The organism is Rhodoblastus acidophilus, assembly GCF_900187365.1.
In the GTDB taxonomy this organism is placed as follows: Bacteria; Pseudomonadota; Alphaproteobacteria; order Rhizobiales; family Beijerinckiaceae; genus Rhodoblastus; species Rhodoblastus acidophilus.
This window is the reverse complement of the sequence record NZ_FYDG01000003.1, coordinates 222,400-277,661: the sequence shown is the minus strand read 5'-3', so window position 1 is coordinate 277,661 and position 55,262 is coordinate 222,400. Positions and strand designations below refer to the sequence as shown.

General features: G+C 65.4%; 52 protein-coding genes, 1 pseudogene and 1 riboswitch (2 of these 54 only partly in view). Of the genes and pseudogenes, 20 read left to right on the top strand and 33 right to left on the bottom strand.

Going from position 1 to position 55,262, the window contains the following annotated elements; genetic code table 11:
* Both CFB24_RS24075 and CFB24_RS24070 read right to left on the bottom strand, forming a co-directional pair.
* Positions 1–1,038, bottom strand: partial view of a phage terminase large subunit family protein gene (locus tag CFB24_RS24075; protein WP_206605451.1) — the 5' portion only. It extends 681 nt beyond the left edge of the window; the window shows 1,038 of its 1,719 coding nt (coding positions 1–1,038); it begins with the start codon at positions 1,036–1,038; its stop codon lies off the left edge, out of view.
* Positions 1,018–1,473 (bottom strand): annotated as a pseudogene (locus tag CFB24_RS24070) (ATP-binding protein); the annotation flags it as partial. The pseudogene CFB24_RS24070 and the gene CFB24_RS24075, both read right to left, overlap by 21 nt.
* A 5-nt stretch (positions 1,474–1,478) precedes the next feature.
* Here CFB24_RS24070 and CFB24_RS09630 point away from each other — a divergent pair.
* Positions 1,479–1,868, top strand: coding sequence for a hypothetical protein (locus CFB24_RS09630; RefSeq protein WP_088520384.1), 390 nt, complete (start codon positions 1,479–1,481; stop codon positions 1,866–1,868).
* Positions 1,869–1,898: 30 nt separating this feature from the next.
* Here the strand turns inward: CFB24_RS09630 and CFB24_RS09625 are convergent, their stop codons facing one another.
* From CFB24_RS09625 to CFB24_RS09620, 3 genes are read right to left on the bottom strand one after another with little or no spacing between them, the layout of a single operon-like run.
* Complete coding sequence (locus CFB24_RS09625; protein ID WP_275936866.1) at positions 1,899–3,128, bottom strand: protein kinase domain-containing protein; 1,230 nt, start codon at positions 3,126–3,128, stop codon at positions 1,899–1,901.
* 1 nt (position 3,129) lies between these two features.
* Positions 3,130–3,510 carry a protein kinase domain-containing protein gene (locus tag CFB24_RS23925; RefSeq protein WP_275936865.1) on the bottom strand — a complete coding sequence of 127 codons (381 nt, stop codon included), beginning with the start codon at positions 3,508–3,510 and terminating at the stop codon, positions 3,130–3,132.
* 3 nt (positions 3,511–3,513) lie between these two features.
* Entirely contained in the window at positions 3,514–4,452 is a 939-nt protein-coding gene (locus CFB24_RS09620) for a protein phosphatase 2C domain-containing protein (protein WP_088520383.1), read from the bottom strand.
* Positions 4,453–4,824: 372 nt separating this feature from the next.
* Here CFB24_RS09620 and CFB24_RS09615 point away from each other — a divergent pair, with 372 nt between their 5' ends.
* From CFB24_RS09615 to CFB24_RS09600, 4 genes are read left to right on the top strand one after another with little or no spacing between them, the layout of a single operon-like run.
* Positions 4,825–6,288, top strand: coding sequence for a lipopolysaccharide biosynthesis protein (locus tag CFB24_RS09615; protein WP_088520382.1), 1,464 nt, complete (start codon positions 4,825–4,827; stop codon positions 6,286–6,288).
* The gene (locus tag CFB24_RS09610; RefSeq protein ID WP_088520381.1) at positions 6,285–7,448 is read left to right on the top strand and encodes a glycosyltransferase family 4 protein; all 1,164 of its coding nucleotides are present in this window, start codon (positions 6,285–6,287) and stop codon (positions 7,446–7,448) included. Before CFB24_RS09615 ends, CFB24_RS09610 begins: the two co-directional genes overlap by 4 nt.
* Positions 7,442–8,548: a glycosyltransferase gene (locus tag CFB24_RS09605; protein ID WP_088520380.1), complete on the top strand. Its 1,107-nt coding sequence runs from the start codon at positions 7,442–7,444 to the stop codon at positions 8,546–8,548. The genes CFB24_RS09610 and CFB24_RS09605 overlap by 7 nt, the downstream gene beginning before the upstream one ends.
* Positions 8,533–9,501, top strand: a complete 969-nt coding sequence (locus tag CFB24_RS09600) for a glycosyltransferase family 2 protein (RefSeq protein ID WP_158255188.1) — start codon at positions 8,533–8,535, stop codon at positions 9,499–9,501. Before CFB24_RS09605 ends, CFB24_RS09600 begins: the two co-directional genes overlap by 16 nt.
* A gap of 16 nt (positions 9,502–9,517) precedes the next feature.
* On the opposite strand, the gene CFB24_RS09595 is transcribed toward CFB24_RS09600, so the two are convergent.
* Positions 9,518–10,756, bottom strand: coding sequence for an endo-1,4-beta-xylanase (locus CFB24_RS09595; protein WP_088520378.1), 1,239 nt, complete (start codon positions 10,754–10,756; stop codon positions 9,518–9,520).
* Positions 10,753–12,240 carry a glucosamine inositolphosphorylceramide transferase family protein gene (locus CFB24_RS09590; RefSeq protein WP_088520377.1) on the bottom strand — a complete coding sequence of 496 codons (1,488 nt, stop codon included), beginning with the start codon at positions 12,238–12,240 and terminating at the stop codon, positions 10,753–10,755. The genes CFB24_RS09595 and CFB24_RS09590 overlap by 4 nt, the downstream gene beginning before the upstream one ends.
* Before the next feature lie 178 nt (positions 12,241–12,418).
* On the opposite strand from CFB24_RS09590, the gene CFB24_RS09585 reads away from it, so the two are divergent.
* On the top strand, positions 12,419–14,518 hold the full coding sequence (locus tag CFB24_RS09585) for a GumC family protein (protein WP_158255187.1): 2,100 nt from the start codon (positions 12,419–12,421) through the stop codon (positions 14,516–14,518).
* 28 nt (positions 14,519–14,546) lie between these two features.
* Here CFB24_RS09585 and CFB24_RS09580 read toward each other — a convergent pair whose 3' ends face one another.
* The 4 genes from CFB24_RS09580 to CFB24_RS09565 all read right to left on the bottom strand — a co-directional run bounded on the left by CFB24_RS09580 (position 14,547) and on the right by CFB24_RS09565 (position 17,498).
* Positions 14,547–14,807, bottom strand: a complete 261-nt coding sequence (locus tag CFB24_RS09580) for a hypothetical protein (protein WP_088520375.1) — start codon at positions 14,805–14,807, stop codon at positions 14,547–14,549.
* A 153-nt stretch (positions 14,808–14,960) separates the two neighbouring features.
* On the bottom strand, positions 14,961–15,797 hold the full coding sequence (gene phnE / locus CFB24_RS09575) for a phosphonate ABC transporter, permease protein PhnE (protein WP_088520474.1): 837 nt from the start codon (positions 15,795–15,797) through the stop codon (positions 14,961–14,963).
* Complete coding sequence (gene phnD, locus CFB24_RS09570) at positions 15,794–16,690, bottom strand: phosphate/phosphite/phosphonate ABC transporter substrate-binding protein (RefSeq protein ID WP_088520374.1); 897 nt, start codon at positions 16,688–16,690, stop codon at positions 15,794–15,796. The genes phnE and phnD overlap by 4 nt, the downstream gene beginning before the upstream one ends.
* 1 nt (position 16,691) lies before the next feature.
* Complete coding sequence (locus CFB24_RS09565; RefSeq protein ID WP_244593151.1) at positions 16,692–17,498, bottom strand: phosphonate ABC transporter ATP-binding protein; 807 nt, start codon at positions 17,496–17,498, stop codon at positions 16,692–16,694.
* Positions 17,499–17,837: 339 nt separating this feature from the next.
* Between CFB24_RS09565 and CFB24_RS09560 the strand changes: the two genes are divergently transcribed.
* From CFB24_RS09560 to CFB24_RS09535, 6 genes are all read left to right on the top strand, one after another.
* Positions 17,838–19,049, top strand: coding sequence for a Rossmann-like domain-containing protein (locus tag CFB24_RS09560; protein WP_088520373.1), 1,212 nt, complete (start codon positions 17,838–17,840; stop codon positions 19,047–19,049).
* A gap of 176 nt (positions 19,050–19,225) precedes the next feature.
* Entirely contained in the window at positions 19,226–20,251 is a 1,026-nt protein-coding gene (locus tag CFB24_RS09555) for a D-alanine--D-alanine ligase family protein (RefSeq protein ID WP_088520472.1), read from the top strand.
* Positions 20,239–21,321 carry an ABC transporter substrate-binding protein gene (locus CFB24_RS09550; protein ID WP_088520372.1) on the top strand — a complete coding sequence of 361 codons (1,083 nt, stop codon included), beginning with the start codon at positions 20,239–20,241 and terminating at the stop codon, positions 21,319–21,321. The genes CFB24_RS09555 and CFB24_RS09550 overlap by 13 nt, the downstream gene beginning before the upstream one ends.
* Positions 21,312–22,010 (top strand): GTP-binding protein, encoded by a 699-nt coding sequence (locus CFB24_RS09545; RefSeq protein ID WP_088520371.1) that lies wholly within the window; start codon positions 21,312–21,314, stop codon positions 22,008–22,010. Before CFB24_RS09550 ends, CFB24_RS09545 begins: the two co-directional genes overlap by 10 nt.
* Entirely contained in the window at positions 22,007–23,005 is a 999-nt protein-coding gene (locus tag CFB24_RS09540; protein ID WP_088520370.1) for an ATP-binding cassette domain-containing protein, read from the top strand. Before CFB24_RS09545 ends, CFB24_RS09540 begins: the two co-directional genes overlap by 4 nt.
* 1 nt (position 23,006) lies before the next feature.
* On the top strand, positions 23,007–23,555 hold the full coding sequence (locus CFB24_RS09535) for an NAD(P)H nitroreductase (RefSeq protein ID WP_088520369.1): 549 nt from the start codon (positions 23,007–23,009) through the stop codon (positions 23,553–23,555).
* 118 nt (positions 23,556–23,673) lie between these two features.
* Here the strand turns inward: CFB24_RS09535 and CFB24_RS09530 are convergent, their stop codons facing one another.
* From CFB24_RS09530 to vnfD, 5 genes are all read right to left on the bottom strand, one after another.
* A complete protein-coding gene (locus CFB24_RS09530) occupies positions 23,674–24,159 on the bottom strand; it encodes a NifB/NifX family molybdenum-iron cluster-binding protein (RefSeq protein WP_088520368.1) in 486 nt (161 codons plus the stop codon).
* 116 nt (positions 24,160–24,275) lie between these two features.
* The gene (locus CFB24_RS09525; protein WP_088520367.1) at positions 24,276–25,172 is read right to left on the bottom strand and encodes a hypothetical protein; all 897 of its coding nucleotides are present in this window, start codon (positions 25,170–25,172) and stop codon (positions 24,276–24,278) included.
* Positions 25,173–25,350: 178 nt separating this feature from the next.
* On the bottom strand, positions 25,351–26,739 hold the full coding sequence (locus tag CFB24_RS09520) for a nitrogenase component 1 (protein WP_088520366.1): 1,389 nt from the start codon (positions 26,737–26,739) through the stop codon (positions 25,351–25,353).
* Between the two features lie 114 nt (positions 26,740–26,853).
* Positions 26,854–27,195 (bottom strand): V-containing nitrogenase subunit delta, encoded by a 342-nt coding sequence (gene vnfG / locus CFB24_RS09515; protein ID WP_088520365.1) that lies wholly within the window; start codon positions 27,193–27,195, stop codon positions 26,854–26,856.
* Positions 27,192–28,607 (bottom strand): nitrogenase vanadium-iron protein, alpha chain, encoded by a 1,416-nt coding sequence (vnfD, locus tag CFB24_RS09510; protein ID WP_088520364.1) that lies wholly within the window; start codon positions 28,605–28,607, stop codon positions 27,192–27,194. Before vnfD ends, vnfG begins: the two co-directional genes overlap by 4 nt.
* A gap of 429 nt (positions 28,608–29,036) precedes the next feature.
* Between vnfD and gloA the strand changes: the two genes are divergently transcribed.
* The 4 genes from gloA to CFB24_RS09490 all read left to right on the top strand — a co-directional run bounded on the left by gloA (position 29,037) and on the right by CFB24_RS09490 (position 32,529).
* A complete protein-coding gene (gloA, locus tag CFB24_RS09505; protein ID WP_088520363.1) occupies positions 29,037–29,885 on the top strand; it encodes a lactoylglutathione lyase in 849 nt (282 codons plus the stop codon).
* Between the two features lie 20 nt (positions 29,886–29,905).
* Entirely contained in the window at positions 29,906–30,778 is an 873-nt protein-coding gene (nifH, locus tag CFB24_RS09500; RefSeq protein WP_088520362.1) for a nitrogenase iron protein, read from the top strand.
* Positions 30,779–30,885: 107 nt separating this feature from the next.
* Positions 30,886–31,083, top strand: a complete 198-nt coding sequence (locus CFB24_RS09495; protein WP_088520361.1) for a Nif11-like leader peptide family natural product precursor — start codon at positions 30,886–30,888, stop codon at positions 31,081–31,083.
* A 312-nt stretch (positions 31,084–31,395) separates the two neighbouring features.
* Positions 31,396–32,529: a GNAT family N-acetyltransferase gene (locus CFB24_RS09490; RefSeq protein WP_210190739.1), complete on the top strand. Its 1,134-nt coding sequence runs from the start codon at positions 31,396–31,398 to the stop codon at positions 32,527–32,529.
* On the opposite strand, the gene CFB24_RS09485 is transcribed toward CFB24_RS09490, so the two are convergent.
* Both CFB24_RS09485 and CFB24_RS09480 read right to left on the bottom strand, forming a co-directional pair.
* Complete coding sequence (locus CFB24_RS09485) at positions 32,526–32,864, bottom strand: hypothetical protein (protein ID WP_088520359.1); 339 nt, start codon at positions 32,862–32,864, stop codon at positions 32,526–32,528. The two genes, CFB24_RS09490 and CFB24_RS09485, sit on opposite strands and share 4 nt — an antisense overlap.
* Before the next feature lie 35 nt (positions 32,865–32,899).
* Positions 32,900–34,528, bottom strand: coding sequence for a sigma-54-dependent Fis family transcriptional regulator (locus tag CFB24_RS09480; protein ID WP_088520358.1), 1,629 nt, complete (start codon positions 34,526–34,528; stop codon positions 32,900–32,902).
* Positions 34,529–34,811: 283 nt separating this feature from the next.
* A riboswitch (yybP-ykoY riboswitch) is annotated at positions 34,812–34,943 on the top strand.
* 63 nt (positions 34,944–35,006) lie between these two features.
* On the opposite strand from CFB24_RS09480, the gene CFB24_RS09475 reads away from it, so the two are divergent.
* On the top strand, positions 35,007–36,014 hold the full coding sequence (locus tag CFB24_RS09475; protein WP_088520357.1) for a sodium:calcium antiporter: 1,008 nt from the start codon (positions 35,007–35,009) through the stop codon (positions 36,012–36,014).
* On the opposite strand, the gene CFB24_RS09470 is transcribed toward CFB24_RS09475, so the two are convergent.
* The 7 genes from CFB24_RS09470 to CFB24_RS09440 all read right to left on the bottom strand — a co-directional run bounded on the left by CFB24_RS09470 (position 35,995) and on the right by CFB24_RS09440 (position 42,152).
* Positions 35,995–37,335, bottom strand: coding sequence for an ATP-binding protein (locus CFB24_RS09470; RefSeq protein WP_088520356.1), 1,341 nt, complete (start codon positions 37,333–37,335; stop codon positions 35,995–35,997). The genes CFB24_RS09475 and CFB24_RS09470 overlap by 20 nt on opposite strands.
* Before the next feature lie 49 nt (positions 37,336–37,384).
* The gene (locus tag CFB24_RS09465) at positions 37,385–37,747 is read right to left on the bottom strand and encodes a hypothetical protein (RefSeq protein ID WP_088520355.1); all 363 of its coding nucleotides are present in this window, start codon (positions 37,745–37,747) and stop codon (positions 37,385–37,387) included.
* Between the two features lie 94 nt (positions 37,748–37,841).
* The gene (locus tag CFB24_RS09460) at positions 37,842–39,266 is read right to left on the bottom strand and encodes a TadE/TadG family type IV pilus assembly protein (RefSeq protein WP_158255185.1); all 1,425 of its coding nucleotides are present in this window, start codon (positions 39,264–39,266) and stop codon (positions 37,842–37,844) included.
* A 1-nt stretch (position 39,267) separates the two neighbouring features.
* Complete coding sequence (locus tag CFB24_RS09455; protein WP_088520353.1) at positions 39,268–39,951, bottom strand: TadE/TadG family type IV pilus assembly protein; 684 nt, start codon at positions 39,949–39,951, stop codon at positions 39,268–39,270.
* 30 nt (positions 39,952–39,981) lie between these two features.
* Complete coding sequence (locus tag CFB24_RS09450) at positions 39,982–40,593, bottom strand: TadE/TadG family type IV pilus assembly protein (RefSeq protein ID WP_088520352.1); 612 nt, start codon at positions 40,591–40,593, stop codon at positions 39,982–39,984.
* Between the two features lie 282 nt (positions 40,594–40,875).
* The gene (locus CFB24_RS09445) at positions 40,876–41,859 is read right to left on the bottom strand and encodes a sensor domain-containing diguanylate cyclase (RefSeq protein ID WP_275936867.1); all 984 of its coding nucleotides are present in this window, start codon (positions 41,857–41,859) and stop codon (positions 40,876–40,878) included.
* A 92-nt stretch (positions 41,860–41,951) separates the two neighbouring features.
* Positions 41,952–42,152, bottom strand: a complete 201-nt coding sequence (locus CFB24_RS09440) for a hypothetical protein (RefSeq protein WP_088520350.1) — start codon at positions 42,150–42,152, stop codon at positions 41,952–41,954.
* A 327-nt stretch (positions 42,153–42,479) separates the two neighbouring features.
* Between CFB24_RS09440 and CFB24_RS09435 the strand changes: the two genes are divergently transcribed.
* Both CFB24_RS09435 and CFB24_RS09430 read left to right on the top strand, forming a co-directional pair.
* Positions 42,480–42,680, top strand: coding sequence for a hypothetical protein (locus CFB24_RS09435; RefSeq protein ID WP_088520349.1), 201 nt, complete (start codon positions 42,480–42,482; stop codon positions 42,678–42,680).
* A 165-nt stretch (positions 42,681–42,845) separates the two neighbouring features.
* A complete protein-coding gene (locus tag CFB24_RS09430) occupies positions 42,846–43,991 on the top strand; it encodes a calcium:cation antiporter (protein WP_088520348.1) in 1,146 nt (381 codons plus the stop codon).
* A gap of 310 nt (positions 43,992–44,301) precedes the next feature.
* On the opposite strand, the gene CFB24_RS09425 is transcribed toward CFB24_RS09430, so the two are convergent.
* The 7 genes from CFB24_RS09425 to CFB24_RS09395 are packed head-to-tail and all read right to left on the bottom strand — an operon-like array spanning position 44,302 to position 51,036.
* Entirely contained in the window at positions 44,302–44,526 is a 225-nt protein-coding gene (locus tag CFB24_RS09425) for a hypothetical protein (RefSeq protein ID WP_141098410.1), read from the bottom strand.
* Positions 44,527–44,585: 59 nt separating this feature from the next.
* On the bottom strand, positions 44,586–45,032 hold the full coding sequence (locus tag CFB24_RS09420) for a hypothetical protein (RefSeq protein WP_088520346.1): 447 nt from the start codon (positions 45,030–45,032) through the stop codon (positions 44,586–44,588).
* Entirely contained in the window at positions 45,029–45,601 is a 573-nt protein-coding gene (locus CFB24_RS09415; protein WP_088520345.1) for a peptidoglycan recognition protein family protein, read from the bottom strand. The genes CFB24_RS09420 and CFB24_RS09415 overlap by 4 nt, the downstream gene beginning before the upstream one ends.
* Positions 45,602–45,610: 9 nt before the next feature.
* A complete protein-coding gene (locus tag CFB24_RS09410; RefSeq protein WP_088520344.1) occupies positions 45,611–47,080 on the bottom strand; it encodes an SGNH/GDSL hydrolase family protein in 1,470 nt (489 codons plus the stop codon).
* Entirely contained in the window at positions 47,077–47,730 is a 654-nt protein-coding gene (locus CFB24_RS23045) for a hypothetical protein (RefSeq protein WP_088520343.1), read from the bottom strand. The genes CFB24_RS09410 and CFB24_RS23045 overlap by 4 nt, the downstream gene beginning before the upstream one ends.
* Before the next feature lie 56 nt (positions 47,731–47,786).
* Entirely contained in the window at positions 47,787–50,375 is a 2,589-nt protein-coding gene (locus CFB24_RS09400) for a hypothetical protein (protein WP_088520342.1), read from the bottom strand.
* A 43-nt stretch (positions 50,376–50,418) separates the two neighbouring features.
* On the bottom strand, positions 50,419–51,036 hold the full coding sequence (locus CFB24_RS09395) for a hypothetical protein (protein ID WP_088520341.1): 618 nt from the start codon (positions 51,034–51,036) through the stop codon (positions 50,419–50,421).
* A 301-nt stretch (positions 51,037–51,337) separates the two neighbouring features.
* Here CFB24_RS09395 and CFB24_RS09390 point away from each other — a divergent pair, with 301 nt between their 5' ends.
* Positions 51,338–52,267 (top strand): BRO-N domain-containing protein, encoded by a 930-nt coding sequence (locus CFB24_RS09390; RefSeq protein ID WP_088520340.1) that lies wholly within the window; start codon positions 51,338–51,340, stop codon positions 52,265–52,267.
* A gap of 108 nt (positions 52,268–52,375) precedes the next feature.
* On the opposite strand, the gene CFB24_RS09385 is transcribed toward CFB24_RS09390, so the two are convergent.
* A protein-coding gene (locus CFB24_RS09385) for a nucleotidyltransferase family protein (RefSeq protein ID WP_088520339.1) crosses the window boundary here: on the bottom strand, positions 52,376–55,262 show its 3' portion. Its footprint extends 59 nt past the window's final position; only the last 2,887 of its 2,946 coding nucleotides appear in the window; the start codon falls outside the window, past its right edge; it ends in the stop codon at positions 52,376–52,378.

Genomic DNA, 55,262 nt, shown 5'->3' with positions numbered 1-55,262 from the left:
GCCCCATCCGACGATTTCCAGAGCCAGACGGTCGTTTTGGACGTCAACGCCGGCGGTGATGGTCAAGACGCCTTCCGGCAACGTCTCGCCCCAACCCTCAAGCCGGGAAATGAACGACGCCGCGTCGAGAGCCTCAGCGTCGCGGTCCTCGAAGGGTTCGCCGAGCTTGGTGTTGGTCCAGGGTTTCAGGCGCAGCGGATCGCGCCTGGCGGCGAGGAATTCGACCGCGATTTCGCCCCAGGCCTCAAACGGCGAATACAACGCCGACAGGTGAAAGCCAGCAGCGTCCTTGTTCTCCGGCGCCGTCGCGCGCCATTCGCCAGCGGCCAACATGGCCGGCTTGTCGGCCTCCTCGATGACGCCGCCGCAGACTTCGCAGGCGTAGAACGCCTTCCGAGGCTCGCCCTCCGGCCATTTCACGCCCGCCCACTTCAGCGTCTGGAAGGCCTGGCAATGCGGACAGGGGACGAAGTAGCGGCGCTGGTCGCTTTCGATGAAGGCCTTTTCGATCCGAGAAACGCCCGAATCGGTCGGCGTCGAGATCATGAGGATTTTGCGCCGGCCGCGAAAGGTCACGGTGCGCTGAACGGCGAGGGCGACGGGATCGCCTTCGCCGTCCGCGTCAGCCGGGAAGGCGTCCACTTCGTCCATGACCAGATAGCGGGCCGGAAGCGAACGAAGGCCGGTCGCGCTGTTCGCCCCGGTCATGACCAGGCTTCCGCCGGTGAATTCCTTTTGCGAAAGCGTGTTGCCGGGGTCCTTGGCGCGGGCCGGCGCGATCTTCGATCGCAGCGCAGGCGTCCCCTCGATCAAGGGTTCTATGCGGGTGCGGGAGTTGCGGCGAACCATGTCCAGCGAGGGCCAGACGGTCAGGATGATGCCTGGCGCGTGGGCGATCCAGTAGCCGATGGCGTTCAGGCCGGCCTCTGTCCCGCCGGTCTGCGCGCCCTTCATGAAAACCACGCGCTCAACCGGCGAAGCAATCGAAAGGCAATCCATGATTTCGGCAAGATACGGGAGCGTCGGGATGCCGATCATGTCGTGCCATCGGTCGACGGGGACCTGGCTGGTGATGATGAGCGAGCCCTTGTCGTAGCGGTCTTCGACGATTTCGAGCAGATCGCGCGCCTGTTCGGGCGTGAGGGCTTCCGGCCCCCAGTCGTCCAGAATGAGCAGCTTAGCGCGGGCGATCGAGCGCAACAGCCGTGAGTAGCGCGCATCGCCATGCGCGATCGCCAGATCGGCGAACAGCCTGGGCATGCGGGTGTAGAGAACGGAGATCTTTTCCCGGCAGGCCTTGTGTCCGAGCGCACAGGCCAGCCAACTTTTGCCCAGGCCGGCGGCGCCGGTGATGAGCAGATGGCGCCGCTCGGCGATCCAGTCGCAGGCGCCGAGCTTGAGGAACAGGGAGCGATCCAGCCCGCGCGGGATCTGGTAATTGACGTCCTCCACGCTGGCCTGATGGCGCAGGCGCCACCATGTCGCGGGGCGCACATGCGCGCCATTACGCGCCGCGCCGCCATGCCGCCGCGCCGCGACGCCACCATGTCGCGCCGGCGACAGCGTCGCGGACGCATAAGGGCAAGTCGCGGACGAAGGAGATCGAGCCCGAGAATCCCAAGACGGCGGGCGCGCCGATCGATCCCGGCAAGATGACGCCGAAATCGGGACCGGCCGAGAACACGCTCGTCAACAGGGAAAATCTGGTCAGCCCGCCCCCCGCGCCGCCGTCGAACGCGGGCGCGCCGCCTGCGGGCGCCGTGGCGACCCCGGTCAAAATGTCGCCGGAACCCGCTGCGGGCGCCGCGCCGCCGGCGCCGGCGAACGCCCCTGCCGGTCCGACTCCCGGCGCGGGCGACCTTCACTGATCAAGGCGCCAGCCGCCCCGGCGCCCGGCCTCACTTCAGGCAGGGCGACCCGGCGGCGGCCCCGCTGGACAGCGATTGCAGCGCATCGGTCGCGAGGACGTAATGCGCCGCGATCGCCCGGCCGTAATGCTCCACCGCCTTCTGGGTGTCCTTCGGGCGGCCGCCCCAGCCGAACTGGTCGTAACATCCCAGCCAGAAATAGGCTTTGGCGTTGCCCTGCGCGGCGGCCTTCTCGAACCACAGGCTCGCCTTGTCGAGTTCCTTCCGGCGCTGGTGCAACAGCGCCAGATTGACCTGGGCGTCGGGATAATTCTGCCGCGCCGACTGGTTCAGGGCGTCGAAGGCGGCGTTGACGTCCAATAAGGCGGGCGTATCCAGCAGCAACATGCCGAGCACGAATTGTCCTTCCGCGTCGCCGGCGGCGGCGAGCGTCTTGGCCGGCCCCAGCAACTGCGCCTTCACGCCGTTGGTGACATATTCGAAATCGGACGCGTGAATGGCGCCGGCCGTCGATCCCTTGATGGCGAGGCGCAACTGACTCAGTTCGGCCGAAGGCGCGCGCGCGGCGGCGGGAGAGGCGGGCTTGGGCGCGTCGGCGACATCGGACCCTTTGGCGAAGTAGAAGCCGGCGGCGACACATGCCGCGCCGCCCACCAGCACCGCGCCCTTGGCCACGCCGCCAAGCGCGCTCCAGCCGCGCGAAAAGCGCAGGAAACGGCTCTTGGCGACGTCGATCGCGTCGGACTTCCGCACGGGCTCGGCGTCTTCCGCGCGGGCTTCGATCAGGTGGGTCGCGTTGCGGATGATGCCGGTGGCGTCGGGACGCAGGACCGTCGCCCCCAGCGCGTCGCTGAAGGCGCGCATGGTGGCGAAACGCTGTTCCGGCTTCTTGGCGAGCCCGGTCATGATCGCGGCTTCGAGCGACGGGGTCACGCCGGCGATTCTCGGCACCAGCGGCGCGGGCGTCGCGGCGATCTGCGCCTGGATCAGGTCATATTCCGTATCGGCGGAGAACGGCGGCTTGCCCGCGAGCATTTCATAAAGCACGATGGCCAGCGAATAGACGTCGCTGCGTTCGTCGCCCTCCCCGCCCCGGCATTGCTCGGGCGACATGTAGAGCGGCGTTCCGACGGCCGTGCCGGACCGCGTCAGCCGCACGCTGCCGCGCACGCGCGCAATGCCGAAATCCATGATCTTCACCCGGCCGTCATTGGAGATCATCAGGTTGGCCGGTTTGATGTCGCGATGGATGACGCCCATTTCATGCGCATAGGACAAGGCCGTCGGCGGCCTGTGCGACGATGGCCAGCGCCTCGCGCACGGCCAGGGGCCGGCCGCGCTCGCGCAGCACGTCGTCGAGCGCCTTGCCGCGCACCAGCTCCATCACCAGGTGCATGTCGGCGCCGTCGATGACCGGCGAATACAGCGTGGCGATATTGGGATGATTGAGCAGCGCCAGGCTTTTCGCCTCGCCGCGAAAGCGCGAGACGAAATCGGGATCGCGGGTCAGTTCGGGCCGCAGCGATTTGATCGCCACGGTGCGGTCGATATAGGTGTCGATGGCGACATGGACCGCCCCCATGGCGCCCGAGCCGAGCAATTCAACAATCCGATAATGCCCGATCATCTGATCGTCTGTCATGAATCACTCCAAAGCTTGTCGATCCGGCTCGCCGCGCGATCCCGGCGCGGCGAACGGCTTGGTGGCGGCCTGCGGGTTCTCGGCCGTCTTGTCCGGCGCGGCGATGTGAAAAACGCCGACCGAAATATTGTCATGCCCCCCGGCGGCGTTGGCGGCGTCGATCAGGATGCGGCAGGCGTCCTCGGGAGAGGCGCCGGCGACGGCCGCGCACAAATCCGCATGCGCCACCAACCCGTGCAAGCCGTCCGAACACAGCATGAGGCGGTCGCCGGATTCCAGGCGAAGGCCCTGCTCGAAGATCGAAGGACAAATGTCCTCGCGCGCGCCCAGCGCCTGCAGGATGAAATTGCCGCCCGGAGCTTGAAGGGCCTCGTCCTCCGTCATCAATCCGTCGCGGATGAGCTTGGCGTGCAGGGTCTGGTCGTCGCTGATCTGATGCAGCCGCCCCTCGCGCAGCAGATAGGCGCGGCTGTCGCCGACATGGGCGAGATAAAGCCTGTCGTCGCGGATCAGGATCGCCGTGCATGTCGTGCCCATGCCCTCCGTCTCCGGATGGGTGCGGCCATGCTCGAAAATGGCGCGATTGGCGGCAAGCATCGCGTGTTCAAGCGCGCGCGGCGGCGGGTCCTCCGACGCGTAAACCAGATTGCGCATCAGCTCCACGGCCATGGCGCTCGCGACTTCGCCCGCCGCATGGCCGCCCATGCCATCCGCGACAATGGCCAGCGCGCCCTTGCGCTGTTGCGGCGAACCCGGCTCCGGCACGACATAGACGACGGAATCCTCGTTGGTGTCGCGCACGCGCCCGACATCGGACAGCATCGCCCCCTGCACGCTGAAGTTTTGTCGAGGACCGGCCGGCCCGCCGCTTGAGCCGCCGTTCGCATGGACGTTGGACGGGCGGCGCAGCCGATCAAGCAACGCTTTGGCAAACCGCTTCATGACGCGCCGCCTTTGTCGCGAAGATGGATTTGATCTCAATGATCAAACCAAAATGCGCATTCCTCGAACCTGCAATGATCCATCACAAAAGAGCGCGCGCGTGCGGGCGCCGACGGACAAGGCGAAGCGCCCCGCGGCGAATCATCCGGCCCGGATTCGCGGACCACGGCTTGTTTTCGCTGCGCGCCTCGCCAACAATAGCGTGGCGCCCGACGGCTTATACGCAAATAAACTCCCGATATTAAAGGCGGTTAAGGCTATCTCTTTTTGGGCCCTCGCCGCGTGACCGCCTCGCGCGTAAGATGTAAACGTGACTTTTCGATCCGTTGATCTGATCGCGTCGGCGAACAGGCCGACAACCAGGCCGCCTTGATGTCCGATCATGTTCGGAAGTTGCTTCACAGCACCTTCCTCTACCTTCCAGCCCAGTTCATCCCGCCGGCCGTTCAATTCGCGCTGACGGTGCTCTGGACGCATTTGCTCGACCCCGCCGCGTTCGGCTCCGTCACTTTCGTCATCGCCGCCCAGGAATTCGCCGCCTATCTCGGCCTGAGCGTGTGGTCGCTGTTCGTGCTGCGCTTCCGTCCGCGCTTTATCGGCGCCGACGAAACGCGCTTCCGCGAAATGGACAAACGCATGGCCGTGTCCGCCAGCGCGGTGCAACTGGCGCTGACCCCGCCCATGCTGCTGCTGCTCGGCATGCCCTGCGACGCCCCAACCGTTTGCGCCGCCGCCGCCTATCTGATCACGCGGATGCTGCTGGCCCATTATGGCGACTGGGCGCGCGCCGGCCAAAGCATCGGCGCCTATACCTCCGGTCAGTTGATCGGCGCGCTGGTCGGGGCGGCCCTGTCGGTCGCGGCCATCCGCCAGTTCGGCTCCAATCCCGCCGCAGTGCTCGGGGCGCTGGCGCTGGGCCAGGCGCTGGCCCTGGCCGTCGTCGCGCTGCAGACCGGGGTGCGCTTCGGATTGGGGCGGTTCGACCGCGCCATGTTCCGCGACGTCGCGCGGTTCGGCGGTCCCTCGATCATCGGCGGCGTGGTCGGCTGGGGCGCGGCCAACATCATTCGCGTGCTGGTGCAGACCATAGACGGGCCGGTCGCGCTCGGGCTGATTTCTGCGGGCTGGAGCCTCGGGCAGCGCATCGCCGGCGTGCTGGCCATGCTGCTGACGGCGGCGGCGTTTCCGCTCGCCGTCAAGCATATGGAGAGCGGCGACCGTGCGGGCGCGCTGGCGCAGATTTCGCTCAACGGCCTGCTGCTGTTCGGCGTGCTCGCCCCCGCCACCGTGGGCGCCGCCGCCGTGGCGCAACCCATGGTCACCCTGCTGATCGCCGAAAACTTCCGTGAATCGACCATAGCCATCCTGCCGGTGGCGATCTGCGCCGCCAGCCTGCGCTATCTGCGCATCCACGTCTGCGATCAGGCGATGATCCTGCTGGAGCGGCCCGAACTGTCCATGTTCGTCTCCATCGCGGAGACGGCGATGAATGTCGCGCTGTGCGCGGCCGGGCTTTATGTCGGCGGCCTGCTCGGCGGCGCCCTCGGCATGTTGCTCGGCACCACGATCGCCTGCATCGCCGGCTTCGCCTATTGCTTCGCGCGGCTCGGTCTGCCAGCCCCGGCGCCGTGGACGGCGCTGCGCATCGCAATCGCCTGCCTCGCGATGCATGTCGGGGTGCGCGCGCTTCCCGAGGGCGGCGGCGCGATTTTCCTTGCGGTCGCGGTGCTTGCCGGCGCGCTCATTTACGCCACTGCAATCGTCGCGCTGTTTCCTGACATCCGGGCCTCGCTCATCGCCCGCCTCCACCGACAATCCGAAGCCCCCGCGCAATGACGTCCTCCCTGACCGCCGCCCCGTTCACCCCTTCGGCGCCAGACGCGCAGGCGCGCGCGGAGACCAAAACGGCCGGGCGCATCGGCTTCGTGCATCAGAACGACGTTTTTGGCATGCAGGGCGGCATCGAGCGCTATGTCTCGACCATCCTGTCCTTCGCCGGCGGCCGCGCCGCGCTGGCGAGTCCGCCGGCTTCGCGTGGCGGCGCGCCGCACTTCGCCGCGCCTGTCCGCGGCCCCGAAGCCGCGCCGCAATGGCTGCGCTTTCTGCTCGGCCTGTTCGTCCGCCGCCGGGCGTTCGGGGCGTGGCTGAAGGCTGAGGCGATTGGGGTTTTGGACTATAGCCGGCCCGAATATGCGCTGCTCGCCTGGATGTTTCCGGGCAAGCGCGTCTTCACCATTCACGGCACCGGGCCGGGGCCGGGCCATCGCGCCCATCGCCTGCTGCATGACGCCTGCTGCTTCCTGCTGCCGCTGCTGGCCGACCGCGTGCAGGTGGTCGGCCGCGATCCCTCCGGCCTGCCCAGGCCCGTGCGCGCGCTGCTGGGATCGCGTCTCGTCCATATCGACGCCTGGCACGACGAATGTTTCGCGCCGCGCCCGCTGCCGGCGACGGACGGCGGGCTCAAAGTGTTTTACGCGGGACGGTTGGCGGCGCAGAAGAATCCCGAACTGCTGTTCGAGATTCTGCGCGAGGCGGAGCGGACTGCGCCGGGCGCGTTCGAATTCCATTATTTCGGCTCGGATTATGCGGCGTTCGTGCAGGCGGGACTGGGCGACGCCGTGCATGACCACGGTTTTCTCGGGCCTCAGGCGCTGGCCGAGGCGATCGGCGCCTGCCATTTCGGCCTGCTGTGCTCGGCCTATGGCGAAGGCTCGCCCTATATTCTGATCGAGTCGCTGGCGTGCGGGCGGCCGTTCGTCGTGTCGGCGCTGCCGACGCTTACAGCCGCTTACGAGGGCAAGATCGGCGTGCGCTTCGTGGCGCGGCAGGCGGCGGCGGATTTCGTCGCGGCCATGCTCGATCTGGCCCGGTCCATTCGCGAAGGCGCGCTCGATCCCGACGCCGTGGCGGCGCAGGTGCGCGCGCAGGCGCAATCGCGCGCCGTGCCCGCTTTGCTCGACGCGCTGTCGCGTCTGGAGGCGCCCCGTCCGTGCTGATCTTCGATCTGATTTTGGCGACGCGCCGTCCGGCCATGACCGGCGTCGAGCGTTACGGCGTGAACCTGTTCGAGGCGATGCGCAAGCTGCGGCCGGAAACGATGGCGTTTGTGCGCGACGCCTCGGGCTTCACTGACCGGCGCGGGCTGGTGGAGGTTTCCAGCCTCTATGGCGGCTGGCTCGGCCTGCCGCTGCTGATCCGCCGCCGCGGTCTCGCGCCGGAGGCGGTCATCTGTCCGACCGCGCCGGCCAGCCCGCTGTTTCGCGCCGACAAAACGCCGCTGTGCCGGATCGTGCATGACGTGTTTCCGTGGCGGCGCGACCGGGCGATGCCCTGGAAAGGCCGCCTGTTGTACCGCGACGTCGAGACCCTGATGGCGCGGCGCTATGATCTGCTGCTCGGCACCACCGAGCCGGTGGCCGCCGACCTGCGCGCGCAGATCGGGCGCGACGACATTTCCGCCTGCGGCAATGCGCCGGGCGTCGATCCCGATGGCCCCGAATGCGCGCCGCCCGGCGCGCCGGCAAACTTCATTCTGGCGGTCGGCACGGTCGAGCCGCGCAAGGATTACGGACGGCTGCTGCAACTGGTGGAAAGCGCGGCGGCGGATGCGCCGCCCATCGTGCTGGTCGGCCGTCCCGGCTGGGGCGACATCCTGCCCGAGATCGCGCGGCTCGCGGCGACGCGCCCCGAAAAATTCGTCTGGCTGCGCGATCTTGCGGGCGACGACGGCCTGCGCTGGCTCTACCGCCGCGCCGCCTGTTTCGTGTCGCTGTCGCAGGCCGAGGGTTTTAACATGCCGCTGGTCGAAAGCGCGATGAGCGGGCGGCCCGTGCTGTGCAGCGACATCGCCATCCATCGCGCGGTGGCGCCGCCCTGGGCGCGCTTCGCGGCGGCGTCGGACGGCCCCGACCTGTTGTGGCGCGCCCTGGGCGCGGCGGCGGCGGCGGCGCCATCGGCTGAGGCGGTCGCGGCCTATCGGCGGCTTTACGGCTGGGATCAAATCGCGGCGCGGCTGCTGGAGCTGCTGGGCGCCGGCGCATATTCGGGCCGCGACGCGATCGGCCTTTCGGGAGACGCCTCGTGCTCGTTTCGGTGATCATCACCAACTACAATTATGGCCGCTTTCTTGGCGACGCCATCGATTCCGTTCTGGCGCAAACCCATGGCGATCTCGAATGTCTCGTCGTCGATGACGGCTCGACCGACAATTCGCGCGAGGTGATCGCGGCGCGGCCGCAAGTCCAGGCCATTTTCAGGCGGAACGGCGGACAGGCGCAGGCGTTGAAAACCGGCGTCGAGGCCGCGCGGGGCGAGATCGTCATCAGCCTCGACTCCGACGATTATCTTTATCCCGAGGCCTGCGCCGAAGTGGCGGCGGTGTGGCGGCCCGGCGTGTCCTGCGTCCACTATCGCCTGAGCCTGAACGGCGACCCCGCCCTGCTCTGGCCGTCCGAACCCTTCCTCGACAGCGGCCACGCGGACTTCCTCGCGGCCAACGGCTATTATCCCTCGCCGCCGATGAGCGGCAACGCGTTCGCGCGCGATTACGCCCGCGAACTGCTGGCGCGGGCCGACCATCTCGACGGCGACGGCGTCGACGCCTATCTGCTCTATTCCGCGCCGTTTTTCGGCGCGATGGCCTATGTGGACAAGGCGCTGGGCGTCTATCGCACCCATGGCGGCAATGTCTCGATGACCTCGGGCCGCAAGAGCGTGCGCAATCTCGGCGACCACGCCTATTATCAATATTGGGCGCAGCAGAACGCCCAGCGTTTCGCCCGCGAGAAGGGCGTCGATCTTCCCGTCCGGTCCTATCTCGTCGGCGCCTATCCGTCGCTGTGGATGCTGGTGGCCAGAGACGGCGGCTATGACCGGCTGCCCCTGCCCGCGCAGGGCCGGCTGCTGACCACGCTTGTCGCAATCAGGGGCTTTTTGTTCCAGCCGGGCATGGACGCGCTGCGGCGGCTGAAGAACATCGCCTTTCTGCTGGCGCTGCTGCCGGCGCCGCTGGCCCTGCGCCGCCGCCTCGCGCAACGCTTCATGCTGTGACGCGCGGCGGGCCGTCTCAGTTTCGTCGCACGGCGAGCGAGCGCCCGAGGGCGTCGCGGGCGAGCTTGGGCGCAAGCGCCTGATCGTAGGGCGTGGGGCGCGGACAGGCGAGCTTGCGCCCGCATTGCGTCCATTCGGCGAGATTGGCGAGGTCTTCGCGCAGCCAGGAATAATTGTCCGAGAAATCCCAATTGGTGACCATCACCGTCGCCGGCTGCTCCAGCGCCGCCGCGACGAAGGAACGGAAATAGTCGGCGACCAACTGGTCGCGCGCGGCGACGCCGCTGGCGGCGCAATCGAGCACATCGAGTTCGGTGATGTAGATTTTCACGTCGAGCGCGGCGAGGTCGTCGAGGAATTTGCGGAACGGGCGCCAGTCCGGGCGCAGCGGATTGGCCATCCATTGCGGCATCAGATGCGATTCCAGCCCCACCGCGTCGATGCGGCGTCCCGCCTGTTTCAACTCGGCCACCAGCGCCAGCAGCGCGGGGCGCAGTTTTGGGCCGAACCGGTCGTTCTCGCAATTAGCCTCGTTGAGGAACAGCGCCGTCTCGCCGGCGCAGGACGCGGCGATCTCGAACGCCTTGTGGATATAGCCCGGCGTGCCCTTCGGGCCGGGGTCGAAGGCGTCGAACCACGCGCCCTGGCGCCAGGGCGCGTTTCCGGCCTCAAGGCTCCAGGCCTCGAACGGCTCGTTGACAAGGCCGCACCAGCGCAGCTTCGCCCCCTCGCGGCCTTTGAAATGCCCGAACACGTCGCGCAAATGCTGCTCGAACGCGCCCTGCAGCTGTTCGCGCCAGTTGCGCGGGCGGTCGCGCGCCAGATCGGTGATCCAAGACGGCAGCCAGTCGTTCCAGATCAGCGCGTCGCCGCGCAGATCGGCGCCGAGCCGGTCGGCGAGCGCGGCCATATCGTCCGGCTCGGCCCAGGTCGAATAGAACTTGCCGTCATATTCGCGGCGGCAGGCGATCGACAGCGGATGCAGATTGTCGAATTTCAGGCCGCTGCCGATCACCAGCGTCTTCGGCTTTTCCTTGGCCAGCGCCGCGATGACGGCGGAATCGTAAACCGTCTCGCCTTCCAGATGCGCGCCCCACAGCACGCCGTTTTCGCCCAGCGGCCAGCCGACGCTCGAATGGTAGGGCGGCGCCGTTTCGGAATCGCGGCACCGGTCGTCCGCTCGAGTTGAGGACGCGCCTGCGGCGGCGAGGCCGCCAAGCGCGCAGGCGCCAAAACGCCGTCGGGACAAAGTCATGGCGTATCCTCCTTCGCTGCGCGTTTCGACCGCGCGCCCACCACGTCGATGATCTCGAAGCCCGCCGCCGCATTGAGCGTGTGGACGCCTTCGGCGCGCAGGCCGGGCGGCGGCCCGAGGCGGCGCATCACCGTCTGGCGCAGGCCGCGTTCGTCGAGCCCGTCGATGCGGCACAGCGCGAGTCCGGCGCCATAGCCGCCCGTGCAATCCTGCGCCGGGCGCCACAGCGCGCCGTCGCGTTCGAACACATGGCCGGCGGGCCGCGCCGCGCCGGCGTCGATCAGCGTCGGCCCGTCGCCGCACGGCGTCCATGGCCCGAGCGGCGAGGCGGAGGTGAACAGCGACAGGCAATCCCAGCTCGATCCGCTGTCCTCCGCCATCGTCGCGGTCAACCAGAAACGGGCGTCGCGCGGGAAGAGCGTGGCGTCGGCCAGCGGCTTGTCGAGCGCGATCCGGTCCAGCGTCCAGCGGCTCGGGAAGGGATCGGCGCGGAAAAGTTCGAAGCCGCCGCCCCCCGAGCCTTCCGGCGCCATCCAGATCGCGCCGTCATGGGCGAACACCAGCGGATAGGACAGGTGCCACGGCCGCTCCAGCACGACGCGCGGCGGCGCCGCCGGCCGCCCCGCCGCGTCGAGCGGAAACCAGGAAATCACGCCCTTGCCGGTGGCGTAGGGATATTCCTCGCAAAACACATGGACGCCGCCGTCATGTTCGAAGAAAAACGGATCGGCGAAATAGCGGCGGCGGTCGTCCTCCAGAAAGGTCCAGCCGCCGTCGGGCCAGTCGAGCCGGCTTTGCACGCCGTCGTCCGGCGCGGTCAGCCGGCGCCAGGCGATGCGCCAGTGGCCGTCATGCGCCACAAGTCGGGTCAGGCGCCGCCGCGCCCGCGCCGCCAGCGACGCGCGCAGGAACGATGCGGCGGCGGCGAAGCCCGGCGTCGCCGTTGGCGGCAATGGCGTCGCGGCGCCCTCGCCCGGTCCGCGCCGGGCCAATCGCCGGATCAGCGTGGTCAGTCGCGCGGCGAAAGCTTCGCGGCCGGCGCCGAAACGGTGCGGGTTTTCCAGCGCGATCAGCGCGTCGGCGTGAACGCGGATCGTCTCGCCACAGCGTCGGGCGAGGCCGAGGCGCGGCGCGGCGCGCGACAGCAGCAGCAGGTCGCGGGCGTCGTCGCCCGGCGCGCCGCCGAAGATCGGGAAGAACGCGTCCGGCTCCGGCGCGGCGCGCCCGGTGAGGTCGAACACGAAATCGGCGGCGGCGGCGGGCGGGCGCAGCCAGGGGCCTGGGGCCTCCGGCGTCAGCCGGTCGCCGCACGGCGCGAAAAGCACGCGCTCCAATTGGTCGAGCAGCGCCACGGCGGGCGGCGCGACCGGGCCGGGACGCAGCGCGGCGCCGGCGTCGAGGCCGTCGCGCCTCAAGGTCTCGACCAAATGTTTGTGCCAGCGCAGCAAGCCGTTTTCCGGCAATAGCAACAGCACCGAACTCATCGGCTTCCATCCCTCGCGTCTCGTCCGGCGGGATCATGGCGGATAAGACCTAAGGAAATCCTCGCCCTCCGTCACCAAACGTCACGACGCGACGGGCCTAACCTGATGGTAACCATGTTTGGCCATGGTGGAGCGTCGCTCAATGCGGCGAGTGTCAGTGGCGTTGGAACAGTTTCGCATGAGCAGAGCAGAAGTGGGTTTCGGTTCGCCTCACGCTGGCGGCCTCGGCGCGCCCGAGTCCGGGATGGAGCTTGACGTCGGCGACCTGTTCGGCGCCGTCGCCGCGCGCTGGCGGCTGTTCCCGTTCGCGCTCGCCTTCACCCTCGCGCTCGCCGGCCTGTACATCCTGGCGACGCCCTCGCGCTATGCGGCGACCATGTCGTTTCTGCTCGACACGCGCGAGCATCTGACCAGCGCCCTGACCCCCTCCGTTCCGGCCAACGGCCCGGATTCGCCGCTGGTCGAGAACCAGATGCGGCTGCTGACGTCCAAGCGCGTGCTGCAGCGCGCCTATGAGGACATGAACCTCCAGGACGACCCCGAATTCAGCGGGGCGCCGCGCGCCGGGCTGAAGGCGCTGATCTTCGGCGCTTCAAAACCCGCCGAGCCGTCGATCAACCAGGCGACCGACCTGCTGGGGCGCGCGATCACCGTCAAGCGCGCCGACAAGAGCTATGTCATCGACGTGGAGACGCGGGCCTCCAGCCCCGCCAAGGCCGAGCGCATCGCCGAAGGGCTGGCCTCGGCCTTTCTGGCGACACAGGCGCAGTTCAGCGCCAATGTGGCGAACACCGAGCGCAAATGGATCGACGGGCGGCTCGACGATCTGCGCCAACGCCTCAAACAGGCGGAGGCGCGGCTGCAGGCCTATCGCGAGAGCAAGTCGCTGGCGCTGGCCGACGGGATGACGCCCTCCGAACAGCAGATGAAGACCGCCAACGCTTCGCTGATCGAAGCGCGCGGCAAGCGCATGGAGGCGGAAGCCCGGCTGGCACAGATCGACGCCGCCGCCAAGGCCGGGACCGAGGCCGGCGCCCCGGAAACGTCGCGCGAGGCGCTGCGCTCGCCCCTGCTCGACAAATTACTGGCCGATCACGCCGCGCTGGCCAGCGCAACCGTCGCCATGCAGGCCACGCTGGGGCCGCGCCACCCCGCGATTGTCGCCAACCAGTCGCAACTCACCGCGCAACGCGCCCAGATCGACCGGGAAATCCGCCACATCCGCGACGTGCAGCGCGGCAATGTGCTGGCGGCGCGCAAGGCGGAACAGGCGGCCGAAGCCAATGTCGCCGCTCTGTCCAAAACCATCGCCGACGGCGGGGCGACGCGCCAGGAGCTGAGCGATCTGGACCGGCAGACCGTCGTGCTGCGCGACAATTACGAAAAGGCCCTGGCCGCGCGCGAGAACAATCAGGCCGAAGCGGTGTTCTCGCCCAATCCCGTGCTGATCAGCCAGCCGCTGGCCCAGGCCGCGCCGGTCAGTCCCAAGGCCCTGCCCGCTTTGATCATCGCCATCGTCGGCGCGCTCAATTTGTGGGTCGGCGGCGCCTTGGGCCTCGAATTTCTGGCGCGGCGCGGGGCGAGGCGCAAGGCCCGCTCCTCGTCGGCGCCCGCGCCCGCGCCGCGCGCGACGGCGGCGGGCGTTGTGACGAATTTGGCGACGGAGGCCGTCGCCCTGCCCCCGTTCGACGCCGCGCGCGACGCGGAGCCGGACCCGGAGGGCGACGCCGGAATCTTTCAACGCGCCCTGCGCGCCGCGGATGCGCCGGACTCGGGCTATTATCAGGCGGTGGCGCGGCTGCGCCAGACGTTGCGCGCCCCGCGCGCGGCCGACGCGCCGCCGCCGCTGTTCGCCGTGACCGCCGAGGAGGAAGGCGCCGGCGCCACCACGCTGGCGCTGTGTCTCGCGTTGCTCGGCTGTGAAAACGGCGAGCGCGTTCTGGTGATCGACGGCAATGCGCGACGCCCGACGCTGTCGGCCCTGCTGCCCTATTTGCGGCCGGTCGGACCGGAGGACGGCCGCTGCCTGAGCATGTTCGCCGCCTGTGACGGCGAGGACGGCGAGGGGCGCGTTCTGCTGGGCCGGTTCAACGCCGGCGACCGCTTGCCGCTTCAGGCCGGCCCCGGCGCGCGGCTCGACCTGATCCTGCTCGATTGCGGCGCGGACGCCCGCCCGCCCGCCGCGCTGCGACCGGCGCTGACGGGATTCATCGAAATCGACCGCGACGGCGCCGCGCGGGTGCGGCGCGCGCAACGGGCGATCCCTGCCGCCGCCTGAGTTCGGGCCCCTGCGGCCCGGCGCCAGATCAGATCGGGCGCGCCCGCGCGCCGTTCGGCCGGCTGTCGCTTTCGCGGCAGCACTGCACCGCCGCAAGGGCGAATTCCACCAGTGAGATTTTCGAGAGATCGCCGGTCGTCTGCGCCTCCAGCAGCGCGAAATTCAATTCGATTTCCGCTCTGAACAAATGTCCGGCCAGGGAATCCACATCCGGGTTCGCGACGGCTTCGGAAAGGCTAAGCTCGGCGGCGAAGGTCTTGTTTTGTTCCGGGTCAAACACCGCCGTCATACTCCTATCTCCTTCCACTCAAACAAATTGGCCGCTCTATGCCGGAGCGTGGAAATAATATCGGCATATACTTGATACTATGACGGGTTCAATCCGGTCAATGGGGTAAATTTTACTGTTAAGCTCACGCTTGCCGAAGCAAAAACACCCCCTCTACTTCCGCTCCGGGCGCGCGTGCAGCAGGCTTCGCCGCAACGCCGCGCCGAAAAAGTTCACCGAGGTGACCAGAGCGAGCAGGACCAGGATCAGCGCCGACGCCTCGCGATATTCGAACAGGTGGAAGGCGGTGACGATTTCGAGGCCGAACCCGCCGGCGCCGACGAGGCCGAGCGTGGTCGCCGCGCGCAGATTGTGCTCAAGGCGATAGATCAGCGCATCGGCGAGGCGCGGCAGCGCCTGCGGCAGTTGCGCGTAGCGGAATACGGCGAGCTTCGAGGCGCCTTGCGCGCGCAGCGCGGCGCCGGGGCCTGGCTCGACATGCTCCAGCGCCTCGAAGAACAATTTGCCCAACATGCCCGTGGAATGGGCGCCCAGCGCCAGCACGCCCGGCAACGGGCCGAACCCCACCGCCGCCACGAAGATCACGCCCCAGATCAGGCCCGGCAACGACCGGACCGCGCCGAGGGCGAAGCGCACGATTTCGTTGAGCCAGACCGGCGCGCCGGCGTTGCGCGCCGCCAGGGCGGACAGCGGCAGCGCCAGCGCGGCGCCGAGCGCCGTGCCGGCGATTCCGGTGGCGAGCGTCTCCAGCAGCGGCCGCCCCCATTCGCGCCAGCGCGAAAAATCGGGCGGCGTCGAGTCTTGCGCCAGTTGCGCCAGCGTGCGCAGGGCGTCGGCGTAACGCGAAAACTCCAGCGCGCCGGCATAGGCGAAGGCGGCGAACGCCGCCGCCGCCGCGAGGGCGCCGGCCGTGAGCCGCCGCCGTTGCAGGCGGCGCCAGTCGCCCGCGAGCGCGTCATAGGGAGAAGGCTGCGCGGCGCCCAAGATCATGGCGCCGGCGTCCACGCGGTCTGCGCGCTCACCGTCTGGATCGCCGCGATCCAGTTTCGCACGCGGTCGACATCGGCGTCCACGGCGGGAATGAAGGCTTCGGCGCGGAACACGCCGAGCGCCGCCGGATCCTTGATCTCAAGGAACGCCTTGCGCACGTCCTCCTTGAAGGCGGGATCGAGCCCGGCGCGAAACGTCCAGATATATTCGGGGATGGGCGGGGAGTCCTGAAGCACCCGCACCTTGGCCGGATCGATCTTGCCCTCCTTGATCAGCCGGTTGAGGATCGGCTTGGACAGGCCGCCCGCCGCGACCTTGCCATTGGCCACCGCCAGCGCGACGGCGTCATGCGCGCCGAGCACGCGCAGCGTATAGTCGCGGCCGGAGATCAGGCCCTCGTGCAGCAATTGCCAGCGCGGCGCCCAGGTGCCGGAGGTCGAGGCCGGATCGCCGAAGGCGATTTCGCCGCCCTTGAGATCGGCGAGGCTTTGCGCCTTGCTGGCGGCGGGAACGATGATCGTCGCCTGGAAGGTCGGGCCGACCCCGGCGTGGCTCGGCCGCGCGAACGGTTCGAGGCCGGCGTGCTGCGATTGCAGAATGTAGGTGACCGGGCCGAGATAGGCGATGTCGAGGCGGCCGAAGCGCAGCGCCTCGGAAGTCGCTGCGTAATTGGCGCCGACCACCACCTCCACCGGCATTTTGAGCCGCGCCTCCAGATAGGCGCGCAGCGGTTCGTTAAGCCGCATCACCGTGGGCGCGGATTCCGTCGGCAGCAGGCCGATGACCAGTTTTTGCGGACGCGCGGCGTCCGGCGCCGCCGGTTGCGCCAGCGCGGGTCCGGCGAGCGCGGCCGCCAGCGCCGCGCAGGCGAGGCGGCGGGAGAAGTTCAGCATGTCAGACTCCTTGATTGAGATGGGAATGGGCGGCGAACACCGTCGCCTCCGTGGCGGCGTCAAAAGCGTGGGCGGGCCCGTCGAACAGCACGCGGCCGTCGTTGAGGCCGACGATGCGGTCGGCGAGCGCGCGGGCCAGCGCGATCTGGTGCAGCACCAGCACGACGGTCACGCCATCGCGCACGGCCAGCGCGCGCAGATCGTCGCAGAGGCGGCGCGCCAGCGGCGGGTCGAGCGAGGAGAACGGCTCGTCGCCCAGCAGCAGGCGCGGCCCGCGCGCCAGCGCCCGGGCGACGCCCACGCGCTGGCGCTCGCCGCCGGAAAAATTGTCCACCCGCTCGAAGGCGCGGTCGAGCAGGCCGACATCCGCAAGCGCCCTGGCCGCCGCCTCGCGCGCGAAACGCGGCCAGGGCCAGGGCGACAGCGGGTGGCGCGTGTCGGCGAAGGCGAGCAGGACATTATCCAGCGCGCTCAGGCGCCCGATCAGGGCATGGTCCTGAAAGATGGTGGCGGCGCGTTGGCGCAGCGCGGCCCAGGACTCCGCGCTGCGCAACGCCCCCAGCTGCTCCGACGCCACCATTCCGCAGCTCGGCTCGACCAGTCCGTTGAGCACATTGAGCAGCGTCGTCTTGCCGGCGCCGGAGGGGCCGACCACCGCCGTCACCGCCCCCGCGGCGAAAGCGGCGGACACCTGCCGCAGGATCGCCCGCCCGCCCCGCGTCACGCTCAGGCCGTCCACGCGCAGCGCGGGCGCCGCGGGCGCGACAGGAATGAACGATACGGGAGCGGCGAGATGCAGCATCGACATGAGGTCTCCACGCCGAATCCGCCAGGACGTGCGGATTCGATCCTTCGAGGACGGCTCATGCCGGGATCGGTCGCGCGGCGGGGCCGGCGACGGCGCCTGGACCAGCGGCCAGGCCTGTTCAGCTTTGCAGGATCGGCGCCAAAACGGCGCGCGAGCGAAAGCAGGGACTCGCCGCGACCGCCCCTTCCGAAAATGTACAATCTCGCAAGAACGACGTTCGCGTACGAACTCTTGGCCGAGGCGCCGAAGCGGCAAAAGCGCTGATCTTCAGGCGTTTGCCCCATGTTCTGGCGTTGGCCTGGGGTTTGCTGTAGTTCAGTTACATATTCTGGACAGCCCATGCTCGAAACATCTCGCCGCCCCCAACAGACCGCCGCGCCGAACCCCGCGCCCAACTGGCTGCGCCCCGGCGTGGTGGTGCACGACCCCTCCGTGATCGTCGACCGCCTCATCGTCGATTTCGCCGCCGAACTGCGCACGCGCGGTTTTGTCACGCGCGGTTTCGCGCGGCAGGCGGCGGTTGTGATCGGCGAGGCGCCGCTCTCGGTCGATCTCGCCACCGGCAAGACGTTCGTCGAAACGCCGCTGGCGGCGGAGGCGCATCTGGCGCGGGCGATCCGCGACGGCGCCGATCTGTTCGCGGTCGGCCGCTTCCCCGGCTGCACCGACGCGGCGCGCGCCTCGAAACTGCCGGTGGGCGCGGGCGCCGGGCGCGGCCTGCCGCTGCTGACCACCATCGCCGGCGGCGCCATCCACCATTGGCACCAGTTCGTGCGCCACGAAGGCTCGATGATCGCCCCCAACCGCCGCGCTTTGTGGGAATGGTGGGGCGCCGACCGGCTTTATGACGATCTCGCGCTTGGCGTGGCGGAGGTGGAGACGCGCCGCATCGTCTGCGGCCCGCGCTGGATTCTGGTCGAGGGGCCGCACGGCGCCGGCCTCGCCTATCTGCCGCGCCATCCGCGCGACTTGCTGCCGCGCCTGCCGGAGCTTTCCAAACTCTCGCTGCGCGCGCTGGCGCAGCTGTGCCAGTCGTGGAACCCGCTCGAAGCGGCGCTGGGCGTCGCCGCGCTGAACGCCTTTTACAACCGCGCCGATCTCGACGGCGCCTCCGGCAATGGCGTGCGCGGCTTTCGCGGCGCGCCGGGGCCGGTGGTGGTGGTCGGGGCGTTTCCCGGCGTCGATTCCATCCTGCCGCACTGCGCCATCATCGAGACCGACCCGCGCCCCGGCGAATATCCGGTGGCGGCGATGGAATCGCTGCTGCCCGGCTGCGGCGGCGCCATCGTCAATTCCTCGGCGCTGATCAACCGCAACCTGACCCGTATCCTGCGCCTCGCGCGGCATCGCCCGGTCGCGCTGATCGGCCCCTCGACGCCGCTGACCCCGCGCCTGCACGATTACGGCCTCGCCGTGCTCGGCGGCTTCGTCGCCCGCGACGTCGACGGGCTGGCGCAGGCGGTGCGCGGCGGCGCCACGCCGAAAGATTTCGCCCGCTACGGGCGCTACATCCATCTTCGCGAGCCTGAGGCGGCGCCCGAAAAGCGCTGACTGCTCGCCCCGACGCCCCGGCGTCCGACACGGCATGAGCCGTTCCCCTGGCAATCGCCGCACCCGTTGCGGCGAGAGGATACCGTCATGCCTTCAGATCCGCTCGTCCACGCCCGCATCGTCCCGCCCAACCCGACGCCTGCGCCGCGCCGCGACCGCGCGTGAAGGAAGCCGCGATGACCGACCTGACGCAAAAACTGCTGCGGCCCGCCAATCCCCAGGCGACGCGCATCCTGTTCCTGGCTCGCTCCGCGCCGATGGCGCCGGATTACGCCGTGGCCAGCTATCCCGGCGACGGCGGCTACCCCGCCTATTACCACCGCATCTTTCACGCCCTGCGCGATCTCGGCTATGGCGTGACCACCTCCAACCAATGCCGCGCGCTGCTGACCGAGGCCCAGGACGCCGATCTCGTCTTTTCGCTCTACAACCGCATGGCCATCGACAATCCCGAAGTGTTCGTCGCCGCCACCTGCGAATTTCTGCATCTGCCGATGATCGGCGCCAAGCCGAACATTCGCGCCCTCGCCGAAGACAAGTGGATGACCAAGCATTTCGTCCGCTCGCTGGGGCTGCCGGTCAGCGAGGGCGCGATTTTTTCGCGCGCCGAGGATTTCGCGGCGCCGCCCTTCGCCGGACCCTATTTTGTGAAAAACCGGTTTGGCGCGGCCTCCGAGGGCGTGTCCGAGGATTCGATTCAGGACGATTGGGCCGGCGCGAAAAAAGCCGCCGAAAAGCTTTTCGCACGCGGCATGGCTGTGCTGGTGGAGCGTTATGCGCCGGGCGTGGACGTGACCCTGCCGGTGATCGGCGCCGACGATCCCGTGATCCTCGATCTTGTGCGGCCCTGCTCCGACCGCGCCGGCGAGATCATCACCGAGGATTTGAAGCGCGACGACCCGCTCGGCTATGCGCTCTACGACGCCGGCGCGCATTACGGCGCCTTCGCCGAGGACGCGCGCAAACTGTGGGCGGCGGCGGGGCCGATCGACTATCTGCGGCTCGATTACCGTTTCGACGAGAAAACGGGACGGCGGGTGTTCCTCGAATTCAACATCTGCTGCCACATCGGGCGCAGCGGGGCCATCTGCCTCGCCGCATCGCGCAAGGGCCTGACCCAGGCCGACCTGCTCGGCCATATCGTCGAATATTCGCTGCGCCGGCACTGGCGCGCCGTGGAGACGCGCAAATGGGTGCGATGATTTCGATCCCGCTGGCGACGACGCGGCCGCCGCGCGCCTTTGGCGACGCCGCCGCGCCCCGCGCCGTGGCGCGCGGCTGGGATTTTCTCGGCTCCTGCCCCGCGCCGTTGCGGATGCGGATGCGCGACGAACTCGCCGATCTGCTGCGCGAACGCCAGTTCAAGGGCGCCGAGCGGCTGAAATGCTGCATGCCCATGGGCCATGGCGGGCGCACGCCGATGGAGCGGCTGCGCTACATCCGCGACATCGAGGATTTTCCCAAACTGCTGGCGTCGAGCGAGCATGGCAACGCGTTCAACCGCGCGTTTCACGCCCGCCACGTCGAGACCGGGGCTTTTGTGGCGCCGCAGCCTTCCGGCTTCGCCGACGCGTTTGAACAGGCCGGTCTGATCGACCCCAAGGGTTGGATGGGCGTTTACGCCGTCGCGCCTTTCGTGCTGCTGGTGGACCGGGCGCGGTTGGGATCGCGAAAAATTCCGCAAAGCTGGGCTGATCTCGCCGATCCCGTCTATCGCGGCGAGATCGCTCTGTCCGGCTGGCGTCCCGACGGCGCGCGGCATTGGCGGGCGTTCAACCAGTTCTTTCTCGTCGCCATCGCCCGCCTGCTCGGCGACCGGCTGTTGCGCGCCATGCTGGACAATCTGGCGGGGCTGACCCATTCGGCGCAAATGCCCCGGCTGGCGGGCACGCCCAATTCGCTGGCCGCGATCTATGTTCTGCCGTGGTCGCTGGCCGACCTGTGCCCGCGCCGCGACCGCGCCGAAGTGGTGTGGCCGCGCGAGGGCGCGCTGGCCTTCCCGCTCTGGCTGACGGCGCAAGCCGCGCACCGCGAACGGCTCACGCCTTTGGCCGATTATTTCTTCGCGCCCGCGACCGCGCGCTGGCTCGATCACAACCGCTACCCCTCGCTGGCGCCGGGCGCCGCCGGGCTGCCGGATCAGGCGCGGCTGGCCTGGCCGGGGTGGGACTTTTTGCGCGCCCGCAGCGCCGCCGCCGAGATCAAGCGCCTGTGCGCGCTGTTCCACGCCGCGACCGAGCGCCTCGACATGGGAGAGGTTTCATGCGCGTGATCACCGTCGCCGGTCCGCCCTCGGTCGGAAAAACCTCGCTGATCGTGAAGACCGCCAAAACCCTGCGCGAAGCGGGGCAGAAGCTGGCGGTGGTCAAGTTCGACTGCCTCTCCACCGACGACGACCTGCTCTATCGCCGCGCCGGCGTGCCCGTCGCGGCGGGGCTGGCGGGGTCGGTGTGCCCCGACCATTATTTCGTCTCCAACATCGACGATTGCCTGCAATGGGCCGAGGGCTTGGGCGCCGACCTGCTGATCGCGGAAAGCGCCGGCCTGTGCAACCGCTGTTCGCCGCATGTGCAGGGCGCGCTGGCGGTGTGCGTGGTGGACAATCTGTCGGGCGTGCATACGCCGAAGAAAATTGGGCCGATGCTGAAAATGGCCGATGTGGTGGCGATCACCAAGGGCGACATCGTCTCGCAGGCCGAGCGCGAAGTATTCGCCCACAATGTCTGGCGGGCCAACCCGCAGGCGCAGATCGTCGCCTTCAATGGGCTGACCGGGCAAGGTTCGGGCGAGCTGGCGTTCCACATGCGCGGCGCCCCCGATCTCGACACTTTGGAGGGGCGGCGGCTGCGGTTTCCGATGCCCTCGGCGATCTGCTCCTATTGCATCGGCGAGACCTGCATCGGCGAGAACCACCAGCGCGGCAATGTGCGCAAGATGCGCTTTCCCGAGGCGGCGGCATGAGCGCGCATCCGCTGTCGCTGCGGCTTGATGAGGCGCAGCGGCTCAACCCCGCCTTCGCCGCGCTGATCGGCCCGACGCCGAAACCCGATCTGTCGCTGGCCGAATGGCTTGCAACCCTCGGCTCCGACGATCTCGACCGGCTGAAGTTTTCGCGGGTCGAATTGGAGGCGCATTTGCGCGCGCTGGTGATGCAGGCGGACTCTTTGCGCGCGCCAGTCGTCGGCGTTCATTCGCTGCGCATTCTCGGCGGCCGCGACAAGAACGGCCGCGCGGAACAGCTCGATCTGGAGCTGCGGCCCGGCGCGATCGTCAGCGTGGTCGGGCCGACCGGATCGGGCAAAAGCCGTCTGCTCGGCGACATCGAATGTCTGGCGCAGGGCGACACGCCGTCCGGGCGGCGCATCCTGATCGACGGCGAAATTCCCGAGCCGGCGCGGCGCTGGGCGGCGAGCGGCAAGCTGGTGGCGCAACTGTCGCAGAACATGAATTTCGTGGTCGATCTCACCGTCGGCGATTTCGTCGAAATGCACGCGGAATGTCGCGCCATCGACGACCCGGAACAGGCGGCGGCGCAGGTGATCGCCTGCGCCAACGAGCTGGCGGGCGAAAAATTTTCGGCGACGACCTCGCTGACGCAACTTTCGGGCGGGCAGAGCCGCGCGCTGATGATCGCCGACGTCGCCCTGCTCTCCTCCTCGCCCATCGTGCTGATCGACGAGATCGAGAACGCCGGCATTAACCGGCGCCAGGCGCTTGACCTGCTGGTGGCCAGCGACAAGATCGTGCTGATATCGACCCATGATCCGATTCTCGCGCTTTACGCGCATCGGCGCATCGTGATCGCCGCCGGCGCCGTGTCCGAGGTGATCGAGACGACCGAGGCCGAGCGCGCGCATCTCGCCACATTGGAGCGTTACGACCGTCTCATGAGCGAATTGCGCGAACAGCTGCGCCATGGCGCGCGGCTGGACGCCCTGCCCTCTTTCGGGATTTGAAATGGACGCCTTAAAACTTCTGCTGACCCGCCAGTCGATGCACGCCTTGCAGGAGCCTGGACCCGACGCCGAGCAATTGGACGTGATCTTGCGCGCGGCGCTTCGCGTCCCGGATTTTCTCAATCTGAAGCCGTTCGCGTTTCTGATCGCCGAAGGCGAGGGCCGCGAACGGCTGGGCGCGCTGATGCGGCAGGCGGCGCAGGCCTCCGGGCGCCCGCAGGAAGACATCGAGCGGGCGCCGAAAATGCCGCTACGCGCGCCGCTGGTGATCGTGGTGGCGGCGCGGGCGCGGGAGAGCAAGCTGGCGCCGCTGTTCGACCAGCAGTTGGCCGCCGGCTGCGCCGTGATGGCGATGCAGATGGCGGCGTTCGCGCAAGGGTTCGCGGGCGTGTGGCGCTCGGGCTGGCCGATGCATGACGACAATCTTCCGGGTCTGCTCGGCCTGGGGCCGCGCGACCGCATCGTCGGGTTCCTTTATGTTGGAACCGCCGCCAAGCCCTATCCGCCGCTGCCGAACCCAGATCCTGCGGAATTTGTCCGGCGTCTGTGAGGTCGGGACGAATCTGTTCCCTCTCCCCGCAACGAAGTCGGCTGTCGCCGACTTCGTCACTTGGGATGCGCAAATCGGGAACACCCGATTTGCGTTCGGGGAGAGGGAGTTAGGCCCCTTAATACGCGTATTGCTCGGCCAGTTCCGCGCCGGTGCGGCGGGCGATGGCGCGGCGCATCCACAGCGGCTGAACGCCCGCCAGCATCGCTTGCACCTGCGCGATGACGTCGTCGATGGCGCGGTGGCGCTCCGACTTCACCGGGAAAACTTTTAACTGCTGCACGCGCACGGCGGCGAGATCCGACAGGCCCATGGTGAACAGGATCGACACGCCGTCGAGCGCATCGACGCGCTCGGTCAAGGGATCGTGGCCCGTGCCGTCGTCGTTCTCCATGTCCTCCATCACGCAGCGGCCGCCATTGGCCTCGCGGCCCCCGCCGGCCGCCTTGCCCTTGGCGCGGCGGACGAATTGCAGCGCGTCGATGAATTCGGACTCGTCGGCGGAGACGTCATAGACGACGAAATTTTTCGCCGCGACGAATGGCGCGTCGAGATTGGTCAGGCTGTCCGTGGTGATGGCGATGCGCAGATGCGGGCTGTCCATGTGTCGATCTCCTTGTCAAAGCGTTTTCAAGCGAAGCGGATTGCGGTTCGCGTGAAGAAAACGCGTCGAGCAAAAAACGTGAGCCTGTTCGTTGAACGCGGGTTCACCGAACACGCTCACGTCATCGGCTGGTTGATACTGGGCTTCAGTCGCCCGAATTTTTGCCGGAACGCCGCCGGCAGCGACATGGGATCTTTTCGCACGCGCGCTTCCCATTTCGGCAGGTCGGCGTTGGCGATCTTGCCGTCCTTCAGCGCCTCAACCGGAATGATGTGCAGCACGTCATGCAGCACGGCGTAGAAATCGATGGCGTAGCGCGCGCTGTCGCGATAGGGCGCGGGGATGTCGATGCGGACGTGATCGGCCTCGAAGGTCGATTTCGGATTGTCGCAGTCGAAGCGGAAATGGCGGTTGAAATCGCCCTGGCGCCGGAACTGGTAGAGGGTGCGACCCTCGTCGGAATAGCGCCGGATTTCGCCGCCGAGATCGAAGAACATTTCGGCGAAGACCCATTCGACATAGGCCTCGGGATAAACGCTGTCGCGGGCGAAGAACCAGTAGGCGACCATGGTCTCGATCAGGTCGAGGCCGGCGCTGGTGATGTCGAAATAATAAACTTCCTTGCCGATCACGCCGCCCATGCAGATCACGCCATTGCGCATCTCCACCTGGCCGTGCGGGTGAAAGGCGATCAGCCGGAGCAGGCGCGTGACGCGATGCAGCTGAACGACGACCTTTTCCAGCGGTGTGGTTTTCGGCAGATCTTTCGCGCGCGCCCAGGAGGTGAGGGAGAGATCCGTCGGATAGAGACCGTCTAGCGTCGCCTCGAACACGATGGCGGCGCGGGCGACCGCCGCGATGCGCTCCAGCGGCGCCTCCTCCGGCAAGGGCGGCTCGTCGAACGTGAGCAGGCGCGGCTTGGTGTAGAGTTCGATCTGGCGGTGTTCGGGCGGGCGCACCTTGTTCGACCAGCCGAAATCCGGGTTGGCGAAGAGTTTTGACGTGAATCCCATGATCGAACCTCAATGAAGCGCGGCGCTTGTTCCCCTCTCCCCGCATAGGGCGTCCGTTAGGACGCCCGTCTTACAACGGGCTATGCGGGGAGAGGGAGTCACAGCGCGACGGTTGGAACGGCGACGCGCCATGTGGGCACAGGCTCGGAAGATCATCACGCGCCTGTGCGAACCATTCTCACCAGGTGTTGAGCAGCCATTCGCGCTCGCGCGTATATTCCATATGCGTGAACATGGCGTTGGCGATCTGCTCGCCGAGCAGCATGGCGCCGCGATAGCCCATGGTCGGGTGGCGATAGAGGCCGGCGCGGTCGAAGGTCGGGAAGCCAACGCGCGCCATCGGGATTTTGGCGTCGATGGCGACATAGCGACCCTTGGAATGGCCGAGGATCAGGTCGAACTTCTTCGCCGGATCCTTGACGCGCTTCTCCAGCTCCCAAAGGTCGGCGTTGCAGACGACCTCCATGTCCCAGGCGACCTTGTCCTTCATCGCCAGGATGCGCGGGTCCTTCTTGTAGCGGGTGTTGTCGTCGCCGAGCAGCAGCAGGGTCGGCTCAAGCTCGACCTCCATGCAGAATTCGGCGAGGCCGATCACCAGATCGGGATGGCCGAACAGCGCCACCTTCTTGTTGGCGAAGAACATGTGCGCCAGATCCTGCAGCGCGTCGAGGGCGATGCCGCGCTCGTGGACCAGCGAGTCCGGGATCGGCTTGCCGGTGATCTCGGAGATTTTTTGCAGCAGCGCGTCCGTATTGGCGATGCCGTACGGGGCCGAGATCTGATGGCCGGGAACGCCGAACGAGTTCTTCAGATAGTCCACCGTGGAGGCCGCCTCGTAGCGGGCGAGCGAGATCGACGCCAGCGCGCCGGTGGAGGCCTTGATGTCCTCGACCGAGGTGCGACCGTGGGTGTGGATCGACTTGTCGGGCAGCATCGGCGAGTCGAAATCTTCGGTGTCCATGAAGATGTCGCCTTCGACGCCGAACTCTTTCAGGTAGTGCTTGAGCAGCACCACGTCGCCGGGATTGACCCAGCCCGGAAAGATGTTGACCTTGCCGGTCGGCTCGGCTTTTTGCTTGGCGATGTCCTTCCAGGTGGACAACATGCACTCGGTGTAGCCGCCGACCTGGCTCGACTTGAAGCTCGGCGTATGCACCGCGTAGATGTAGATTTCGCGGCCGGGGAATTCCTTCTCGATCTGGTCCTTGGCGTATTTGATGTTGCCCTCGACGTCATCGCCGATGACTTCGGTCGAGCAGGTGGTGATGACCGGAATGATGCGCAGCTTGGGATAGCGGCGCGCCAGGGTCAGCAGGCCCTCCTGGATGCGCATGTGGCCGCCGAACACCGCGGAATCCTCATGCAGCGAGGTCGAGGCGACGTCGAAGTTTTCCTTGAAGTGCTGGGCGAACAGCAGGCGGACGAACATGCTGCAGCCCTGGCCGCCGTGCACCAGCGGGATGGCGTCCTTGAGGCCGATGCCGGCGTATTGCGCGCCAGCGGGCTGGCAATCGTACATGGGATTGATGACGCCAGCGCGGTCGCGCGTCGTGATTTCGCAGCCCATCGGGGCGCTCCTTTGTGAATGGGGTTGGGGGGCCGCCGCTCGGTCGCATCGGCCCGAAAAGTTGCAGACTTTTCGGACAAGCTGATGCGTAAAATCGAGCGGCGGCTGTCGCGATCAATAGAGCGAGTGATTCAGCTCGTGGTTCAGGGACTTCGTGATGGTGTATTCACGCAGCATGGCCTTGAGGCCGTCGAGCAGTTCGCTGATCTTGGCCGGCTCGGTCTGCTCGATCCACGGGAAGTTCTCGCGGAAGTCCTTCACCATTTCCTTGGCGTCGGCGTAGAACAGCCGCTCCATCGGCGTGCTCTTCTTGATGACCCGGCCCCGGAACATGTCGTTGGCCGCGTTCAAAATGCCTTCGATGTTTTCCTCGCGGTCCCACGACCGGGAGAAGAACTGCCAGAGGTAGCGCACCTGGCAATAATCGAAGAGTTCCTTGACCTGTTGCTCGCTCATTCCGCAGCCTCCATGAACTGGGTCTTGCCGCCGCGAATGTCCTTGGCGGCGAGTTTCAGAAGCGGATTGGCCTTGGCGTTGTACATGTCGCGCGCGAGGTTCACGAAGCCCTCGAAGCCCATGTACGGACCATTGTGGTACGCGTGGCCGTTGACATAGGGGATATGCAGTTTCTTCACGAGTTCGCCGACGCGCGGGCCGGTGAAGATGACGTCCGGCTTGACAAGGTCGATGATCTCGAAAAACTCCAGCTCGTTGCCGTCATCGATGTAATAGGTGCCGGCCTGGCCGCGGGCGATGACCTTCTCGAAATCTTCCTGATGGCCGAATTTCGAGGACATCGCCACGACCTGCACGCCGAGATCGTCCTCCACCGATTTGGTCCAGTGCCACAGACGCGGGCCGCCGGTCCAGATCGCCATTTTCGTGCCTTGCAGCCGCTCCTTGTACCAATCGAGCTGGGGCTTCCACTTGGCGTATTCCTCGGCGATGAGTTTCTCGCCGCGCTCCTCGATGCCGAAGAAGGCGCAGACCTTGCGGATGCCTTCGGCCATGTAGGAGAAGCCCCAGCTGTCGATGTCGAGGCGGGGGATGCCGTATTGCTTCTTCAACTCGTTGGCGATGTAGCCGGCCGAGCGGGCGCAGTTGACCACGTTGAGCTGCGCCTTGTGCATGGAGCGCAATTCGTCATAGGCCGCGTTGCCGGTGAAGTGGGCGATGACCTGGATGCCCAGGCGATCCCAGTAGGTCTGCAGCAGCTGGGTGTCGCCCTGGATGTTGTAGTCGCCGATGAAGTTGATGGTGTAGTCCGAGGTGATCTCGGGCTCGACCGCGCCGACCTTCTCGTTGATCCAGTTGATGTTGAGAACATGGTGGCCCTTGGACTGGGACACGCCGGCGAAGCCGGGGCATTCGCAGCAGAAGATATCGACGTCGGGGCGCTCGGACATCACCTTCTTGGCGACCGCCTTGATGTCGTCGCCGATCAGCGCCGTCGGGCACGTCGTATAGACGAACATGCGCTTGATGTCGGGCATTTCGTCGAAGGCTTCGTTGATCGACTTTTCGAGGCGCTTCTCGCCGCCGAACACGATGTGGCTTTCCTTCATGTCCGTCGACCAGACGTACTTCATGTTGAAGTGGCCGTTGTCGGTCGGATAGCGCTTGGTGTGCCAGGTGTCGTAGGCGCAGCCGATCGGGCCGTGAATCATCTGGATCGTGTCCTTGAGGACGCCGCCGATGACCAGCTTGGCGCCGCAGAAGGCGCAGCCGCGTTCAGACAAAGTTCCGGGGATGGTGGCGGCGTTGGAGATCGGCAGGAAATCGCGCTGATCCTCGCCCTCCACCTTCAAGTAAATGTGCTTCGAGCGTTCCGGAATGTCCTTGTCGCATTCCAGCAGAACCATAGGCATGAGCTATCCTCCTCACGAGGTGCGAGCTTGAAAATTCACTTGTCCTGGGTGCGGCGCCCGGATTGGGTCGGACTGGCTCCGGCGCCGTCGGAACCTATGATCGCAGGAAGCGTGCCAAGTCGTTCGCGCTTTAGTCAAGTTACATAGCTTGACAGAGCCTTATCTATCTTTTGTTTTGTTTTTCAATTATTTAAATTGTTTTCACCCCAGCAGCCCAGTTGAGCCCCGACCGCGCGTTCGTTCGCGAGCGTAAGAATCCAGAGGCTGACGACATTTCCGTCAGGAACGGCTGGCGCACAGATCGGTACGAATTTCTTTCATTCTGTACGCAACAACGGAATACACGCCCCAGAACACAGCGAATCCCAGCAAATTATTCTTGGCACGGTCGTTGCAACTGCTGTGACCGATCCCCAAGCGAGGTAAGTCATGCTGGACGCCGTGCTCGAACACCAACCGGAAACGAAAGCCGGGACCGCGCCAGGCCTGCGGTTGCGCGTGGCCGTCGCCACCAAGGAAGGCGCGCGCGTCGATCTGCATTTCGGCCATGCCGAAGTCTTCTCTGTCTATGACGTGGATGCGCAGGGCGCGCGGCTCGTCGCGGCGCGCGCCATCGCGGAGCACGCCCTCAACGAAGATGAGGACCCGCGCCAGACCATCTATCGCATGATCGCCGACTGCCAGGTTCTGCTGGTCGCCAAGGTCGGCGCCGCGCCGCAGGAGGCGCTGGCGCAGATCGGCGTCGAGGCCACCAATTTCTACGCCGGCAAGAGCGTGGATGAAGCCCTGGCCGAGCTTTACGCCGCCAAGAAAGCCGCCGCCGAGGATGCGACACTCGACGCCGGCGAATTCGCGCTGATGCACGCCATGCTGCGCGTCGCCGATCTCGACCGCTCCATCGCCTTCTATACGCAGCAGCTCGGCATGCGCGTGCTGGAGCGCCGCGAGCACAAGAAGAACCAGTTCTCGCAGGCCTATCTCGGCTATGCCGCCGGCTTTGGCGGCATGACGCTCGAACTGGTGCAGAACTGGCAGCGCGAGGAGGCCTATGTCGCCGGCGACGCCTTCGGCCACATCGCCATCCAGGTCAACGACATCATGCGTCTTTGCGACCGCCTGGCGGCGGCGGGCGTCTCCATGCCCCGCCCCCCTCGCGCGCAAAGACATGGCGAGAACATCGTCGCCTTCATCGCCGATCCCGATGGCTACCGGATCGAATTGGTTCAAGCGCCGCAGCCCGATCAGACCGCTGCGCTCGAAGAAGCGAAGCAACTTTAAACCCGCAACAAGGAGCAAGCATGTCTCTTCGCCAAGTCGCCTTCTATGGCAAGGGTGGTATCGGTAAGTCCACCACCTCGCAAAACACTCTGGCCGCCCTCACCGAACTCGGCCAGAAGATCCTGATCGTCGGCTGCGATCCCAAGGCGGACTCCACCCGTCTGATCCTGCACGCCAAGGCGCAGGACACCATCCTGTCGCTCGCCGCCGAAGCCGGTTCGGTGGAAGACCTCGAACTCGAAGACGTGCTGAAGGTCGGCTTCGGCAACATCAAGTGCGTTGAGTCCGGCGGTCCCGAGCCGGGCGTGGGCTGCGCCGGCCGCGGCGTCATCACCGCCATCAACTTCCTCGAAGAAAACGGCGCCTATGACGACGTGGACTATGTGTCCTACGACGTGCTCGGCGACGTGGTCTGCGGCGGTTTCGCCATGCCGATCCGCGAGAACAAGGCCCAGGAAATCTACATTGTCATGTCCGGCGAGATGATGGCCATGTATGCGGCCAACAACATCTCCAAGGGCATTCTGAAATACGCCAACGCCGGCGGCGTGCGCCTGGGCGGGCTGGTCTGCAACGAGCGCAAGACCGACAAGGAATATGATCTGGCCGAATCCCTCGCCGGCAAGCTGGGCTGCAAGCTGATCCACTTCGTGCCGCGCGACAATATCGTGCAGCACGCCGAACTGCGCCGCATGACGGTGGTCGAATACGCCCCCGACTGCAAGCAGGCCGGCGAATATCGCACGCTGGCCCACAAGGTGCACAACAACGCCGGCAACGGCATCATCCCGACCCCGATCACCATGGACGAGCTGGAAGATCTGCTGATGGAGCACGGCATCATGCCGACCATCGACGAGACCCAGGTCGGCAAGTCCGCCACCCAGGCCTGAGGCCGGACGGCCCGGACCTCACGGTTCGGGCCGAAAAATTCCCCTTTTCGCGGGGCGGCGCAAAGCCGCTGACGCCTGGCGCGGCCCCGCGCGTTTGGAGCGCTCACATGTCAGTCGAATCCGCTGTCGCCTATATCAAGCGCATGCGCTCGGACGAAGATTTCCGCAAGAAAATGAACGAGCTTGCGGAGGACGAAACCGCCAGTTGGGCCGCAATCCACGAAGCCGGTTACGAATTTTCCATGAGCGAATTCAAGAAGGCGCAGGAAGCGATCTACGAGGAGCACGGCATTACGCCGATGTGAACCCGGCCGCCGATCTTCCCTACTGACGGGCGCGCGTGTCGCGCCCTTTCCTTTTCGCCTTTTCGCGCGCCCGCCTCCGACGAAAAAGGCGCGGCCAGTTTAGCTGATCTTATACTTTTTCATGGCCTTCTCGCCGTAACATTCATTATCGGAACAGTCCTGCGGCGGCCGCGCCGCTCCGTCAGGACGATCTATTTATTCGCGCAGCGCCGGAGGCGTCCATGTCGACCGAGAACAATTCAGGATTGCGGCCTGGACGATCTCGCACCGGAACGGGTTGGCGCAGGACGCGACGCGGCGATGGCGAGGCCGATGGTCTTGTCGGCTGAACGCGGCGCGGGCGGAAGGGCGCGAGCCTCCCGCCGTTTTTCGGTGGAAGTTTGTGATTCGCTTGACCAGGCGCGTCCGCAATGGGCGGAACTGGACGACGAAGCCTTGCCGTTTCAGCGGCTGGCCTGGCTGGCGCCGTGGTACGAAATCGTCGCGCCGCGCCATGGCGCGCGGCCCGTGTTCGTCACCGTGCGCGACGCCGCCACCGGGCGGCCGCTGCTGTTTCTGCCGCTGTGCCTGCGCCGTTGGCGCGGCCTGAGGCTGATCCAATTCGCCGGCTTCGGCGTCTCCGACTACAATGCGCCGCTGCTGGCGCAGGGGTTCGAGCCGAGCCGGGCGGAGCTTGATCGGCTCTGGCCGCGCATCCTGAGCGCCCTGCCCGCCGCCGATCTCATTCGTTTCGAGCGGGTGCCCGAGCGCATCCTCGGGCGCGCCATCGCCTTCGCGCGGCTGGGCTGGCTGCGCCCGATGGACCTCGGCGCCTGGATGCTCGAACTACCCGAAACGGCGCCGGATTACGAGGACCACATCCTCTCCGCCAAGACGCGGAAGGAGAACCGGCGCAAGACGCGGCGGCTGCGGGAAAAGGCCGGCGATTTCCAGCTGGAGCCGGCGCGCGCGACCGAGACCGCCGACGCCTATCTGGAGGCGTTGCGGCGCCAGCGCGGCGCGCGCTTCGGCGCCGACAACAACCTCGATCACCCCTGCTTCCTGGCGTTCTACCGCGCAGTGATCCACGGCCATCTCAACACGCTGGCGGAAATCTGGGCGCTCAAGGCCGGCGAGCGGATTCTGGCGACGCATCTGGCCTTGCGCGGCCCGCGCGGCTATCTGCTGATCATGCACGGCTTCGACGCCACGCTCGACGGCGGCGCCGCCGGCATTGTCGCCCTCGATCAGATGATCCGCCGGCGCATCGACCTTGGCGACCGCTATTTCGACTTCACCATCGGCAACGAAAGCTACAAGCAGCAATTCGGCGTGAAACGCGTCATGCTGCACGAGGGGTTCTATCCCGCCAGCCCGCTCGGCGCCGCCGCCATTCTGGCGCATTCCGCGCTCAAATACGGCTGCGAAGCGTTCGCGGCCTTGCGAGAGAGAGCCAACGCGCGCTAGCTGCGATAGCGCAGGACCGCCTGGCGCTTGCCCGTGAAAAACACCTCGATTTTTTCCGCCAGCGCGGCGTCGATCGGCACGCCATATGTCTCGGCGGCCCGCACCAATTGCGCGGCGTCGACGCCTTGCAACGAGGCCAGCCCGGCGTTGGCCAGGGCGAACACCCGGCGCTGCAACATTGCGTCGGCATGGGCCGCGATCCATCCGGTGCGGATCAGCCCGGGCTGGTAATCGTCCGGCGCGACAAACGCGCCCTGCACCGCCTGGATCGCGCCGGCCATGGCGATGTCGGCGAGCAGCAGGTTGAAAAACTGTTGGTCGGTCAAGTCCGCCATGTCACGCTCCAATCCAATAGCGACGCAAATCCGCGTCAGGAATGCGATCCGGTTTCGCCGGCCGCGCTGCGGCGGTACGTTTTGTAGTTGATGTTGTATTTTTCCATGCGCAGCCCGAGGATGCGGCGGGTGAGACCCAGCTCCTTGGCGGCTTCCGTCGTGTTGCCGTTGTGGTTCTTCAGCGCCTCGACGATCATCTCATATTCGACCGCCTGGATTTTCGCCTCCAGCCCGCAGCCGAAGCTGGCGCCCGTTTCGGCCGACGTCTGCAGCGACGGCGGCAGGTTATAGCCGTGGATCACGCCGTCGTCGGCGAGGATCACCGCGCGCTCAATGACGTTCTCCAGCTCGCGCACATTGCCCGGCCAATGGTACGCCATCAGCATGTTGAGCGCGGGCGTGGAAATGCGCTTGACCTCCTTGCTCATTTCCTGCGCGCTTTTCATCACGAAATGATCGGCCAGCAGGATGACGTCGCTGGAGCGTTCGCGCAGCGGCGGAATCGTGATCGGGAAGACGTTGAGCCGATAGAACAAATCCTCGCGGAAATTGCCCTTGGCGATCATGTCGGGCAGGTCGCGGTTGGTGGCCGCGATGATGCGCAGATCGACCCGCACCGGCTTCGAGCCGCCGACGCGTTCAAAAGTTTTCTGCTGCAATACGCGCAAAAGTTTCGCCTGCAACGGCAGGCTGAGTTCGCCGACCTCGTCGAGGAAGATCGTGCCGCCGTCGGCCATTTCGAACCGGCCCTTGCGCTGCGCGACGGCGCCGGTGAACGCGCCCTTCTCGTGGCCGAACAATTCGCTTTCGACAATGCTTTCCGGCAGGGCCGCGCAATTGAACACCACAAACGGACCGTCGGCGGCGGGGCTGCTGTAGTGGATAGCGCTGGCGACCAGCTCCTTGCCGACGCCGCTCTCGCCCAGCACCAGCACGGTCGCCTTGGTGGCCGAGACCTTCTCGATCAGCTGGTAGATGTCCTGCATCGGCTTGGAATTGCCGATGATGTTTTCCGGCTTGTATTTCTGCTTCAGCTCGCTGCGCAGGCGGCGGTTCTCGTTTTCGAGCCGCACCTTATCGACGTTTTCGAGCATGTAGAGTTCGACCGCCGGCGCAATCATCGAGCCGAGCGTCGCCATCAGCTCCATGTCCTGCTTGAGCAGGTTGCGGTTGTGATAGACGCGCTCCGCCGAAATGGCGCCCAGCACTTTCTTGGCGTGGGTGATCGGCACGCAGAAGAACGAGGCGTTGAGGCCGGCGCCGTCGCCATGCGCCTTGGTGCGGTCGAGGAACCGGGAATCGTCGGCGATATGCGGCGCCATGATCGGCACGCCGGATTCGACCACTTCGCCGGTGATGCCCTCGCCCGGCGAATAGACGCCGCGCGACTTTTCAACGTCGCTGAGGCCGAAGCTGCGATGGATGGAAATGGTTTCCGTGCTGCGATCGTAAAGCGTCACCGCGCCGCGGGTTATCTTCAGCCGCTTGCGCATGATGGTCAGGATAATGTCGAGCGAATGTTCGAGGTCCTCGCTCTCGGCGATCACCTGGCTGACCTTGTACAGCGTCGGCAGGACGTTGATCCGGCACTCGCCGGTGAAACAATGCGAAAAATCCTCGAGATCGTCGTCCACATCGCCGCTTGCCGACATGTTGCGCCCCATGCTCTGTCCCATCTCCTGCGGCCGGCCCGAACCGTCCGCGCCCCGTTGCTCCGGGGCGCGATCACATCCAAGCAAATTCCACGCCATTCCGGTTTCCGCAACATATAGGAAGGCGACATCTATTCTTCGCATAACATTGCAATCTCAACCAAAAAACATATAAATGTAATTTGCTTACATAATGAGCAGCCTGCTTCCGCGGCGGCCGGGCGGCGACGCCCGCGAGAACGACGGCGGCGCGGCGCGCAAAAACATTGCCGACGGCCCTGAGCTTTGCTATTGGCTGCCGCGTCATTGGGGAGTAGCCGCCTCTCGCAACGAGAGGGGTCGCGTCAACATCATCGCCTCGTCCGCATCGAGGCGTGGCGCGATCAACAGAGCCGGTTCAGACCGGACTGCTGGCCAGACCTTTGACGCCGACGCCCAAAGAGCCGGGGCGCGTCGGCGTCATCGGCGCCAGCCCGGCTTGGACTGTATTATGGTCGTCACGCTGCTGTTGCTGGTGGGCTCCGCGCTCGTCATTTATTTTTCCTGCGAATTGTTCGTGAACGCCGTGGAATGGCTGGGGCATCGCCTCAGCGTCACCCAGACCGCGACCGGGACGATTCTCGCCGCCTTCGGCACCGCCTTGCCGGAAAGCGTCGTCACCCTCGTCGCCGTGGCCTTCGGCGACAATCCCGCGCAAAAGGACATTGGCGTGGGCGCCGCGCTCGGCGGCCCGCTCGCGTTGAGCACTTTGGCTTACGGGGTCGTCGGCCTGATCCTGCTGGGATCGCGCAACCCGCTGGTGAAGAAGAAGACGGCGGTGGACGCCGACTGCGTCCGGCTCAGCCACGACCAGGGCTGGTTCATGGCGATCTTCCTGTGCAGCCTGCTCGCCGGCCTGCTGGATTTCCCCGGCAAGGCCTGGCTGGGCCTGGCGTTCCTCGGCGGCTATGCGCTCTATGTCTGGAAAGAGCTGAAGACCGACGGCGAGCTGCACGATTGCGACGGTCTGGAGCCGCTGCGGTTCAGGCCACATGACGAGCAGCCGAGCCTGTTCTGGGCGGCGCTGCAATCCGGCGTCGCGCTGGTCGTGGTGTTCGCGGCGTCGCGGATTTTCGTGGCGCAGCTCGACGTGATCGGCCCCGCCCTCGGCTTGCCGCCGCAACTCGCGGCGCTGCTGCTGTCTCCCGTCGCCACGGAAATGCCGGAGACGCTGAACGCGGTCATCTGGGTGCAGCAGGGCAAGGAGCGGCTGGCGCTGGCCAATATCAGCGGCTCCATGATGATCCAGTCCACGGTTCCGACCGCGTTCGGCCTGTTCTTCACGCCCTGGCGTTTCGAAGGCGCGCTGATCCTCGCCGCCAGCGTCACGCTGCTGGCCACGGCCTGGCTGTTCCTGCTGTTCCGGCGCGGCAAGGTTGGGGGCGCGCAGCTGGCGCGTTCGAGCCTGATCTACGCTGTGTTCGCGGGCGCGTTGATTTTCAAGGCTGTTCCCGCGTAAGGGCGACGTGCGGCGGCAGGACCGCCTCCACCCGGCAGCCGCCGAGCGCGGCCCGGCCGAGATGGACCTCGCCGCCGAGGCCGCGCGCGCGCTCGCGCATCCCCGCCAGTCCCAGGCCGATCACGCTGTCGGGGCCGAGGCCGGCGCCATCGTCGTCCACCCGCACGCGAATCTGGCCGGCCTCGTCGCGTTCGAGCGCGATTTCGGCGCGATGCGCGCCGGCATGGCGGAACACATTGGTCAGCGCCTCCTGAACGAGGCGGTAAACCGCCAGACGCTGGTCCTGGTCGGCGATCTCGAAATTTTCGGGCAGGACAAGGTCGATGCGCACGTCAGGCTGGGTTTCGCGCCAGCCCTCGACCAGGCTGCGCAGCGCCGGCCCGACGCCGAGATCGTCGAGCGCCGGCGGGCGCAGGCGCCGCAAAATCCGCCGGTTGGTTTCCTGCAAGGTCTCGATCTGGCCGCAGATCGCGCCGGCGCGGGCCGCGAGATCGGAGAAACCGGCCTGCTCCGCCGCGCCGCGCAGCAGGGCGGCGTTGGCGCGCAGGGCGAACAGATGCGGGCCGATCTCGTCGTGCAGGTCATGCGCCATCGCCTTGCGCTCCTGCTCCTGCGCATTCATCAGCCGGTGGAACAGGTCGCGCTTTTCGTCGGACAGCCGGGCGAGCGCCTCGGCCAAAGCGTTGAGCTTGGCGCAGAGATCGACGAATTCCGGCGAGCCGCGCGCCTCGGCCCGCACGGCGTAATCGCCGTCGCGCAGCCGGCCGAGCGCGCGGCCATAGGTTTCCAGCGGGGCGAGCGTGCGCGCGACAATGGCGCTGGCGCCGAGCATCAGCGCCAGCACCATCAGCCCGCCGATGGCGCCCAGCGTTTTGACATCCTGCCAGACCTCGTTGACCTCGTCGGCGGGATCGCCCGCGATCAGGAAGGCGCCGAGGCGCCGGCCGTCGCGCAGCACCGGCACGACGACGCTTTCGGGGCGGGCGCCGACCAGCGCATAAAACCATTGCGGCGCGGCGAGACGGCTCTCGTCCGGCGGCGCTTCGACCGCCGCCATCTCAGGCTGCGCCGAGAAGCGCACCTGGACGTGGCGCAGATCGGTCAGGCTGGCGGCGAGGCGCTGCATCCGCTCGCCATTCGCCGCGTCCTCGGGCGCGTTGGCGAGACTGGAGGCGATGAAGGCGCGGGTGATGCGCGTCATGCTTTCGTTCTCGATGCGCACGCGCAATCCCGCCGCCATCACCATGCGGCCGACGTCGGCGGCGAGGCCGAGCACAAGCAGCAGGCCGATCAGCAGATCGATTCTCAGCTTGAGCGACATGGCGGCCTCCCCTGCTTCCGGCCCGGATTGTCCGGCCCGCGCCGACGGTTCATTTGGCGCAGGCGCGCAAATCCTTTTCCTCGATGCTGACGACGGCGCCGGCGGCGATGGTCAGCGCGTCGAGCCGGCAGGAGCGGCCGTCCTTAAGAGTCAGTTTGGCGTCGTAAACGCCGGGTTCGAGCTTCGGCAGCTTGAGCCGTTCATCGAACTCAATGCTCTTGTCGTCGTCTTCGAGCGTCAGATTCGGGCCAAAATCCGCCGCGCCGGGCTTGGCCAGCCGGAAATCCGTCACCGTGCTGGCCGTCAGGTTCCAGATGCGGATCGGTTTGGCGGCTTTCGTTTCCGCCAACGCGGGATGCGCGGCCAACGCCGCGCATCCGGCCAGAACGACGCTCCATGCGCCACGCTTCATACGATCCTCCCCTTGTTATGGACGCGCCAGACTAGCGCATCGCCGGGGAATGTCTGCGCGGCTTTCGGACAAGCCCCCGCGAGGGGGCGGCCGGTCAGTTGGTCAGGCGCGGCGCGATCTGAAGCGCGTTGGCGAACATTTGCAGCAGCGCCGCATTGATGCCCTCCGGCGTTTCGGCGGTGTAATATTGCCCCGGCGTGGCGCAGGACTTCAGCGACGGCGCGATGTTGGGGATGTTCTTGTTGGCGTAGCCGTCTTCGTCGCCGGCGAAGTTCGGGTTGGGATTGGTGATCTTGACATAGGGCACGTAGAGGATCGCCAGCGTCGCGCGCGTCTTCAGCGTCGTGCAATAGGACGGCGTGAGGGTGGTGGCGTGGTTGGAGCCGCTCCAGCTTCCCGCCGAATTATACATGATCTGGTTGTCCTGGGCGCCGTCGGTGATCAGGAACACAAACGGCTTGGTCGAGCTCGCGCTCAGGCCCGTGCCCTGCGTCGTCGGCAGCTTGCTGTACATCTCGTTCAGCGCATTGTTGATGTTGGTGCCGCCCGAGCCCATATGCGTCCCGTCCCAGGCGTTGACGCCGGTGGAATCGCCGGTGTCGAGCAGGCTCGGGATCCCGTTGGCCTTGTTGGTCACGACGCCGGTGAGGTCGTTGGAGATGGGCTGATAATTGCCGTTCATGTGGACGATGAACGGATAGATGCCGATGCGGAATTCATTGCTGATCGCGTTGGCCACCGAAACTTTCTTCGCCTCCTGAAGCAGATTGGTCATGGCCACGCCGATGGCGTCGAGCCGCAACTGGATGCAGGGACTGTTGGCGCCTGTCGTCTTGCAGATGGATGCGATGTCGCCGTTCGCGCGCGTCAGGATGAAGCCCTGGCACATCTTGCCGTCGCAGGCCTTGTAGGTGGTGAAATGACAGGCGAGCGTGCAGCCGGTGGGATATTCGGCTTTCTGGTCCGGGTTCTTCTTGGCGAGCCGCGCCTGCTCGCCGGTGGTGGCGGCGGCGCCCATCGACGCCGACACGTCCACCATCACATAGAAGTCGAGATATTGCGGCATTTTCAGCGTCGAACGCGCCGAGCCGTTGACGTTGTAGCTGCCGAGGTTGAACAGCTTGCCGAAATTGAGCGGAATGGTCGCCTGATAGCTGCCGGAACCGTTGATGTTCTGGTTGTCGACGGCGACCGTGACGGCGGGCGTTTGCCCCGCCAGGATTCCATATTTGCCGGCGTTGCTTTTGAAATCCTTCAGGCCCTGGGCCTGGCCGTCGGCGATCGCCGTATTGGCGGCCACGCCGTTCTGGATTTCGGCGGTCGTGGTGGCGATGGCGCTGATCACGGCGGCGTCGAGCGCGCCGTCGAGCTGCGAGCGCGCCGTCAGGCCCGAGGAATAATCCATGGCGAGGCCGACGAGGCCGACCAGCGGCAGAATGGCGAGCGCGGTGAGGATGAACACATTGCCGCTGTCGTTGCGGCGAAACTGGCGCAGGAGCGCGGCGAAGGATTTCAGCATATCAATACCCGCTGCAAATGGTTGTGGCGCCGGTGTCGCCGGGGACCGCCACATATTTGATGTAGCTCGACGGCGGCACGTTGCGCGGCTTGAGCGCCGCGACGCTTTTCATGGCGATGGAGTTGAACAGGCCGCTGAACACGGTGGGCTGGTAGGCGTAGCTCGCCTCGACCAGCGTCAGCGCGCCCGGAGAGAGCGAATCGTCCGGCACGGTGGTCGACGTCAACGGCGCCGCATTACTTCCGGCGGAGGTCATCGGCGTCGCGCAGGGGCGCTTGTGCGCGCCCCAGGTCCAGGCGACCGCGCCGACATATTGGCAATTGGCGGCGCAAGGCGCATTGGCGGCGGTCATGACGACATGCGAGATCGTAATGCCGACCTCCGTCGACCAACTCGCGCCCTTGCGCGCGCTGGCCGCCAGCGCCTCGGGAAAGACGATCATGGCGGAATCGGCGGCCATCTGCACGTCTTCGTAAGTGAGGCTGCCCGGCGGATTGGGCGTCTCGGAGATGATTTGCGCCACCGAATACACGGCTTCGTTGAGATGCCGCTTGGCCGAGATCGCGTTGGAGACTTCGTAGGCGCCCAGCGTCAACAGGATCAGAACGGTGCTGACCAGCGCAAATTCCACCGTCGCCATCGCCGCCCCGTCGCGCAGAAAGGCGACAAACTTTTTCGCGCTCATGTTCCCCTCCTTGGCCCGGTTCGGCCGATGTCAGCAGCCCGGATAGGTCGGGGTCGGGAAGGGTTCGTTGCGAAACGCGACCGTCGAGGTCATCTGCCGGTATTTCGCGCCCTGGTAGGTCACGATCGGCCCCTGGCTGAGGAAGCTGGTGATCAGCGGCGCCAGATAGCTCACCTGCAACATCATGTAGGAGCCGCCATTGCCGAGGCAGAACGGATTCTTCGTATTGTCGACGGCCGGCGCGGTGACGCCGGTGTGGTCGCCATTAACATAGCTGTAATAAGGCGTCGGCGACGCCGTCTGCATGAAGCTGGACGCGCTGACGAACACTTTGCTGCAATTCACGAGATTGGGCAGCGCGCCGCACACCGTATTGGCGATAAAACTCTGCTGGGTCATCGCCGCATTGTTGAAGCCCGTGTTCTGGATCGCGCCGGTGGCGATCTGACGCGCGATTTTCTGCGCCGCGCGATCCATCTGCGCCCGCATATAAAAGTCGAGGCCTTCCTCAAGGATCACCAGCATCAGACCAAGCAACGGCATGGCCAATAAGGCGAATTCCAGCGCGACGGCGCCATCGGCATCGGCCGGGAACCGCCTCAAACCGCGCGTGCGGCTTTCTGCATTCCGAAGAAGAACCATCTGTTTCTCATAGGGTTTGTTCAAACATTATTGGACTGGATCCGCTCCGTTTGGAGCCTGACCCGAACAATTCTATAACGTGCGATATCTTTTTGGGCATGCCCTAAGAGGATGTTGTCCGGACTTTTGAAATAAACCGTAAACGCACAGCTTACGCTATCGAAGAAACATGGGGTCTTGTCGTTAAGGGAGGGGGCGGCGCGCGGCGCCGTTCAGCCGCGCCCGGCCGGGCAAGCCGTCGTCAGGGGCGGCCGCCGGCTTTCACAGATCGGTCGCCGCACGTCATTCGCCGCAGCACAACCGCCGATCCGAGCCATCGCAAAGGGGGGTCGGCGGCGCAGCCTGACAATCCGCGAACACCCGATTGCGGCCGAGGTCCTTGGCGCGGTAGAGCGCCGCGTCGGCGCGCTTGAGCACATCGTCCGGCCGGCAGTGCTGGCAGGGAATGGCCGTGGCCTGGCCGACCGAGGCGGTGACGAACGGGCTGGCGGAATTGGCGGGGTGCCGGATTTCCTTTTGCTCGATGGCCCGTCGCACCCGTTCCGCGGCGACGCTGGCCCCGGCGGCGTTGGTCGCCGGCAGGATGATGGCGAATTCCTCGCCGCCATAGCGGGCGGACAGGTCCCGCGTGCGATGAAACGCGCCGGCGATGAGCGCGGCGACGGTCGTAAGACATTGATCGCCGTAGCAATGGCCGAGATTGTCGTTGAAGCCTTTGAAATGGTCGATGTCGAGGAGCAGAAGCGACAGCGGTTCGCCCGTGCGGACCGCACGGCGCCACTCGCTCGCCAATGTTTCGTCGAAGGTGCGTCGGTTGGGCAGGCCGGTCAGGCCGTCAAGGCCGGCGAGGTCGCGCAGGCGCGCCTCGGCCGTCTTGATGTGAGTCAGATCGCGGACCGACTCGATGACGCCGATGAATTCCCCCGCCGGCCCGTGGATGACGCCGGCTTCGGCCGCGATATAGCAGCGCCGGCCGGTGCGCGGAATGTCGCACCAGAATTCGACCGCCAGCGCCCCCTTCGCCGTCTGCGAATCGGAATAGGCGACATAATATTCCGGCGCCCATTCGACCGCGTCCTTCAACACGAGGTCGGCGACGCAGGGGCGCTCGGCGCTGTAGAAGCCTTTCCAATGCTCCCGCGTTCCCAAAACCTCGCTGGAGCGTAGGCCGGTGAGTTCGGCGCAGGCGCGATTCCAGACGATGACTCGGCCTTCGCGATTGAGCACGAAGGTCGCTGCCACGTGCTGATCTAAGACCGCGAACATGATGTCGAACGTGGCTTGCATCAGACTCCGCCGGCAGCGCCTGGGATTGATCAAGATTATGCGTTCAGCCGCTCAAGCCTCAGAGCCGGGCGTCACACCTTTTCAATCGAAGTGACCACTTCGTTGACAAGGCTGTAGGTCGAATTCTGCTGCGCCTCCAATTCGATAAAGCGGCGCATCAGGCCAGTCAGATCGTTTTGCATGGCGGTGATTGTTTTCAATGCCTCATCCAATTCGGTGCGAAGCGCGTGAATCTGGTGATCGGGGGTCAATTCATTCCACACTTTGCTCATTGAGTGTCTCCCTGTGAACGTCAAAATCTTACAAACCAAGACTTACGCGTAGCTAATGTTCTATCTTGCCGCGACATTTCGCGCGAGAACTTGATGATTCGAAGCTATTCATTGCTTAAAAAAGGGTTTCAGCTTCCGCTCCGGCATGCGGATCGCGGCGAGGGCGACGCCGGCTTGCCGCGCCCCATGGCGCCAAAGCCGCGCCAAAGCCGCGCCTGCGACAAATTGCCCTTGCCGTTCATGACGTTGGCTTGCGTTGGATCAAACCCGCGCGGCGGCGTCCGGTCTATGACGTTATGGTGACTTCACGTCGCAGATGCCCATTTCATGGGCGTTTCCTCCCCGACTTGGACCGCCCTGCCCGGGCGGTCCTTTTTCTTTTTAACGCCGTGGGAGCCGCACAGCGGCGTGAACGCGCGGGCTCAGCTGACCTTTGGTGATGGATTGCGCGGCGCAAAACCGCTGATTAACCTCACCCGCGTCGAGGACGCGGCCTTTTCGCCGCGCGCTCGCCGGTTCGACGCCTGATCGGCGTTAACCGTTGGAATGGCGAGGTCGCCGGGGCGCGAAGCGCGCGGCGACCGACAGGCGGCGGCAGGTGGCGCGTGTATGATTTTTTCGCCGTGCAGGCGCCATCGTCGCGCCGCAGCCTTCGCGCGCCATATTTGACATGAAAATTTCAGGAATGATCGCATGAGCATCAGCGAAGCGGCGCCCCACGCCCCGCCCCCCACAAATTTGCGCGCGACCCTCAGGCGCGAGAGCGTGCTGGCGATTCCGGTGGCGACCTGCGCCGCCTTCCTCAGCTTCGGCCCCTTGATACTCTCAGACTTGAGCCAGCCGGCGAAGCTCGGATTCGTCTTCCTGTGGTTGTTTGGCGTGATCCTGGTCTCGTCGCTGGGCGTCGTGCGTCATGCCGAGCACCTCGCGCAGCTCATGGGAGAGCCGTACGGCACGCTGATCCTCACGCTGGCGGTGACGGCGATCGAGGTGATGAGCATTTCCGCCATCATGCTGCACGGCGCCAACAATCCGACGCTGGTGCGCGACACGCTGCTGTCGGTGATCATGATCGTGCTCAACGGAATGGTCGGCCTGTCGCTGCTGCTTGGCGCGCTCAGGCGCCGCGAACAGCATTATAATCTGCAAGGGGCGAACGCCTATCTCGGCGTGATCATTCCGCTGGCGGTGCTGACGCTGATCATGCCCAATTACACCACGACGACGGCGGGACCGACGCTCTCAAACGCGCAGGAGCATTTCCTGTCGCTGATGGCGGCGGCGCTCTACGCCACCTTCCTCACGGCGCAGACGGGCCGGCACCGCGGCTATTTCACCGGGCCGGACCAGGAGGAACGCCATGGCAAGGTCGCGCCGACGGGAAGCCGCTCCATCGCCTTCCACGCGGCCATGCTGGGCGCCTTCATGCTGCCCGTCGTGTATCTGGCCGAACAGCTCGCGCATCCCGTCGATTATCTGATCGAGACCATGGGAGCGCCCTCCACATTGGGAGGCGTGACGATCGCGGCGCTGGTGGCGACGCCGGAGGCGATTGGCGCCACCGCGGCGGCGGTCCGCAACCAGATGCAAAGGTCCATCAATATTTTCCTGGGGTCGGTGCTGTCGACGATCGGCCTCACTGTGCCGGCCATGCTGGTCGTGAGCCATTGGACCGGTCGCACCATGGTGCTGGGCGTCGAACACGCCGACTTCGTGATGCTGTTGCTGACGCTGGGGGTGAGCATCGTCACATTCGCCAGCGGGCGCACCAACATCCTGCAGGGAATCGTGCATTTGCTGCTGTTCCTGGCTTTCGTGCTGCTGATCTTCCAAGGCTGAGGCAAGCGAACGCGCGCCGGGCGGACAACCGCCCGGCCCACCCGGAAGATTTTTCAGGCGGCGCTCCAATGGGTTCGTCGCCGGAACAGCCCAAGGGGCGCCGTCGAGAAGTCCAAACGCAAGAAAGCCGGCGATGAACGCCGGCTTTTCTTTTGCTAATCAGATTAGCTCGAGATTTCGATGGTGGGCGCACAAGGGCTCGAACCTTGGACCCGCTGATTAAGAGTTATCATAAAGTTATTATATTTCAAACTGTTACGAGAGTGACCATGCGACATTCGCCGTTTCGCGGCCAAAATCGCACAATCCATCAGCTCCCCAGCCACGCGAGAAAGGCGTGCCACTTGTGGCCGACAACTGTGAAGATCCCGGCCGTTCCAGCGATGCCAACGACGGCGCGCCCAAGCCGTGTAGCGCCCCTGCCCTGGAGCATCATTTCGTACATGGCATCAACCTTCGGAGCCATGTCCTCGGCAATCTGCTCCAGCACAGCGACGCGCTCATGCAGGGTTGGATCGCTGGCAGCGGGGCTCATCTCAATCTCCAATTGCGAGAGAATGCGCGGCTCGGCCGATCCGAGCCGCGCGTAGGGCGTCACCCGATGGCGGACACCGGCGCACAGCCGAGCGCGCTGAGCTTGGCCAAGACGAGCGGCTTGAGCTTGTCGCCAAGCCATTTCGCCACCTTCGGCTCGGACGCCACGATATAGCTCACCGCTTCGGCGACGACGGCGTTCGCGATCGGCAACGGGAGTTTCTGTCCCGCCACCGCGCCCTCGACCTGCGCCAAGGCGGTGTTCACCGCGTTCGTCACCATGCCGTCCGTGATGAACAGCCGGAGATAAGACGGCACGAACTTGGCGACCAGGAACGACGCCAGCGTGACGGCGACGCCCCCAACGGCGACGATCAACTCTTTGAGCCAGTCGCCCCAAGGGATGACCACCACCTGAGGCGCGGCGTCGGCGGCGTGCGCCGGCGCGAGGCCAAGCAAGGCGAAAACAATCGCGACAGAGACCGCGAAGACAGACGAAAATTTCATGCGTGTTCCTTTCTCGTTTTTCCCGCTGCGAGCGCCGTCGTGACGCGCGCGACGAAATCGGTTTTGTCCACAAGCTTGCCCGGGCAGTCGTGATGATCCCGCAGGCATTCGCGGTGAAAGCGTATCGCGGTCGGAGCGATGTTGAGCGCGCGGCAGATCGCGGCGATGGCGGCGACGGCGTTGTCGCGCACCTTGGCGCCATCGCCGGCGTCGAAAGCTTCGGTCGCATAGTCGCCGACCATCTCGACGCCGATCGACGTCTTGTTGAAGCAGGAGGCGTGAACGCCGTCCGCTTCCAGATCACAGGCGAGCCAGATGAAATCCGGCGCCACGAACAGGTGCGGGCCGCTGTGCCAGCCCTTGGTCTTGTAATAGGCGTTCAGGTTCTTGACGCGCTGCGTCCCGCCCGCGATTCCCAAGCCAGCCTTGGCCCATTGCTTGATGTTGGGTTCCGCCGTGTTGTGGACAGTGATGGCGCTCGGCCGCCAGCTTTTGTCCCAACGAAGGCCGGAGCAATATGCGGCGAAGTCCGTGGGCGTGAAGTGAAGAGGCGTTGTAAGGAAAGTCATCTTGTCACCTCACCGATAACGACCGGCGGTTAGAGCGGCCATGACCACGCCGGATTTCACGACCAGGGCGTTGGCCGGGTAGTTCAGATGCAAGCCGTCAAAGGTGAGCTGGCAATAGCCACTGCAATTCGGCCCCCAGACAGCCCATTTTCCACTTCCCCTGTAAGCTTCGACCGCGTCGGCCAAGTCGATAACGCCAGCAAGGTTTGGGTCTGGAACCATCCTGAACCAGTCGTTTATGTCCTGCCGCACATTATCATTGGCGAATGGCGTCTGATTATCGACGGTCTTATAAGCGTCAGTTGAAGTTGAGTACGGCGGATAGGTGGCCTGATATACCGGCTTGCCGGGAAACGACGCCCAAATTGTCTTGAGGTTTGCTTTGACCGTCGCTTCCGGATATCCGACGGATACGTCGTTAATTCCGACCTGAACCACAACGTCAGTGACATATGCCGCCAGGGCCGCGCGGGCTGAATGGCCATTGGCGAGGCCGTTGGCGCTGTCGCCAAACACGCTCGCGTTGATATAGGCCATCGTCGGGCCGATGGACCGAGCGATGACACCGACGTCGCCGCCCTGCGATGGCACGTCGCGATAGCCCCACCCGTTGCTGTCGCCGGCGATCATCACAGACCGAACCGTCGTCTGCGCGACGATGGCGACCGGGTAGATTGCGGCTTGCCCACTCTGGTTGTCGGCGATCGTGCCGCCCATCACCTGATTGGCGACGCTGGCGCCGCAGTTGAGCGCGTCACCGCCTGCCGCGTAGATCGGGCCGCCATTGTTGTCGCCGTTGCCCGTGTAAGGCATCCCGGCCGAACCCGCCGCGGTCGAGACAAGAGGCCGCAGCCAGAACGTCGCATTCTTCGGGATATTTATGGCGATGGCGTCGGAGAGCAGCGATTGACCCGGCGACTGAACATTGGAGTTTGTGCCGCTCCACGTGACCCGCGTTTCCACGCCGGCCGGGTATTCAATGGCAACCTGAAACGTCAAAGACTGTGGCGCGATCGTCTCGCCGTTCGAGGCCTGTCCAATCCACGACGCATAGGCCACCTGCAACGACGTGATGTTGTCGCGCGCGACGTGCATGGTGCGCCCCTGGCATTGCTGCCAGTTGCCGAGCTTGACCGGAATATAAGAGCGCGTCGCGACCTGACGCAGCCCCACAGGCTCTTTGACTGGCCCCGCCGTCCGCGCATCATTGAACGTGACCGCGCCGCTGAACGTGTTGCTCCCCGAGTACGCGTTGGAGCCGGTCAGCAGGTTCCCCGTCACGGAGGCCACCGGCAAGAACGCGTGCGCGGCGTTATCCAGCGCCCCAATCGGCACGCAGGTATGAGAGGCGTCGTAAATGCAGACGGTGCGCGGATTAGCGCCCGTGCGCAAACCGAAGTTGACCGACGTTTCGGCCGCTCCAGCCGGCGCTGCCCACAGAAGAAGCAGCGCGAGGAATGCGAACAGCTTACGGATCAAGAGGCGAGTCCCTTCATGGCGACAAAGGCCGCGCCCATCTGCGAGGACGACAGGCCAAGGGTGGATTGGATGAAGGCGTAGAGCGCATCGCCGGCGACCATGGTCGCGCCGTGCCGCCATTGGATCGTGAGGGGATCGGCGATGTCGGCCGACACGCCCTGATCAATGACGTAAATGGCGGAGAGCCCAGCGACCGATTGAGAGGCCAGCCAGGTCCGCGCCTGGCGCATCGTCACGGAGTTCGAGAACAGGGACGAGGCCGCGCCGATATCGCGACGCAGCTCCTGCAGCGTGATTTCAACCGCATCGAGTTCGCGCTCGAGCATGGCCGAGGAGAGCGCGCCGCCGCGCGTCACATCAGTGATTCTGTTGCCGATGCGGCACCCGATCAGCCGAACGATGATCGAGGGATCGCCGTCAGTCGGACGCGGCGGCGTCGCAAATGTCACCGTGGCGGACAGGCCGCCGGAGACGAGCGCGACCGTGTAGCCGGTGGCGCTGAAGAAATCCGTCGCGCCATCCGGCCGCCAAAGAACGACCAGGTCGAGAGGATCAATCAGGAAAGCGGTGAAATTGAAAACCGTCTGCCCAACGGCGGCGACAATGTCGCGCTGGCGCGTATCGCGAACGATGGGCGTGAGTGACGACATAAGGGGCCTCCGAAGTGGCCCCAGAATGCTTCGCGTGCGCGAGGATTAAGCGCGGATCAGCCGCGCCAGGACGTCGAAAAGTCCGGCGCGCGGCGAGGCGCGATATCGCCGGGCCCCCACCAGACGCCCTGCCCTGTATCGTCGCGCAACTTTTTTTCCCGCCGTCGCCAGTTCCGATAGGCTTCAGGATCGGCCCACGCCTGAAGTTGGTCCCAAAGCGCGCGCTGAGTGACGGGCTTGAGCCACCACATGTTTTGCACGGGCGTCAGTTTCGACGCGAGATTTACAGCGGCCTTGGCGCGGTTTGGCTGTTCATCGGAGAACTGCGCGAGCAGGCGCGGATTGACCAGGTTCATCACATCACCGAGCAGGCCCGCGACCGGCCCTGCCACCTTCGCGCCAATCGTGTTGCCGCCACGCGACATATCGGCAGCGAGATAATCACCCCAGACGCCGCCGCCGCCACCGCGAACAAGCGCTTCCTCCCAAAACTCTATGGAGTTCACCGGCAGAGGATCGCGGCCTTTCAGCAACTCGCGCACTTGCGTCAGAATCGCGCCGCCCAGCGTCAACGTCGCGACGCCCCCCATGATCCACTTCCAGCCGGTGATCCACTTCCAGCCGGTGCGCCCGCTCGCGCTCTCATGCATCGCGGCGCTCATCATCGATGTCCAGACATTGCAAGGAAATGTCACGTACATGCCGGCCGACGCGCCCAGCTCGCCAAGCCACGTCCCGCTGCGCCGCTCGCCCCGGAAAGTCGCACGCACACGCGCCGTCCCTTCCGGCGTGTTTTCTTCGATGAATGAGTGCACGGCCTCCGAATAGCGCAGCCCGATTTCGCGCAGATCGGCGTCACCCGTTTCCGCCGCCGCCTTGAACGCGTCGATCGGGCGCAACATCGCCACTTCGTCGCCAGCAGGCGCGGTCGCACGAAGTTTGTCCCATTCGGCTTCGCCAATGCCATAGCCTTCAAGCCAGCGCCCGAAGCGCGATCCATCAACGTCGGCTGCTTTGATCTCCTCAAGGCTTTTGTCCGCTAAGCTCCCGGCGCGCTGCATGAAGCTCATGGCGCCGGCGCGCCGTTGCGCGTGCGTCCACGGCGTCAGGCCGTTCCATGTCATGATGCGATCAGGCAGAAACTTGGATGCCTCGGAGATCGCGCCGACGGTCATTCCCATCCTGCGCACGTCGCCGACCAGGTGTTCCATCGCATCTTGGAAGATCACGCCGGCGGCGACCACCTCGCGCCGATCCGCTTTGGCGAAGATTTGCCTCGCCGTGTCGGCGAAATAGCGCGCGAACGGGACGCCGGCGAATCGGCGCGCATTGGCTGCCTGAAAAGGATCCGTGAAGAAGGCTAGCACGGGAGTTGACGCGAGCTGCGTAGCCATGAGCAGGTTGCGCGTCGCCCCGAACAGATCGGCGGCGTTCATATTGCCCACGTCAGCGCCGCCTCGCAGCGACCGCCACAGGCGCGGCACTTGCCATGCGCCGCTATCGACGCCGCCGGCCTTGGCGATCGTCGGGCCACCGCGCCAAAGGCTTGGTTGCCCCGCCGCCGCCTTGGCCGCCTCATGGTGGACGAATTGCTGCATCCATTCGACCATTGCGGCAGGATTGGGGCCAAGCACCTCAAGGGCGGCGACATCGCGCGCTAGACTCTCGACGTGGTGCATCATCGCCGCATAGGCGCCGTTCGACCCCATCGCCGCGTCATAGGCGCGCCAGGCGTCACCATCTTTGAAGATCAAGAAGCGATGTTCGGCGCGCTGGTTCGCCAAGGCGCCTTCGCCAAACTGCGCCATGGCCGGCTTCATCTCGAGCGCGCCATCGGTCACCTTGCGCCAGAAGACCACCCTGAGCGCTTCGTCAAGCCGTTCTGGCGACAGCGGCCCATAGGTCAGTGGGTCGCGCATGTACTGGACGCCCAAGAGCGGCTTTATGAACTCCACCCATTTATCCACGCCCATGCGCGCGAGAATGCGGGCGTCTTCCTTCGGTTGCGGGAAATAGCCGCCGTGCGGCGAGAGATCGTCCATAAGCCTGACCTCGCCGCCCAATTCATTGAAACGGTTCATCAGATCATCTGTCGCGCCACGGAAGGCCGCGAGAAATCCCTTTGCAGCGTCATCGCCAGTCGCCGTCGCAAAAGCCTCATCAATCAGATTGTTTTCGCGCAGCGGGTTCATTCGCCTGCCGGAGAACCAGTTGCGCCGAAACTCATAGAGCATCTGCTCCATTTTTGCGTGCGCCTCGCCAAGCAGCGCATCGCGCCGGCCCGCGACCGAAGGCACGCCGATCAGGGCGTTATTCTTGTTTTCAAGCACGCCGAGCATGGCTTCGAGCACATCGTGCGCGCCCTTGTACATGTAGGTTTGCGCGACGTGGACCAGCTTACCGATCACTTCGTCATTGCGCTTGAGGAAGAATTCCTTGCGCTTGGCGTCTTCGTCGATCTCTTTGAACAGCCGATCCTTCGCCGCCTTCTCCTGGTCGACCGTCGCCGGCAGGTCGCCGACGTTTTTGGTTTCGACCTGGACGGACGCCAGATGCGCCTCATAACGGCGGATCAGATCGTCGCCCTCGTCTTTCTCAAGAGCGCCTTGGGCGACGGCGGAAAGGATGCAATCGTTGAACGCCATGATGGACCTCCGGTGAGGACATCATGGCGGGGACGACTGTAAGTTAAGTGAGCTTCGGCCATATTTTGAAACCATGCGCCTCAGCCAACAAGCGGAACCGCTCATCGTCTCTATAGCAATCAGGAACGAGAATATTTGTTATAAATCCAACACCATCGCTTTCCGTTTTTATTTCGTACGGAACGCCTTCAAACATTCCGAAGCTAGAACTTGCCTCAAGAATCTTACTAAGATATATCCCCGCGCTTGCCATCTTAAACCACAAATCAGCACAGGTGCTTCTTAGTACTATATTAGTATTTGCCATTTCAGTTAGCCTAAACTGCAAATACCCGAGAAAAAAAAGCGCAGATGCTCTTAAGCTATTTTCATCTTTCGAAAATCTATCTATAAACAAACTCATAAACTCTTCATGCGTGCTCTCGCTTCCAGCCGCCCTTGCGTCCCTAATCGCTTCCGGGATTATCATACGCAGCCGCATGTAAGCCAAAGCCGCAGTAGCCCGCACGCCGGGCTCCTCTCTTTCGAACATATCCTTAACAAAAAGGGCGAACCTTTCATCGGACATGCCTATGATGGCATCAATAGCGTACGCATACTTGATTGCAGTTCCGCGCTTTTTACGACGGAACAAATTTCGGATGAAATTCACGAACCCCATAAAGAATCTCAAATGATTATTTAAGCCGCTCAGCAGCGGCTAGCGCGCCCGATAAAAGCAGGCGAATCGCCTCAGGGCGAGTCAATTTTTGACGTGGCTCTTCCGCCGCGATGTAGGCATCCAAAGCGCGCAACATATCAGGCTCGACCCTCAAATGGATCGACACCGCCCCCGTTGGCGGGCGCCCTCTTTTTCTCGTACCAGTTATTGCCGCATTCATGCTTTTATGGTACGAGAAAAGACAAGCCGGGGCAAGAGTGGCATCTCGCACCCGGCTCTAACCCACGACACGGAGTGACCCATGTCATCGGCTGCCGAGACCTATAGCACATTGCCCGGAAACGTTATCCCGTTCGCGTTTGAAGATAGCTTGGTGCGGACGGTCAAGAAAGATGACGAGCCTTGGTTCGTTGGCAAGGACGTTTGCGCCGTCCTTAAGATCTCCGACCACCATCAAGCGCTCGCCCGCTTGGATGACGACGAAAGGGGTGGGTGTAGTGTACCCACCCCTCGGGGCGCTCAGGAGCTTATCATCGTCTCCGAAGCCGGCGTTTACCGCCTGATCTTCACTTCCCGTAAGCCGGAAGCCGAACGCTTCAAGCGCTGGCTGGCGCATGAAGTCCTGCCTTCCCTGCGCCGCACCGGCTCCTATGTGCTTCCGGCCTCCGCCGAACACGAGGAGGACGAGCCGGAACCGATCGACAACGAACCGATCACCGTGCTCAACGTCAAGCTGGCGATGCTGCGCGAGGCGCGCGCGCTGTTCGGACCTGCCATCGCGCGCACCCTTTGGGCGCAGCTTGGCATGCCAGCTATGCCAGTTGTTGAGATCGCCGCCGAGACGACCGATCCGGACGCCGTCATCTGCCTGCGGCACATCCTGTCTCACAAGCTGGTAGTGGAAGAACCCGGCAAGGAAGCCGAGGAGCAAACCTTCGCCCGGATCATTACCCGCGCGCTCGACGGCGACGACACCGCCCGCTACGACCTCATGTGCCACGGGATCAGGATCGAGGAAGGCGAAGACGGCGAGGCCTTCTTCTGGATTTCCAGCTACGGCCCGAGCCTCCGCAAAATCTTCGACGGCACGCCCTGGGCGGAAACATGGCGCTTCGCCCTCAAGAAATTGGCCGGCGCCAAGGGCACCGGCAATTACAAGGTCGAAGGCGAAACCCATCGCGGCACGCGCATTCCCGAGCGCTGGCTCGAGGAGGCCTTCAAGGCCGCGTGAGCCATTGAGCAGCGCCGGCCTTCGGCCTATGTTTCATTTGCCGGCAGGGGAGAAGAGATGACCGTCTCCCCATTTGTCGGGGACGGTGCAGACTTCCCCGACGGCCGGTCATGATTTGCAAGCCTGCACCACGTCCGCCATGAACCGCTCGCGCGCGGCGGCGAACTGGAGATCGGCGCGGCTCAGGAAGGCGACCGTTCCATCTGGCCGCGTGACGGGAACCTGATTGATCATTTCCGATCCTTCCCTGTTGACATCAGACGTATGCTGTGAGCCTGATTCCTGAGGAGCTTTTTCGATGAGACTTTCGTACTGCGACTGGGATGGGCGCCCCGCGCTGCTGGCTTCGGCGCCGGGATGGGTCGAAGCTTGGGCCGTCGTTCGCGGATCGTGGAAGCGGGTTTCCGATGCGGATGTCGCCCATTCCGCCCCGCTCATGTCCAAAGAACTGTTCCACCTTGTGTTCAAGGAGCTGCCGCCGCTTCCTGACAACGCATTTGCAAAAGCAGGATCGGCCTTGGATAGGGCCGCACTGTAAAGAGCGCGTTGCGCCGTAAGTAGATTTTCGCCGCGCGGATCATCAAACGGAAGCTTACGATATTCTTCGTAAAGCGAGTGGCCACCATTCTTCTTTGCGGCCAGCACATTGGGTTCGAGCATCTGGACTTCGCCGATTTGTCCATCGCTAAAGCGCACCAAAACTTTCCTGTCGAAATATCCCTCGTCAGTTACCTTCCAGCCCTCATCCAGAACATCAAAGACTTTGCCGAGAGCTGTCACGATGCTGTCAGCTTGAACTGGCGTCGCGACTTCGAAGCCCCCGCGCACAGCATCAGTGATCTCACCCGCGTGTTCGTATTCCTTGCGAACGAATTTTTCCCGAACCAGCTCCGGTTTTTTTACGCCGGGGTTGATGAACTTCACGCCGACTTCTTCGGCTATCCGCGCAGCCGCTTCCGCCAACCTGGCTTGATTGGCCGGCGCCGCCGCGCTGACCGCCTCCACAGTCCTTTGCGGAGCGGCCTCCTTCCACCGGCGAAGCTTGGCCTTGGTGGCCGCGATAATTTCCGCCGACGAAACTGAGGCCGGGACAGCCTCCTGATCGCCGCCACCCATCCGCACAGCAGCCGCCTCCCGGGCAGATTTCACCGCCAGATGTTCCGTCACCACCTGCCGCGCCTCTTCGACCGTCTGAGGCTTGGCCGTCTTGATCACGCTCAGCAGTTCGGCCTGCAACGCCGGATCATGCGACGATCCGGCGACAATCACGCCATGCAGAGGATCGACGTCGCCGCCCCTGACGAGCTTCAAAGCCTCGTCACCCAGCGAGGCCAGCCGCCCAAGATCGCGAATCTCCGGATCCTGCGACGAGAGCGCGCTCGCAATCGCGCCACGCCTCACGCCGATTGCTTCGGCCTCCGCCTCGGCGGCCGCCCGGGCGGAGGAAATCTCTGGCCCGAGCCGGGCGCGGTCATTGATTTTCTCGTTGAGATACAGCCGCATCGTCTGAATACGCGCGCTCTCGCGTGCGGCGGCCGCCGACGCGTCCTGTTCGGCAGAGGCCCGCGCGCGTTCGATTTCATCGGCGAGCTGCGCCGCCTGATCGCGCAGCGCCTTGGCGCGCGGCGAACTGCGCCGCTTGCCTGTGATGGCCCCAAGCTGCTGCTGGACATCGTCCAATTGCGCCTGCAACACGGCCGCACGCCCGGAGGTGACTTCGGCCGCCGGCGGCGCGCTCACCGCGTCAGAGATTTGCTGACGCAGGGAGGCAATCGTGTTGTCCAGTTCGTCGGCCTGGCGGAACACCTCCGGCGCGGCCGCGCGCGCCCGCTCCGCAATCTTTGCGTCAAACTCGGCTGGCTCATAGGCCAGATCATGCGCCTTCAGCGCGTCGATCGCTTCGCCCGGGCTTTGCGCTTCGCCGACCACTTTGCGCGCCAGATCGTCCGTGGTTCCCGGCGGAACCGGCCGGTCGACGAGCGGAGGAGGCGCATTCGGATCTTCAGCATGGGTTAGTCCCTCGGCAAAAGCAGTTCGGGCCGTTCCCTCAGGAACGGTTTCGGGCGCCTTCAGCGTCTCAGCGCTTGCCCTCACGGCATTGGCCTCTTGGGCGATAGCTTGCTGCGTCGGCTCATCCACATGGACGCCGGCGGCCGCCGCCGCCTCAAAGTCGGCCGGCCTGGCGTCCCCCGCCAGAACGCGGCGCAACGCAGGAACGGTCTCGGACAAAACGGCGTGCGCGCCGCCGCCAATCAGCGCGCCGCCAAGGCCCGCCGCCGCGATCTCTTCCAGCGCGTTGTTTTCGAGGCCGGCTTGCGCCCGCAGCGCCTGCGTCGCCGGTTGCTGCAGCGCCGTCATTGCGGCCATGCCGAGGCCTTGGGTCAGCGCTGCCGAGCCAATGCGCGACCACGCGGCCTTCCCGGCGCCGCCGCCCGGCAGCGCCCACGAATACCAAAAGTTTGGATCGCCGCGCGATCCAACCATAGAACCCAGCGTTTCGGCGGCGAACTGAGGCAGGCCCCCAAGCTGCGGATCCGCCGACGCCTTCGCCAAGCCTTCATTCGCCGCCCCGAACCGTTGGGCGATCCGCTCGGAGATCGGCGTGTCAACGTCGATCCCCACCATCTTGTCCGGCTGCTGTTGCTTTAGGTCGCGAAGCTGTTGCATGAAATCGGCTTCGCGTTGCGCGAAGAAGCCCGCCGCCGCATCATCGGCGGACGTCGCGCTATCGAAGCCGGCGGCCTCGCGATCGCGCCGGAGCTGCGCAATCTGCTGTTGCTGGGGCCACCCGTTATCGAGCGGGCTTTCGAGATTGACGCCAGACGCTTCCCGCACCTGCCCGATGATGTCGTCATAGATGTTTGACCGCACATCGCGCAGATTGTGCGCGCCGGCGACCAGTTCGGCCTGGCTCCGCGCGGCGTCATAGGCGGCGCCAATGTCGTGAGTTCCAGCGACCCACGTCGCCGCCTTTTCGAGGAAGCTTCTGTTTTCG

Coding starts and splice junctions, on each gene's coding strand:
- CFB24_RS09520 (WP_088520366.1), bottom strand. CDS start 26,739: ATGGGCTGCGAAATCACGACGCGCGACCGCGCTGGCGTCATCAATCCC.
- CFB24_RS09525 (WP_088520367.1), bottom strand. CDS start 25,172: ATGGGATTCACGTCAAAACTCTTCGCCAACCCGGATTTCGGCTGGTCG.
- CFB24_RS23045 (WP_088520343.1), bottom strand. CDS start 47,730: ATGTCGTCACTCACGCCCATCGTTCGCGATACGCGCCAGCGCGACATT.
- nifH (WP_088520362.1), top strand. CDS start 29,906: ATGTCTCTTCGCCAAGTCGCCTTCTATGGCAAGGGTGGTATCGGTAAG.
- CFB24_RS09530 (WP_088520368.1), bottom strand. CDS start 24,159: ATGGACAGCCCGCATCTGCGCATCGCCATCACCACGGACAGCCTGACC.
- CFB24_RS09625 (WP_275936866.1), bottom strand. CDS start 3,128: ATGGGCGTCATCCATCGCGACATCAAACCGGCCAACCTGATGATCTCC.
- CFB24_RS09595 (WP_088520378.1), bottom strand. CDS start 10,756: ATGACTTTGTCCCGACGGCGTTTTGGCGCCTGCGCGCTTGGCGGCCTC.
- CFB24_RS09585 (WP_158255187.1), top strand. CDS start 12,419: ATGAGCAGAGCAGAAGTGGGTTTCGGTTCGCCTCACGCTGGCGGCCTC.
- CFB24_RS09470 (WP_088520356.1), bottom strand. CDS start 37,335: ATGTCGCTCAAGCTGAGAATCGATCTGCTGATCGGCCTGCTGCTTGTG.
- gloA (WP_088520363.1), top strand. CDS start 29,037: ATGCTGGACGCCGTGCTCGAACACCAACCGGAAACGAAAGCCGGGACC.
- phnD (WP_088520374.1), bottom strand. CDS start 16,690: ATGCTGAACTTCTCCCGCCGCCTCGCCTGCGCGGCGCTGGCGGCCGCG.
- CFB24_RS09620 (WP_088520383.1), bottom strand. CDS start 4,452: ATGAAGCGGTTTGCCAAAGCGTTGCTTGATCGGCTGCGCCGCCCGTCC.
- CFB24_RS23925 (WP_275936865.1), bottom strand. CDS start 3,510: ATGACAGACGATCAGATGATCGGGCATTATCGGATTGTTGAATTGCTC.
- CFB24_RS09550 (WP_088520372.1), top strand. CDS start 20,239: ATGGGTGCGATGATTTCGATCCCGCTGGCGACGACGCGGCCGCCGCGC.
- CFB24_RS09490 (WP_210190739.1), top strand. CDS start 31,396: ATGGTCTTGTCGGCTGAACGCGGCGCGGGCGGAAGGGCGCGAGCCTCC.
- CFB24_RS09435 (WP_088520349.1), top strand. CDS start 42,480: ATGGGCGTTTCCTCCCCGACTTGGACCGCCCTGCCCGGGCGGTCCTTT.
- phnE (WP_088520474.1), bottom strand. CDS start 15,797: ATGATCTTGGGCGCCGCGCAGCCTTCTCCCTATGACGCGCTCGCGGGC.
- CFB24_RS09475 (WP_088520357.1), top strand. CDS start 35,007: ATGGTCGTCACGCTGCTGTTGCTGGTGGGCTCCGCGCTCGTCATTTAT.
- CFB24_RS09480 (WP_088520358.1), bottom strand. CDS start 34,528: ATGGGGCGCAACATGTCGGCAAGCGGCGATGTGGACGACGATCTCGAG.
- CFB24_RS09485 (WP_088520359.1), bottom strand. CDS start 32,864: ATGGCGGACTTGACCGACCAACAGTTTTTCAACCTGCTGCTCGCCGAC.
- CFB24_RS09415 (WP_088520345.1), bottom strand. CDS start 45,601: ATGACTTTCCTTACAACGCCTCTTCACTTCACGCCCACGGACTTCGCC.
- CFB24_RS09580 (WP_088520375.1), bottom strand. CDS start 14,807: ATGACGGCGGTGTTTGACCCGGAACAAAACAAGACCTTCGCCGCCGAG.
- CFB24_RS09565 (WP_244593151.1), bottom strand. CDS start 17,498: ATGTCGATGCTGCATCTCGCCGCTCCCGTATCGTTCATTCCTGTCGCG.
- CFB24_RS09540 (WP_088520370.1), top strand. CDS start 22,007: ATGAGCGCGCATCCGCTGTCGCTGCGGCTTGATGAGGCGCAGCGGCTC.
- CFB24_RS09590 (WP_088520377.1), bottom strand. CDS start 12,240: ATGAGTTCGGTGCTGTTGCTATTGCCGGAAAACGGCTTGCTGCGCTGG.
- CFB24_RS09545 (WP_088520371.1), top strand. CDS start 21,312: ATGCGCGTGATCACCGTCGCCGGTCCGCCCTCGGTCGGAAAAACCTCG.
- CFB24_RS09440 (WP_088520350.1), bottom strand. CDS start 42,152: ATGAGCAAAGTGTGGAATGAATTGACCCCCGATCACCAGATTCACGCG.
- CFB24_RS09425 (WP_141098410.1), bottom strand. CDS start 44,526: ATGAGCCCCGCTGCCAGCGATCCAACCCTGCATGAGCGCGTCGCTGTG.
- CFB24_RS09420 (WP_088520346.1), bottom strand. CDS start 45,032: ATGAAATTTTCGTCTGTCTTCGCGGTCTCTGTCGCGATTGTTTTCGCC.
- vnfG (WP_088520365.1), bottom strand. CDS start 27,195: ATGAGCGAGCAACAGGTCAAGGAACTCTTCGATTATTGCCAGGTGCGC.
- CFB24_RS09450 (WP_088520352.1), bottom strand. CDS start 40,593: ATGGTTCTTCTTCGGAATGCAGAAAGCCGCACGCGCGGTTTGAGGCGG.
- CFB24_RS09430 (WP_088520348.1), top strand. CDS start 42,846: ATGAGCATCAGCGAAGCGGCGCCCCACGCCCCGCCCCCCACAAATTTG.
- CFB24_RS09460 (WP_158255185.1), bottom strand. CDS start 39,266: ATGCTGAAATCCTTCGCCGCGCTCCTGCGCCAGTTTCGCCGCAACGAC.
- CFB24_RS09560 (WP_088520373.1), top strand. CDS start 17,838: ATGCTCGAAACATCTCGCCGCCCCCAACAGACCGCCGCGCCGAACCCC.
- CFB24_RS09445 (WP_275936867.1), bottom strand. CDS start 41,859: ATGTTCGCGGTCTTAGATCAGCACGTGGCAGCGACCTTCGTGCTCAAT.
- CFB24_RS09615 (WP_088520382.1), top strand. CDS start 4,825: ATGTCCGATCATGTTCGGAAGTTGCTTCACAGCACCTTCCTCTACCTT.
- CFB24_RS09535 (WP_088520369.1), top strand. CDS start 23,007: ATGGACGCCTTAAAACTTCTGCTGACCCGCCAGTCGATGCACGCCTTG.
- CFB24_RS09390 (WP_088520340.1), top strand. CDS start 51,338: ATGTCATCGGCTGCCGAGACCTATAGCACATTGCCCGGAAACGTTATC.
- CFB24_RS09555 (WP_088520472.1), top strand. CDS start 19,226: ATGACCGACCTGACGCAAAAACTGCTGCGGCCCGCCAATCCCCAGGCG.
- CFB24_RS09400 (WP_088520342.1), bottom strand. CDS start 50,375: ATGGCGTTCAACGATTGCATCCTTTCCGCCGTCGCCCAAGGCGCTCTT.
- CFB24_RS09465 (WP_088520355.1), bottom strand. CDS start 37,747: ATGAAGCGTGGCGCATGGAGCGTCGTTCTGGCCGGATGCGCGGCGTTG.
- vnfD (WP_088520364.1), bottom strand. CDS start 28,607: ATGCCTATGGTTCTGCTGGAATGCGACAAGGACATTCCGGAACGCTCG.
- CFB24_RS09630 (WP_088520384.1), top strand. CDS start 1,479: ATGTCGCGGGGCGCACATGCGCGCCATTACGCGCCGCGCCGCCATGCC.
- CFB24_RS09395 (WP_088520341.1), bottom strand. CDS start 51,036: ATGGGGTTCGTGAATTTCATCCGAAATTTGTTCCGTCGTAAAAAGCGC.
- CFB24_RS09455 (WP_088520353.1), bottom strand. CDS start 39,951: ATGAGCGCGAAAAAGTTTGTCGCCTTTCTGCGCGACGGGGCGGCGATG.
- CFB24_RS09610 (WP_088520381.1), top strand. CDS start 6,285: ATGACGTCCTCCCTGACCGCCGCCCCGTTCACCCCTTCGGCGCCAGAC.
- CFB24_RS09495 (WP_088520361.1), top strand. CDS start 30,886: ATGTCAGTCGAATCCGCTGTCGCCTATATCAAGCGCATGCGCTCGGAC.